The organism is Ramlibacter sp. AN1015 (assembly GCF_037726105.1).
In the GTDB taxonomy this organism is placed as follows: domain Bacteria; phylum Pseudomonadota; class Gammaproteobacteria; order Burkholderiales; family Burkholderiaceae_C; genus Ramlibacter.
Genome location: NZ_JBBJUM010000007.1, coordinates 225,425 through 268,703, shown reverse-complemented (window position 1 = coordinate 268,703; position 43,279 = coordinate 225,425). Strand labels below are relative to the sequence as shown.

Annotated in this window: 39 protein-coding genes and 5 tRNA genes (1 of these 44 only partly in view); 19 read left to right on the top strand and 25 right to left on the bottom strand. The window is 62.8% G+C overall.

The window, feature by feature from the left end:
* The 7 genes from WG922_RS13615 to WG922_RS13585 form a co-directional block, all read left to right on the top strand.
* The coding region (locus WG922_RS13615; RefSeq protein ID WP_340283219.1) for a hypothetical protein at positions 1-1,883 on the top strand (1,883 nt) is incomplete at its 5' end.
* Positions 1,880-2,317 (top strand): tail fiber assembly protein, encoded by a 438-nt coding sequence (locus WG922_RS13610; protein ID WP_340283218.1) that lies wholly within the window; start codon positions 1,880-1,882, stop codon positions 2,315-2,317. The genes WG922_RS13615 and WG922_RS13610, both read left to right, overlap by 4 nt.
* Positions 2,318-2,382: 65 nt before the next feature.
* Positions 2,383-2,739, top strand: a complete 357-nt coding sequence (locus WG922_RS13605) for a hypothetical protein (protein ID WP_340283217.1) — start codon at positions 2,383-2,385, stop codon at positions 2,737-2,739.
* Complete coding sequence (locus tag WG922_RS13600) at positions 2,732-3,691, top strand: hypothetical protein (RefSeq protein ID WP_340283216.1); 960 nt, start codon at positions 2,732-2,734, stop codon at positions 3,689-3,691. Before WG922_RS13605 ends, WG922_RS13600 begins: the two co-directional genes overlap by 8 nt.
* 2 nt (positions 3,692-3,693) lie before the next feature.
* A complete protein-coding gene (locus WG922_RS13595; protein WP_340283215.1) occupies positions 3,694-4,956 on the top strand; it encodes a hypothetical protein in 1,263 nt (420 codons plus the stop codon).
* A gap of 4 nt (positions 4,957-4,960) precedes the next feature.
* Positions 4,961-5,167, top strand: a complete 207-nt coding sequence (locus WG922_RS13590) for a hypothetical protein (protein WP_340283214.1) — start codon at positions 4,961-4,963, stop codon at positions 5,165-5,167.
* A complete protein-coding gene (locus tag WG922_RS13585; protein WP_340283213.1) occupies positions 5,164-5,670 on the top strand; it encodes a hypothetical protein in 507 nt (168 codons plus the stop codon). The genes WG922_RS13590 and WG922_RS13585 overlap by 4 nt, the downstream gene beginning before the upstream one ends.
* Before the next feature lie 178 nt (positions 5,671-5,848).
* Here the strand turns inward: WG922_RS13585 and WG922_RS13580 are convergent, their stop codons facing one another.
* Positions 5,849-6,160 carry a hypothetical protein gene (locus WG922_RS13580; protein ID WP_340283212.1) on the bottom strand — a complete coding sequence of 104 codons (312 nt, stop codon included), beginning with the start codon at positions 6,158-6,160 and terminating at the stop codon, positions 5,849-5,851.
* Entirely contained in the window at positions 6,157-6,537 is a 381-nt protein-coding gene (locus WG922_RS13575) for a hypothetical protein (protein WP_340283211.1), read from the bottom strand. Before WG922_RS13575 ends, WG922_RS13580 begins: the two co-directional genes overlap by 4 nt.
* Positions 6,538-8,391: 1,854 nt before the next feature.
* On the opposite strand from WG922_RS13575, the gene WG922_RS13570 reads away from it, so the two are divergent.
* Entirely contained in the window at positions 8,392-8,601 is a 210-nt protein-coding gene (locus WG922_RS13570) for a hypothetical protein (protein WP_340283210.1), read from the top strand.
* A gap of 27 nt (positions 8,602-8,628) precedes the next feature.
* Here WG922_RS13570 and WG922_RS13565 read toward each other — a convergent pair whose 3' ends face one another.
* On the bottom strand, positions 8,629-9,684 hold the full coding sequence (locus WG922_RS13565; protein WP_340283208.1) for a PxKF domain-containing protein: 1,056 nt from the start codon (positions 9,682-9,684) through the stop codon (positions 8,629-8,631).
* Positions 9,685-9,932: 248 nt separating this feature from the next.
* Here WG922_RS13565 and WG922_RS13560 point away from each other — a divergent pair, with 248 nt between their 5' ends.
* The 3 genes from WG922_RS13560 to WG922_RS22015 all read left to right on the top strand — a co-directional run bounded on the left by WG922_RS13560 (position 9,933) and on the right by WG922_RS22015 (position 10,964).
* Positions 9,933-10,229: a hypothetical protein gene (locus tag WG922_RS13560; protein ID WP_340283207.1), complete on the top strand. Its 297-nt coding sequence runs from the start codon at positions 9,933-9,935 to the stop codon at positions 10,227-10,229.
* A 137-nt stretch (positions 10,230-10,366) separates the two neighbouring features.
* On the top strand, positions 10,367-10,615 hold the full coding sequence (locus WG922_RS13555; RefSeq protein WP_340283206.1) for a hypothetical protein: 249 nt from the start codon (positions 10,367-10,369) through the stop codon (positions 10,613-10,615).
* Positions 10,616-10,646: 31 nt separating this feature from the next.
* Positions 10,647-10,964, top strand: coding sequence for a GIY-YIG nuclease family protein (locus WG922_RS22015; protein WP_445322832.1), 318 nt, complete (start codon positions 10,647-10,649; stop codon positions 10,962-10,964).
* 1,090 nt (positions 10,965-12,054) lie between these two features.
* Here the strand turns inward: WG922_RS22015 and WG922_RS13550 are convergent.
* The 4 genes from WG922_RS13550 to WG922_RS13535 all read right to left on the bottom strand — a co-directional run bounded on the left by WG922_RS13550 (position 12,055) and on the right by WG922_RS13535 (position 14,822).
* Positions 12,055-12,591 carry a hypothetical protein gene (locus WG922_RS13550; RefSeq protein ID WP_340283204.1) on the bottom strand — a complete coding sequence of 179 codons (537 nt, stop codon included), beginning with the start codon at positions 12,589-12,591 and terminating at the stop codon, positions 12,055-12,057.
* Positions 12,592-12,968: 377 nt separating this feature from the next.
* The gene (locus WG922_RS13545; RefSeq protein ID WP_340283202.1) at positions 12,969-13,289 is read right to left on the bottom strand and encodes a hypothetical protein; all 321 of its coding nucleotides are present in this window, start codon (positions 13,287-13,289) and stop codon (positions 12,969-12,971) included.
* A gap of 557 nt (positions 13,290-13,846) precedes the next feature.
* Positions 13,847-14,140 carry a hypothetical protein gene (locus WG922_RS13540; RefSeq protein ID WP_340283201.1) on the bottom strand — a complete coding sequence of 98 codons (294 nt, stop codon included), beginning with the start codon at positions 14,138-14,140 and terminating at the stop codon, positions 13,847-13,849.
* 193 nt (positions 14,141-14,333) lie between these two features.
* Entirely contained in the window at positions 14,334-14,822 is a 489-nt protein-coding gene (locus WG922_RS13535; RefSeq protein WP_340283199.1) for a hypothetical protein, read from the bottom strand.
* On the opposite strand from WG922_RS13535, the gene WG922_RS13530 reads away from it, so the two are divergent.
* Complete coding sequence (locus WG922_RS13530; protein WP_340283198.1) at positions 14,809-15,216, top strand: hypothetical protein; 408 nt, start codon at positions 14,809-14,811, stop codon at positions 15,214-15,216. The two genes, WG922_RS13535 and WG922_RS13530, sit on opposite strands and share 14 nt — an antisense overlap.
* Here WG922_RS13530 and WG922_RS13525 read toward each other — a convergent pair.
* Both WG922_RS13525 and WG922_RS13520 read right to left on the bottom strand, forming a co-directional pair.
* On the bottom strand, positions 15,213-15,569 hold the full coding sequence (locus tag WG922_RS13525) for a hypothetical protein (RefSeq protein WP_340283197.1): 357 nt from the start codon (positions 15,567-15,569) through the stop codon (positions 15,213-15,215). The genes WG922_RS13530 and WG922_RS13525 overlap by 4 nt on opposite strands.
* Positions 15,570-15,578: 9 nt before the next feature.
* Positions 15,579-16,610: a tyrosine-type recombinase/integrase gene (locus WG922_RS13520; protein WP_340283196.1), complete on the bottom strand. Its 1,032-nt coding sequence runs from the start codon at positions 16,608-16,610 to the stop codon at positions 15,579-15,581.
* 260 nt (positions 16,611-16,870) lie between these two features.
* Here WG922_RS13520 and WG922_RS13515 point away from each other — a divergent pair, with 260 nt between their 5' ends.
* Positions 16,871-18,412, top strand: a complete 1,542-nt coding sequence (locus tag WG922_RS13515) for a fumarate hydratase (RefSeq protein WP_340283195.1) — start codon at positions 16,871-16,873, stop codon at positions 18,410-18,412.
* A 59-nt stretch (positions 18,413-18,471) separates the two neighbouring features.
* Complete coding sequence (murI, locus tag WG922_RS13510) at positions 18,472-19,257, top strand: glutamate racemase (protein WP_340283194.1); 786 nt, start codon at positions 18,472-18,474, stop codon at positions 19,255-19,257.
* A gap of 61 nt (positions 19,258-19,318) precedes the next feature.
* Here the strand turns inward: murI and WG922_RS13505 are convergent, their stop codons facing one another.
* A complete protein-coding gene (locus WG922_RS13505) occupies positions 19,319-20,623 on the bottom strand; it encodes an MFS transporter (protein WP_340283193.1) in 1,305 nt (434 codons plus the stop codon).
* A 484-nt stretch (positions 20,624-21,107) separates the two neighbouring features.
* Between WG922_RS13505 and WG922_RS13500 the strand changes: the two genes are divergently transcribed.
* Entirely contained in the window at positions 21,108-22,538 is a 1,431-nt protein-coding gene (locus tag WG922_RS13500; protein WP_340283192.1) for a hypothetical protein, read from the top strand.
* An 81-nt stretch (positions 22,539-22,619) separates the two neighbouring features.
* On the opposite strand, the gene WG922_RS13495 is transcribed toward WG922_RS13500, so the two are convergent.
* The 14 genes from WG922_RS13495 to WG922_RS13430 form a co-directional block, all read right to left on the bottom strand.
* Positions 22,620-23,243 carry a DUF6806 family protein gene (locus WG922_RS13495; protein WP_340283191.1) on the bottom strand — a complete coding sequence of 208 codons (624 nt, stop codon included), beginning with the start codon at positions 23,241-23,243 and terminating at the stop codon, positions 22,620-22,622.
* Positions 23,244-23,262: 19 nt separating this feature from the next.
* Positions 23,263-23,353: transfer RNA gene (locus WG922_RS13490), tRNA-Leu, on the bottom strand.
* A gap of 1,584 nt (positions 23,354-24,937) precedes the next feature.
* A complete protein-coding gene (locus tag WG922_RS13485) occupies positions 24,938-27,160 on the bottom strand; it encodes a hypothetical protein (protein ID WP_340283190.1) in 2,223 nt (740 codons plus the stop codon).
* 11 nt (positions 27,161-27,171) lie between these two features.
* A complete protein-coding gene (locus WG922_RS13480) occupies positions 27,172-27,360 on the bottom strand; it encodes a hypothetical protein (RefSeq protein WP_340283189.1) in 189 nt (62 codons plus the stop codon).
* A gap of 360 nt (positions 27,361-27,720) precedes the next feature.
* Positions 27,721-27,796 (bottom strand) — tRNA-Gly (locus tag WG922_RS13475).
* A 95-nt stretch (positions 27,797-27,891) separates the two neighbouring features.
* Positions 27,892-27,965: transfer RNA gene (locus WG922_RS13470), tRNA-Cys, on the bottom strand.
* 52 nt (positions 27,966-28,017) lie between these two features.
* Positions 28,018-28,093: transfer RNA gene (locus WG922_RS13465), tRNA-Gly, on the bottom strand.
* 60 nt (positions 28,094-28,153) lie between these two features.
* Positions 28,154-30,583: an endopeptidase La gene (lon, locus tag WG922_RS13460; protein WP_340283188.1), complete on the bottom strand. Its 2,430-nt coding sequence runs from the start codon at positions 30,581-30,583 to the stop codon at positions 28,154-28,156.
* Between the two features lie 80 nt (positions 30,584-30,663).
* Positions 30,664-31,929 (bottom strand): ATP-dependent Clp protease ATP-binding subunit ClpX, encoded by a 1,266-nt coding sequence (clpX, locus tag WG922_RS13455; RefSeq protein WP_340283187.1) that lies wholly within the window; start codon positions 31,927-31,929, stop codon positions 30,664-30,666.
* A 108-nt stretch (positions 31,930-32,037) separates the two neighbouring features.
* Complete coding sequence (gene clpP, locus WG922_RS13450) at positions 32,038-32,646, bottom strand: ATP-dependent Clp endopeptidase proteolytic subunit ClpP (RefSeq protein ID WP_340283186.1); 609 nt, start codon at positions 32,644-32,646, stop codon at positions 32,038-32,040.
* A 204-nt stretch (positions 32,647-32,850) separates the two neighbouring features.
* Positions 32,851-34,170: a trigger factor gene (gene tig, locus WG922_RS13445; protein ID WP_340283185.1), complete on the bottom strand. Its 1,320-nt coding sequence runs from the start codon at positions 34,168-34,170 to the stop codon at positions 32,851-32,853.
* Between the two features lie 46 nt (positions 34,171-34,216).
* Positions 34,217-34,303, bottom strand: a tRNA-Leu gene (locus WG922_RS13440).
* Positions 34,304-34,375: 72 nt separating this feature from the next.
* On the bottom strand, positions 34,376-37,552 hold the full coding sequence (locus WG922_RS13435) for an efflux RND transporter permease subunit (protein WP_340283184.1): 3,177 nt from the start codon (positions 37,550-37,552) through the stop codon (positions 34,376-34,378).
* Entirely contained in the window at positions 37,549-38,643 is a 1,095-nt protein-coding gene (locus WG922_RS13430; RefSeq protein WP_340283183.1) for an efflux RND transporter periplasmic adaptor subunit, read from the bottom strand. Before WG922_RS13430 ends, WG922_RS13435 begins: the two co-directional genes overlap by 4 nt.
* Positions 38,644-38,746: 103 nt before the next feature.
* Between WG922_RS13430 and hpnC the strand changes: the two genes are divergently transcribed.
* From hpnC to WG922_RS13415, 3 genes are read left to right on the top strand one after another with little or no spacing between them, the layout of a single operon-like run.
* Entirely contained in the window at positions 38,747-39,646 is a 900-nt protein-coding gene (gene hpnC, locus WG922_RS13425) for a squalene synthase HpnC (RefSeq protein WP_445322831.1), read from the top strand.
* Positions 39,643-40,482, top strand: coding sequence for a presqualene diphosphate synthase HpnD (gene hpnD, locus WG922_RS13420; protein WP_340283181.1), 840 nt, complete (start codon positions 39,643-39,645; stop codon positions 40,480-40,482). Before hpnC ends, hpnD begins: the two co-directional genes overlap by 4 nt.
* Positions 40,482-41,987: a hydroxysqualene dehydroxylase gene (locus WG922_RS13415; RefSeq protein WP_340283180.1), complete on the top strand. Its 1,506-nt coding sequence runs from the start codon at positions 40,482-40,484 to the stop codon at positions 41,985-41,987. The genes hpnD and WG922_RS13415 overlap by 1 nt, the downstream gene beginning before the upstream one ends.
* Before the next feature lie 196 nt (positions 41,988-42,183).
* Here the strand turns inward: WG922_RS13415 and WG922_RS13410 are convergent, their stop codons facing one another.
* A complete protein-coding gene (locus tag WG922_RS13410; protein ID WP_340283179.1) occupies positions 42,184-42,882 on the bottom strand; it encodes an HAD family hydrolase in 699 nt (232 codons plus the stop codon).
* Positions 42,883-42,899: 17 nt separating this feature from the next.
* On the opposite strand from WG922_RS13410, the gene hemH reads away from it, so the two are divergent.
* Positions 42,900-43,279 carry the start of a ferrochelatase gene (hemH, locus tag WG922_RS13405; RefSeq protein WP_340283178.1) on the top strand. The gene runs 724 nt beyond the window's last position, so the window shows 380 of its 1,104 coding nt (coding positions 1-380); it begins with the start codon at positions 42,900-42,902; its stop codon lies off the right edge, out of view.

The window sequence follows — 43,279 nt, the reverse complement described above, 5'->3', positions numbered from 1 at the left end:
CAAGCAAGGTAACAGGCCAGATTTCAGCAACTCAGATTGCCGCGCTTGAAGCATCTAAGCTGCTTGGCACTATCAGCACAACGCAGATTAGCGACAACGCAATCACAACGCCAAAACTGGTAGCTGGTTCCGTTACCGCGTCTAAGCTTGTGCTGGGAGACACCACGAACCTGATTTCAGACGAAACGTTTGCGGACAATGCATACGTTCAATCAACTGGCGGTCACTTCAGCATCGTGACTCCTACTGATCCAGTGGGATTCAAGGCGTCTAAGGTTATCCGCTATGGCACGGCAAGCCTCACAACTAGCGCATCGTCCAACTTCCTTGCGGACTACCGACCAGCAACAGAAGCATACGTGCCGGTCACACCTGGGGATCAACTGCTTGCGACTTTCACGATGCATACCGCGTCAAACGCAACAGGCACCGCGCACGTTTATGTTAGGTTCTTTGCTGCTGACAAGACGACTGTGCTGCTAGAGCACTTCGGCATCACCGGCTTCGCACTGCCAATCTCAACACCCACAGCGTTTAGCAGCACTGTGACTGTCCCAGATGGCGCACGGTACATGTCTTACCGTGTACGTCGCGGTGGAACTGGCGTCAACCAGACTGTAACTGGCTGGGTGGAATACGGCTTAATCCGCGTTGTTCGCCGCGTAGATGCCCAGTTGATCGTTGACGGTGCAATCACAACAAGCAAGCTGGCAGCTGGCTCCATCGAAGCGGACAAGATCAAAGCAGGCGTCATCACAACTAGCCACTTCGCAACAGGCACACTGTCCGCAGCCAACATTCAAGCTGGCACGTTGGGCGCTGGTGTTGTCTACGCCGGTTCCGTAGCAGCTACGCAGATCACTGCAGGCTCACTTGCATCAAACGTCATCTACACCGGGACGTTGTCTGCTGACCAGATCACAACTGGTTCAATGAGTGCAGCACGGATCACCACCGGCACGCTGAGCGCTGACCGCATCTCAGGCGGCACTTTCAACGCAGGGACAATGACGGTCACGAACTTGAGCGCGAGCAGCATCACAAGCGGTACGCTCAACAGCGCAAACGTCAACGTCACCAACCTGAACGCGTCGAACATCACATCAGGACTGCTAACCTCAGACCGCATTGATACCCGCGGCCTGGAAATTAAAGACCTGAGCGGAAACGTAATCTTCTCTTCTGGTATTTCCCTCGCATACAGCAGGGTTTCAGGCGGTCCACCAAGCAACGCCACCTACGGTGCGCAGTTTGGCGTGAACATCAGCGGCCAGATTACGGCAGCAAACGCAAGCACATTCATCGCGAGCGCAGCGATTGCAAACGCGCACATCGCCGATGCAGCAGTCACGAATGCAAAGATCGGAAACCTGCAAGTCACCGACGCGAAGATTGCCGACCTCAATGTCACAAACGCAAAGATCGGGAATGGTGCAGTTACAACGTTGAAGATTGGCCTTGATGCCGTGACCGTTCCGAGCGGCGTAATGGCGACAAACGACTTTGCGTTCAACCCCTCGTACACGCCCGTAATGTACAGCCCATGGATTGATGCTGAAGGCGGCAAGACGGTTGTGATTGCTTCAGTTGAATACGTGCCTAGCTACCACACGCACCAAAACGGTGATTCAGGCGAATCTTACACGTTCCTTCCGGTCTACATCAGACTAGTCCGAAATGACGGTGCGGTGCTGCTTGAGAAGGTAATCAACACCCGCAGCTTTGAGCAGCGCTCCACAACAATCACATACGTGGAAGGAGCGCGAAGCGGCTCGACTTGGTATGCAGTTGAGATGGCGGGCCAGACAGGGTATGGCACCTCTGCTGCCGTTTACCCCTACGTAAAACACAGAACATTGGTAACGATTGGAGCCAAGCGATGAAAGTAGCACTGTACGAAACAGAAACTGGGCGCATCGTCCAGCTTATGAAGGTAAACGGCTTGGATGAAGTGCCACCTATCCCTGGCACCTCGGCAATCGAAGTTGCGGAGGAAGTAGCGGACGACAAACACTACTACGAGGCCGGTGAGTTCAAGCCTTTCCCAATCCGCTCCAACCCGAAGCACGAATGGGACTGGCCTACGAAGAAGTGGGTTGAACGCCGCACAGCGCAACAGATTCAGAACGAAGCATGGGCCGAGGTTCGCGCCGAGCGTGATAAGCGCCTTGGTGCAACGGACTGGCGGGTGATCCGCAGCACAGAAACCGCACAGCCACTTTCCCAGGCTTGGCGGCAGTACCGTCAAGCGCTGCGCGACATTACTGCGCAAGCCGACCCACACCACATCAACTGGCCCACTCCCCCGGGTGAATAAGTGAAGGAAGGTGCGTAGCACCTTCCAGTCGTTGATAAGTATGAGTGTTATTTGAGGGTCCAGCAATGGCACAACAAGAATCACTCATCATTGATCAAGGCGCGGACTACTTCGTAGATTTCCGGTTCGTTAACCGGAACCTTGGGGGCTACACCGCCCGCATGCAGTTCCGAAAGAACATCGACGCCCCCACTCCACTACTCTCCGCTTCCACGCAGGACGGTCGTTTGCAACTCTCGGTTGAGGGCGCGGATTCCCGCATCATGCTGCACCTTCCTAACAGCTTAACCACTGCTATCGAATTCAAAGGCGAAGAGTTGGAAATGGTGTGGGGAATTGAGCTAGTTTCCCCAACCGGCCTAGTGGAACGTCCGCTCTATGGCACAGCAACTCTCACCAAGGAGGTTGTGCGCAATGGCTGATAAAACAATCGTCATTCGCGAGAAGCAGACGCAGGTTGTTCGCGTAACGACCGGCATCCCAGGCCCACAAGGTCCACAAGGACCGGCAGGCGATGCTATTCCCGTCGGCGGCTCTACCGGACAGCTACTCGCCAAAGCATCAAGCGCAGACGGAGATGCGGCGTGGATTAATCCTCCAGCTACAGACGTGGATGGCGGGGTGCTTGTAGGCACTCCCTACGAGTCAACACCGATCAACCTCGCGGAAGTGGCAACTACGGGCGATTACAACGACTTGCTGAACCGCCCTGTTCTATTCAGCGGCGACTATGCGGACCTGAACGACAAGCCTAACTTGCTGAATTACGTGCTCGCGACAGACTTTTTTGTAGCTCTCGGGGACAAGGCCGATGCATCGACACTGGAGAACCTTGCCGCACAGTTGTTCTTACATGACCAGAATCGCTCAGCCATGTCCGGTGGAACCACAGGACAGGTGCTCGCTAAGCAAAGCAACACCGACTTTGAGTATGTGTGGGCAACACCTTTCAGTGGCTCATACAACGACTTGACAGACAAGCCAACGTTGCTGCAAGGCGAGCAAGGGCCACAAGGACCGAAGGGTGACACGGGCGCAACTGGTCCCCAAGGGCCACAAGGAGCCCCTGGTGCTGCCGGAGCAGTTGGCGCTACTGGTCCTCAGGGTCCTGCTGGCGAAGCGGGCCCAGCAGGTCCTACGGGGCCACAAGGCATTCAAGGGTTGACGGGTCCACAAGGACCGAAGGGTGACACGGGCGAAACTGGTCCCGCTGGCACTACTGACTTTGCTGGCATTACCAACAAGCCAACAACACTTGCTGGCTATGGCATCACTGATGCAGTCACGTTTGCACAGCACACAGGCGAGATCGCAACGTTCAACGAGATGCTTGGTGACATTGACGCTGCACTGGCGTCGATTCTGGGGAGCTGATCATGAGCATTTCAAACAAACTGACAGCCATCAATGACGCCAAATTGGCGATCAAGACGGCCATTGAGAACAAAGGCGTGACCGTTGGTGCGGCTCCTCTGGCTGACTTTGCATCAAAGATTAACGCTATTCAAAGTGGCGGCGGAACAACTTCGCCGCTGGCATGGGTTCGCCCTCCCGACTGGCTTGAAGTTCCGATGCCAGACGCGTCTGAGGAAATCGTCTACGCGCTTTTTGCAGTTCACCCAAACGGCCGCCGTGTATCGTTCAACATCACTGGAAGCTGTCACATCGACTGGGGAGACGGCACGTCGAACAGCTATGCATCTGGCGCCACAATTCTAAAGGTGTTCGATTTCAACGCATTGCCCGAGGCGTCCTGGTGTTCGCGCGGTTACCGGCAAGCACTCGTCGTGATAACTGCCGCGTCAGCTACAGGCTTAACGTCTTTAAATCTCAGTCTACGTCATGGTGCCTACGCAAGCTCTCCGCCGCGAAGCACGTTGCTGGACATTGCGGCTTCTCTGCCAAAGTTAACAACCTCAGCAACACATTCACTCAGCCTATCAACTGCTAGTTCAACACAGTCGAACTCCGGCATGCTGGAACGTGTCCGATTGGTGGTACAAAAAGCCGGAACGTTCTCAGTTCCGCTAAACGGCATTACTGGGTACGGCCCAAACCTCAAGAGAGTCGAGATTACGACTTCTTCAGGGTTCAACGGTACTGACTTGTTTTCAGGAACAAGGGGTTTGGTAAACCCGGACGACATTCAGATTAACTGGCTGGGAAGTGGCAGTGGTACTGCCTCGGGAATGTTCCAGAATTGTTCGGGCCTCCGCGCGTTGCCACCCATCGACGCATCAAAGATAACGTCCATGGGTTCGTTTGCGGCAGGATGCGAGTCGCTAGAAACTGTTGATCTGCCTGGAACAGTCAACTGCACAACGGTGGGCGCAGCCTTTCAGAACTGCGGTAACTTGCGTTCCATCGTTCTAAACTGCACGGCACTCACTTCCGCTCCCGGCAGCCAATTTATTCAGAACAGCATTTCGATTCAGCGACTTGTGCTAACCGGACTCCGCTATGGACTCACCGTATCCTTTACTGCCCTTGAAAGACCGGCCTTAGTGGAGATGTTCCAAAGCCTCGGCACTGCGAATGGCGCGCAAACAATAACGATCAGCAGCACACCCGGAGCCTCAAGCTTGACGGCTGAGGAACGGGCTATCGCGACGGAAAAAGGTTTCACTCTCTCGGGTTAGGAAAATGGACACACAAACAACATCAGGCTTCTACGCATACCAAGGCGAGCTGTTATTCGCGCCAAACTACGTGCTAAACAAGCATTTTGAACTCTGGCGCGAGCACAAGGACACGTACACCTATCCAGTTCATGGCTGGACATGGTTCGATTCCGAAGAAGAAGCATCAGCGGCATTAGTGCCACCACAACAAGAAGAAGAACAAGAATGAGCCGCGAAATCCTACTACCCCGGATCAACACACCAGGCCGTCGCCCCACGACAACAGAGCTGGCACTTGGCTCTTTGTGCGTCAACACAGCAGACGGAAGGCTTTTCACTAAGATCAGCAACGCAGGCGAAGAAGCAATCGTTGAGATTGGCAGCGGCATTGTTGCTGGCTCAGAACGCGTAGCACCAGCCAACACAAGCACTGCGATTACCAACAGCACAAACCCGTTTGTGATCGTCAGCATTCCCGATAGCTTTAACGCTGTGAAGCTGCATTGCAGCGCAAGCAAGGTTTCAGGCGGTGCGGTCTACGCATCAGAAGTGCTAGTTGGGCATGATGGAACGACTGCTGCCCTCACAGAGTACGGCGTCGTGGAACTGGGCGAACCATTGGGTGAATGGTCGGCTACGCTGGACACGGCAGCGCACTACATTCGTATCACGTTCACACCCGCTACTTCCGCCCCATTGGAAGTGACGGTCAGCTACACGCCACTCCAGTAAGAAGCACCGCTGAGGAAAAGGCCCTTGTGATTTCTCACAAGGGCCTTTTTTGCATGGCTACAAAGCAACGAACTATGGGCCTATTCGTTGCCCCCGCTTGAGGAATACAGCTTCAAGCTATTTGGTTTAGGAGTTCCAAACATGAGCGCTTCTTTTTGGAGGAAAGGTCAGCTCACCATTATTTAGCACTGCTAAAACTCCCTAGTGCATCGTGATAGAGCACCTGTGTGATGACAGCATTGATGTGCTGCTTGGTCATAACCGTTTGCTTGATGTTGTTGCTCATCAGCCTTTCAAGTGCAGGCCAGCGCCGCTTCTTCAGCGCCCGCACGTAGGCGATGGCTACATTAGTGTTCCGAAGAATTTGCTTCTCGGCCTCCCTCCAGCCAACAAGCTGGTGCTGGACGCAATACTCGAATGCCCCTAGAGCGGGGCAATCACTTGCAAGCACTGCCTGCATCAAACCTGCTTTGTGTAGCGCGTAGTTCACGCGTCCTTCCCCCATGTAAACAGGTCTTCGTTCGCAATCGGATGCTCTGCAAGGCTCCTTGCCATTTCAGCCTGCTTAGCTGAGCGTGTCGTGCTCTTTGCCTGGGGTGGAATCTCCGTGACTGCAACCCAATCATAGCGATCAGCAAAAACGTGCTGCTGCGCCTTGTGGCTCCAGACACGGGAGCGGATTACCTTGCTTTTAACCTTGTATCGCTTACCTGGCTCTAGCTGTGTAATGTCGAAGGTACTTTCCGCTGGTACTTGCCAGCTTTCGCCTTGTCGGCCTAGCCACAGGTCGTAGTAAACGGTCTTGGCTGTGATGCGGGTTACGAGGATGTCTAGATCGCGGGGAACGAGAGTCTTGTTGTTGTTCATGTTGTTGGTCTCCTAAACCTATGCAGCACCATTTGCTTGCACTACCGTATTTAATGCTTTACGCCAAAATCAAGTGAATAGTCAATAACTTTCTTTGTTCCGAAGCAGAGTGGAATCACATCCGCAGCGAGGTAAGTAGTGGCATAGACCACTTTCCAACAAGGTAGCGACAACGTGGAAGACAAAAAACGGAGCGGACGCCCGGCGAAGCGCGTTCAACCAGAATCATTGCATGGGCTGGCAGCAGACATCACGCAGGCGAGCAAGCATCAGCTGCACCCCTCGCAGATTGCGAAGCTGAAGCAGCAAGCAGCAGCAGCCGCATGGGCTGCCCAGTGGGACTGCACCAAACCTAGCCAGACGCTTGTGGTGCATCGCCAGTTCTGTACGTACTGTGGGGAGCGTGCGGCGTTCCTTACGCTCCAGGGGCGTCCTTGCTGCTCTCAGCTAGCTAGCAAATGCCCGAAGTTCAGCCCTGGTCTAGCTGGGCGCATGGCGAGGGCCAAGAAGGCGCAGCAGACCCAAAAGTGAATTTTGCGCTGTGCAGCCGATTCAGCTATCCTGCATAAATAAACATGAAGGCAACGATGGCGGTCGTTGCGAAGCACAGATTATGTAGGGTTGATTGAATGCAATCAACTCAACACAGAAAGCCTCAAGGACCGCCATTCTTGAGGCTTTCACCTTTTGGATGTGATCGAACATCCTGCCATGGTCTGAGACAAGCCAACTACGGGACTTGCAGTAAGACGAGAAGCTAAAGCTTCCAGGCCGCCTGAGATAACTGCGCACTCAGGACGAAACGGCAAACGCGACAGACCCCATGAAAACGGGTTGAGTGCAGTAGGTGTAACTTGCAGGAGCAGGACGCCTTAAGAGGAGGATGCGTTAGGGCAACCCTTTCCGTACACGCGGGGAGGAGGATTAAAGGATACCTACGTCCAATGATTGTTGTTGAGTCAATGCAGCAGCAAGCAATGAGCGGAGCGATAGCGGAAGCGAATGCGCAGCGGCTTGCCGATACCAGCTGGTATCGTGCATTGTCACCCTAACAATGCTGCTGCGGTATCCCATTCATTATTCGACCACTGGCGTTAGGGCGCATTCTTTGCCTTTTGCTCGCAAGGCGCAGATGTGTTCTCCCCTTCGGGGTTGTCTTGCCTTCGCTTCCGCTCAGACAAGACAAGGCGTTCGCCCTGCGTTCGCTTTCGCTCACTGGCCGGCGCTCGCTTCGCACCGCTTGGCCTTACGGGCTCCGCCGGGTTTCTAAGAAATAACCACCTGGGAGAAGCAGAACTGATTGGTTCTTGGGCTGTCAGGTGGTTGTGGTCGCTTCGCTCCTTGGCTGGCGCATGCCGAGGTGTAGATTGGCGCTGCTCGCCCCATGCCCTAAGACGCGACCAGAGCCCCTAGGACAGACGATCAGCCCTAGGGGCACACCCACTACACCGACCAGGAACAGGGTGGTGAAGGCCAGTACCTTCGGGACGCGAGAAGGGCTTCAACAACACCCGTCACGGCAACCTGCACTACAAGGTGCAGACCGGCTTGCGTGAAACGCCCATACAGCCGCACAGGGAGACCACCGTGAGCGTCCAGCGCATGTTCACCATCCAGAAGGACAACCCGCTGCTCACCTACTACAAGGACAACACGCGCTACGACCTGCACTACTAGCCGATCAGCGTTGCGAAAACGCCGAAAGAGAATACTTGCCACCTACTGGACTGTCCCTGGCTTCTCTTTTGTCTCTCGTTCACCTACCAAGATGACAGGTGCAGCCTGACAGAGAACCCGATTAAGTGCTCGTAAGCGTCAGGGACAATGATGGGCATGCGTTGGAGGAACCCCCTCATGCCCCCGCCCCAAGACCCGCAGGACAGCGACTGGCTGACCCACTTCGCGAACGACAAGCCGGTAGTCAAGTTGGCCGCGCTCGGCATCGACCGCCTGCCCCGCATCCTGATGGCAGCGGGAAGCCTCGTATGGAAGGTGGCCCTGTGCGCGGGGGCGTTGAAAGCAGGCGTCTACGTGGTCTACAAGGCCGCTGCGCCCTTCATCTGAAATGGGCAGCAGCGCGGCGGAAATCGGTCACTTATTGAACTGGAAGCTAGCTCGATGCGTAGAGCCGTCCTTGAACTTCATCGCCAACTGCCTGCAGCCAGTCCACTTCTTGTCCGTTTTCCAGACGTAGGTGTATAGCTTTGTCAGCGGATCGTACTGTAGTCCCGAACTGCCGGCAGTGCTGACCGTTTCTTCAATAGGCTCAACTTCCCCAGAGGTGCAGCTCGTAACGATGGCCTGGGGTACGCCATCGAGGATGTCCATTCCCTTGTCCTCACCGAAGCTGAACTTGACCGGAACACCTTGTCCAGCTTTCACGGAATTCATCGCGTCAGGATTGATTGGCGCCTGAAACCCGCCGAAGGCCCAATACGCGGGCACGGCCACAAGGATTTTGTGTCGCAACTTAGCTCCCGGGATCTTTTCTTCCCCCGCACCGGCTGGAGTGTCGTATAGCCGTCGGGCGTCAGTATTGTCGAGGGTCTCCAAACCACCGTTAACCCGGTCCACGCCGACATAGTTTGCATAAGGCACAGGCAGTCCCTGTAGGACCAAATACTCTATCGAGAAACTGAGCCGTTCACCAGCCGTAACGGCAAGGTTTAGTTGGGATAGGTCATACACAACTTCCACCGCGCTTGTTACAGGACTAGAGAAATCATTCGGGCACGCTGCGGAACCAAGGCTTGGATCTGCTTCGTTCGACCGTTGGATTTCGCCTTCCACTGGATCAGAAAACTGATCTCCTCTTCGAATTCGCAAGACATACGTTCCCAAGTAGTAGTCCGAACACTGGTTCACTACTATTTTGCTGAGCTTGCCGTCATTGCTTGTGACGAATGGCTGCAAGTAGCTGTTGTAGTACGGACCGCGATAGATCCACAGGGTAGGGTCGTACGCTCGATAGAACGCATTGCTGATTCGCAGCGGAGCGTCCGAGCCCCATTGCTGAGAATCAACAACGTCCCGCGTGGCGAGTGACTTGCTGTCTACCACATCAAGGAGCGCCACGTCACCTCCGCCGCCTCCGCAAGCTGCGAGCACGGCACCTGCGGCGACAGAAACGCAGAAAAACTTCTTCATGGGACACTCCTGGATGTGTTTGTCGAACTAGGCTGCTGTAGGACGGAAGAGGACGCATGTACGAAGACCCCCTCGTACGCGTCGGACAGTATCGCTCTAGAAGTTAAAACGCTAGCTTGGCGCGGACCTTGCAGTGAATGTTTCATCTGGTAACGACTCATCGTGAGCGTGCCCAGGAACTTCTCCCTCTCCAGCTTAGCCTCTGCTGCTAAGAGCAACGCAGTTCACCAGCTCAGATAAATCCGAGCATGGCACTCAACCAAGAACTCAACGCACCGTTCAACACCCCAGATGGGAAGATCGTAATAACCCTCGGAGACTTCCTGAACAAGTTCTTGAGGCAGCCCGTACACGAAGCAGAAACGCTGAGACTCAACGCCACGAACATCCTCAAGGTGTTGGGTGTGAAGAACGTTAGCCAAGCAGATGCGAGGAAGGCAGCAACGTGGCTAAGAGCAAACGGCTTTAGGGCGGTACACCAAGGAAAGGTCTACAAGGTAGGCATGGTGTATCCCCAGGCTAATGACTATCTGGTTGTCTTCTGATAGCCAAGACAGCAGGAACACCATTCTTTTCTACCAATAGCGCTTTTAAGCGCCCCTATCAAAATTTTAGTCAAGTCCTGTAGATTTCAACACTACGAGCCAGTCGGATGAAGACTTGACTGCCACCAAACAACACCATGAACAATCCACCCTCTGAGAAAGACATTGATGACGTGATCGAACGCTTGACTTGGCATGACGATGATGTAGTGCTCGTTCTCCATCTCCCCCACATGAGCTTCTTTCGGTTCCGTTCGGAGTGCAAGGTTCCCTCGGAGCTGATCCTGAACAGCTCTATTTGGAAAGAAGAAACGTGGGAAGTGAAAATTCCATTCCTGTCCTCAGACGGAATCCTGTTCACTCCTGAAGAATCAAGCGATTCTTGATGCCACGCATACAAGGCACTCCAATACAGGCATGAAAGAAGGCATCTACACAATAACAAACGTCGTGAATGGGTGGGTCTATGTGGGCCAAACGGGGGACCTAGAAAAACGATGGCAGACGCACCAAAGGGACTTAAACAACAACAGTCACTCCAACGAGGCACTGCAATACGACTGGTGTTACTACGGTCCTGACTGGTTTAGGTTCAATGTCATTCAGCAGTGCGGCGGTAAGTGGCAGCGCAACAGGCTTGAACGCTCTCTCATCAACGCCCTTCCCTACGTCTACAACAAGTGCGGCCGAACCATGCCTCTAGGGCAAGTAGCGGAAGAACGTACTGGGTGCTGAACAAAACCTACCAGACGCACCATGGGGCTGCCAGACGTCTTGGTGAGGCATTGGCTCTTGTTTAAACCCATACCTCAGCGGTTAGTACCTTCTTTAGACTTGACTAAAACCAGTTCTAATTTGCTATCTAGTGCCAGATAGCTAGACTGGCATACATACGATAGCCCGCAGTATTCATTGTCGCATTGCACATGTGATTGCTGCTCCCGGTGCGGGCTGTAAACGACATGACCGAAGCAGCTAACTCCAGGGTAAGTCTGTAATGTGCTGATGCAGGTCGAAACAGCGCCTGTACTGAGGGAGTCCTGTATTGGCTCCCTCTTTCACCATTGGAGCATCACCACCAAGCGTCTAGTCGCCTGAACCATTTGGTAAGGCATGGTGGCTGCGTCGTATGGTACGTCATCTGGTGTCATTGCCAAATGAATTCGCAACCAAACAACGAGCCATTTTGCGGCTGGAAAACCATTCACAACCGCCAAGCGTCACCAACGCGCAACTGAAGACCTGAACCATTTGGTAAGCGATGCCAGCCACGTCGCATGGTGAAGCACCTAGACGTCACACCAAATGAATTTGCGCCAAAGCAACGCCAAAACTGGCAGTCAGGTGCCCTGTGAGTATTTCAGTGAACAACGTCATCTGGTGCGTCTGTGAATAGCGAAGCCATACAGTAATACCTACCTTGTACTGCATGGCACGCCTGTGAACATAGACAAAGGCTATGGTCGAACAGCTATGGCAATGACTTACGCACCATTCATACCAGTGTCAACAACATCGCCTAAGTGCTTGTGGCATCTGGTCTTTCTTGCCACGTAGCCATAGCTGTTCTATTAGCGACCTCATGGTGAATGCCAACACTCAGGTGGTTGCGAAGTCAAAGACTTTCTTCTTGAACGGCATTGCTTGACTTCTTGGTAAGGCAGGTACCTTTTGCCACGAACTGGCAACCATGGAAGGTAGTGGCTAGTCACACCATCTGGTACATGACTTCGGCCCCTGTTCAATCACACCATCTGGTACATGACTTCGGGCCACCCGGCCCCTTGCTGTGCGCCAGGCCAGCTGACTGTTCAGCGTTCATGGGCTACCTAGAGACTTTCTCGCCGAGAACACCCTCTTTAATCTCGATAGTCCTGTCTGTCGGATCAGGGAGGTTGTTCTGCACCGTCATCGTTACTGTCCATCCCTTCGGATACGCCCAACTTGTCGTCGTCCACTCAACCTGCGGAGTTCTCTGCCTGCTTACGTTTTGAATAGCCTGCTTAGACCCGCTGTTCTTCGCCGCACTTTCAAGAGCCGCCGAGAGCGTGTCAACAACCTTGATGCTGTCCGTCGTGCTGCCAAAGAGGCCCCAGGTGCGCTCAATGTAGTTCAGCTTACCGTCCTTGAAGCCCAGAGCGCCCACAAACCTGCCGTTCGGCATCGGTGCATCAGCGAGGAAAAATCCGTTCGGATCGCTGCTAAGGGGGACAACCGTAAAGCGACGGCGCACCTCTTCCATGACGAGCGCTTGTTGCGTTCCAAGCTCGAAGCCCATGAAGCTAATGGAAAGGCTCTGCCCGTAGGCCAAACTGCTAGCCAAACACGCAAGCGCCACGCTGTACTTCACCACACCACCCATCACTAACTCCTGTTCTCCCTAACTGCTCGGTTGGGCGAAGCCGCGCCTGACCCAAACTAACCCAGCTCCTGCGGCCCAAAAAAACGCCGGCGGGAGGACCAGCAAAGCGGAAAGCCGAGCCCAATCTGGGAGCGCAGTGTAGGGGTATTGCGCGCTGCTGCCATTCTTTGTCAGCCAGCCTGTGTCGAACAAAGCAAGTGGATCACTTACCCAGAACCAGAACACATGTCCGCAATAGTCCCTGCCGCCATGTTCAACCCATGGGCCGACTCCGCACCCCCAGAGGTGTACCCGCTCCCAAGCAAAGAGGCCAACCACTGCTACCAGCCAAAGCGTCGTAGCAAACACTCCGAGTCTGAGCCACCCTTTACTCATGTTCACTTAGACCCTGCGCGGTGGTGCAGCTCGGCGTAAAGAGTATTCGCACCATAGTGGACGTTCTTCAGCGGGTTAGCCTTGCAGAAGTTGTCCATCCAGAGGAAGATCTGATCCCCCTTCAGTCCCTGCAAGGGATCGCCCTTCGCTTCGTGCCGCAGGCCAGAGTTGATGCCAGTCATGAAGCCAAGCAGCCACCAGCGGTGCGCTGGATCGTTTTGCCGCACCCACGTTCCGCAGTCGGGGACGTCATACCCAAGCGCAGACTGAGCTTGCGCGCTGCACGCGAGAGCAAGGGTCAACAGAACGGCCGCTGACTTCATCATTTCCCTTCTAGAAAGCAGAACAGGGATCATGCCGGTCGCCCAGCACGACGTCAATGATGAGCTTGGGTCGCCCGCTGAGCACGCACCGCTGTATCTAAAGTCTGCGGGACAAACCTGCTATGGACGAAACCGCTCCAGCTACTAGCATCGCTCCCCCTCCTCTACTGCCACGGCCCAGACTATGAAACAACTCTTCCTTGCAGGAGCGCTGTTCGCTGCCTCGTTCGCGAACGCTCAACTTGCCGATGCAAAGTTTTGCCAGTCGCAGTACTCCGGTGCGGTGGCTTACTGTGCGCAGAGTCTGAACTTCCTTTCGCCCAGCCTTAGAGCCGGCGCTCAGAAGGCTTGCGTACAAGAAGCGAAAGTGGCGCAAAACGTCTGCCTGAATGGCAACTCTGGCCCCACGTGCTCGGAGAATTGCCTATCAAATTATCTCCAGGCAGCGCATGTGTGCCAAACCACATACGACGTTGTAATGTGCCAGGGAAACCCGACGTGCGAAGCTGAGTACAATCAAAACAGAGCCGCGTGTGAGATTGATGCGGTCAACCAACTCAATTCGTGTACGGCTGCGTGTCAATAGTCGGACGCTGCCATAGCTTGTTATCAGCATCTAGGAAGTCACGCACTATGCGGAACTGAACGGGCCTGTCGGTGACGTAAATCTCGTTGCTTGCCACTAGGCTGTATTCAAAGGAACAAGAAGCCCATTCGCGGTCATAGGTGGCAATACGCTCGTTGCGCGTTAAGTCCCACAGCTCTAAAACGATGTCATCCTCACGCCAGGAAAGACGATCAAGCACCGCATCGATCTGCTCGCCGCTCGCGCTCATTGGGGAGTCAGCCATGCGCCATCCTTCGTAATACAAGGGCACAGCACCGTAAGTTTGCCTGCTGCTACCCCAGCCGCCACCGTTTCGCTGGTGATGTACGCCCGCACGTCATCCCTGCTGAACGCGCCAAAGGGGTTACTGATAACTGCGTCCTCACCCGACCAAGTGAGGCGATCAACTACCGCGTCCATGTCTGCGCTAGTAGGCATCACAGCACCTTGTAGGGCCACTTGCCCGTTTTCAGGCGTGCAGTCATAGCGGGTTGTGAGATCCCCAGGGCTTTCGCAGCAGCAGTAAGGGACTCGTACACCACCCCCTCAATCTCTAGGCGCACAGGTCGTCCCCCAATTGAAGTGCGCTTCCTCATCTTTGCTTTCGTTGCCTCGCTGTGCTTCTTCCCCTTGTGCGCTTTGCTGATAGCAGCACGCCACTCAGACTGACATCCAATCCTGATGGGAGCGAAGCCGCGCTCACTACAGGTCATCACTGCCACGTTGCCAAGCTCAAAGGGTTGATCTTTGTCCAGCACCCAAAGGCAGTATTGGTGCTTGAACTTGCCGCGTTGGTCCCACTTGCCGCTGTATTCCCACAGCTCGCACCACTGTTCAAAGGTTAGGTTCCACGCCCTGCCCTTTTTCAAGTATGCGTGGCGCTGACCATGAAAGCGCATTAGAAGTTTTGGTTTGTTCGTTTCCATACCTGTACTTAGCAGAGTGTTAATTGCTAAGTACCGGATGGCACACTACAAAAGCGCACTAGAAAAGGCATTTGCCGCTAAGCACGCCCTCCCCTACGAAACCGACAAGCTCCTCTATGTCCAGGCACGCACGTACACGCCCGACTTCAAGCTAGGCGAGCACCATTACGTGGAATGCAAGGGGAGGTTTACTGGTGCGGAGCGGACAAAGACGCTGCTCGCACTTAAACAGCACCCAGAACTGAAGCTGGTATTCGTGTTCAACAACCCCGAAACGCCGTTGAACAAAGGCAGCAAGACAACTTATCGGGACTGGTGTTCCAAGAACAACATCCAGTGTTTTAAGATAGGCGACCCGGCCCTAGCTGCCTACATTGCAGAATACAAGGCTTAACGCACCGGGTAAGTCAGCCGAAATTGCACTGCGTCTTTCTCGTCCACAAACCCAACAGTCAGGTTGCACTCGGCTTTGGTCAGGGATTGGCTCTTCATCATGCCGTTTGCTGCCGAAAAGTGAACGGTTGAGTATTCGACCCACCTACCGACAACGGCTACTCCCTCACCTTCCCCCGTGGTTTCGTCGATTTTGTATTCGGCAGCTATGCGCTTTGCAATGTCGTCCAGCTCCTGGAGGTCTTCAGGACGACTAATGTGGATCGAGCCGTCAAGCTCACTAACGGCAGTGAAGCTGTGGAGGTCACCGTCCTGCTCAGGATCTGGTGCTATGTAGGTGAAAACAATGGGCATCGAGACATTTTAGCCCATCGCGTTCATGATCTCTGCTGCTCGCACGGCAGCGGCGTTGGCTTGAACGTTCATGTACACGGTGGTACTAGCAAGGTTCTTGTGACCCAGCAATCCCTGCACTTCCACAACAGACAAACCAGCTTTAAGAACCCTGGTGGCAAAGGTATGACGAAGCGTATGGAGCGTCACCTTGCCAGACGTCTGATCAATGGCCGCGCGCTCAACTGCTTCGTTGATCCAAGAGGTGTTTACCTTTGCCAGAGCTTTGCCGGGGAACACGTAAACGCCCTGGTTCTCTGCTCTGCGCCTTTCCAACATGGCACGCAGTTTGTTCGACATCACTACCTGCGAATCAACACCGCCCTTTGAACGGTGGATCAGCACCGTGTTCGCATGGAAGTCCACCTGCGACCACTTCATTTTCTGTGCCTCGTTCAAGCGACAGCCCAAGTGCAGCAGCATGAGGAACAGGTCTTGGTTGTCCCGCCTCTGGGCAATGTTGATGGGGTTCTTGCCGGGGAACTTCGCTGCTGGGTCGATGGCAGCAAGGATGCGCGTCTCTTCATCCACTGAGAGAACGCGGATGCGGGTCTTCTCAGGCCGCATGCCTTCCAGCTTGATAGCAGGAGTCCAACCTTGACTGGTGCAGAAGTTCTGTAGCGCGTTCCAGTACCCGACAGTCACGCAGATGGTGTTGTGAGCAGCGCCAGCATCGCGCCTGCGCTGCACGACCTCTTGCACTTGGAACAGCTTTAGCTCCTTCATGGGTACGTCTGGAAGAGCCATCCAGTGCTTCATGTGGACGCATGCGTTCGTGTGCCCACCCGTTCCTTTGCGGGCCTTCAAGAACCCCTCAATAGCCGCATGCAGGGTGATGGGCTTGTTCCCAGTGAACACGATCTCCTTCACCGCCTCGTGCTCAAACTTGGCTGCGATCTGCTCGGCCAGCTTCTTGTCGCTTGTCTTGGTGCTTCGGGAAATGATGTGGCCGTTGATCATCTTGCGGAAGTGCCAAACGCCTCCGCGCAGCTTCAAACTCATCTTTACGCTCCTGCCAGTTTGTACAAAATTTGCGTAAAGTCAGGATGCATTCTTGTACTAACGACCTCAAGCAGAGACCTAGTGGCTCAGCAGCTCTTTTGGCAACGGCTCACTGGTGGAGGCACTGTTTCAGCAGGATCAAGCTGCGCGGTGCGGAGTTGGCCGCGGGGCTCTGCTCACGCTCGTAGGCGCGGGCAAGGTTGGCGATGTTGAGGTGAAGGGATAATGTGCTCTGCCACTGACAACACGCCTGAAAACGCATGCCCACCACGATCAAGGCCGCTGACCTAATTGAGTCGGTAGCGAACGCACTTCAGTTCATCAGCTACTACCACCCGGCCGACTACATCGCGCATCTGGCCCGCGCCTACGAGCGTGAGCAGAGCGCGGCGGCGAAGGACGCTATCGCTCAGATCCTCACCAACAGCAAGATGAGCGCGACCGGCCGGCGGCCGATCTGCCAGGACACCGGCATCGTGAACGTGTTCCTGAAGATCGGAATGGACGTGCGCCTGGAGGGCTTCACCGGCAGCCTGGAAGACGCGGTCAACGAAGGCGTGCGGCGTGGCTACAACCATCCCGACAACACCCTGCGCGCGAGCGTGGTGGCCGATCCGCAGTTCGCGCGCAAGAACACCCGCGACAACACGCCGGCCGTGATCTTCACCGAGATCGTGCCGGGCAGCACGCTGGACGTCACCGTAGCGGCCAAGGGCGGCGGCAGCGAGAACAAGACCAAGTTCGTGATGCTCAATCCCAGCGACTCGCTGGTGGACTGGGTGCTCAAGACGGTGCCCACGATGGGTGCCGGCTGGTGCCCGCCCGGCATGCTGGGTATCGGCATCGGGGGCACTGCCGAGAAGGCCATGCTGATGGCCAAGGAGTCCCTGATGGAGGACATCGACATGTACGAGTTGCTGCAGCGCGGCCCCTCGAATCCGACCGAGGAACTGCGCCTGGAGCTGTACGAGAAAGTGAACGCGCTGGGCATCGGCGCGCAGGGCCTGGGCGGCCTCACCACGGTGCTGGACGTCAAGATCCGCATGTACCCGACGCACGCTGCGAGCAAGCCCGTGGCGATGATCCCCAACTGCGCGGCCACGCGCCACGCGCATTTCGTGATGGACGGCTCGGGCGCGGTCTATCTCGATCCGCCGAGCCTCGACCTGTGGCCCGACGTGCAGTGGACGCCGGACACCCAGAAGAGCCGGCGCGTCGATCTGAACACGCTCACGCGAGAGGACGTGGCGAGCTGGAAGCCGGGCGACACCCTGCTGCTGAACGGCAAGATGCTCACCGGCCGCGACGCGGCGCACAAGCGCATCCAGGACATGCTGGCGCGTGGCGAGCCGCTGCCGGTCGATTTCCGCAACCGCGTCATCTACTACGTGGGGCCGGTCGATCCGGTGCAGGGCGAAGCCGTGGGGCCTGCGGGCCCGACCACCGCGACCCGCATGGACAAGTTCACCGACATGATGCTCGAGCAGACCGGCCTCATCGCGATGATCGGCAAGGCCGAGCGCGGGCCGGTAGCGATCGAGGCGATCAAGAAGCACCGCAGCGCCTATCTGATGGCCGTGGGTGGCGCCGCGTATCTGGTGTCCAAGGCGATCAGGCAGGCGCGGGTCGTCGGCTTCCACGACCTGGGAATGGAAGCGATCTACGAGTTCGACGTGGTGGACATGCCGGTGACCGTGGCCGTGGACGCCGGCGGGACCAGCGCGCACATCACCGGCCCGGCCCAATGGCAGCAACGCATCGCCACGGGTGAATTCAAGGGCGTGGCGGTCGCCGCCGCCTGAACGCCCCACCGTTGCACGCAGCGGCCCCGGCGCACACCGGAGGCCGCGACAATGCCTCCATGTCCTCGAGCAGTTCCCCTCTCGGCATCTTCGACAGCGGCATCGGCGGCCTGAGCGTGCTGCGCGCGCTGCGTGCGCTGCTGCCGGCCGAGGACCTGGTGTACTTCGCCGACAGCGTGCACGCGCCCTACGGCGAGCGCGGCGATGCGTTCGTCACCGGGCGATCGCTGGCCATCGCACAAGAGCTGATCGAGGCGCGTGGCGCCAAGCTGCTGGTGGTGGCGTGCAACACCGCCACCGCGGCCGCCATTGCGCTGCTGCGCGCGCAGTGGCCGCAGGTTCCCATCGTGGGCGTCGAGCCTGCCCTCAAGCCCGCGGCCGACGCCACGCGCACCGGCCACGTGGGCGTGCTGGCGACGCGCGGCACGCTTGCGAGCGCCAAGTTCGCGCGGCTGCACGACAGCCTTGCGGACCGCACCCTGTTCCGGCTGCAGGCCTGCCACGGGCTGGCCGCCGCCATCGAGGCCGACGACGCGCCGCTGGTCGCAACGCTGTGCGCGCAGTACGTCGCGGCGCTGGGGCCGCTGGGCAGCGCGGAAGGCCAGATCGACACGCTGGTGCTCGGCTGCACGCACTACCCCTTCGCGTTGCCGCTGTTCGAGCAGCTGGCAGGGCCGCAGGTGCGCATCCTGGAAACCGGGCAACCAGTGGCCCGGCGGGTGCAGCGGCTGCTGGCCGACGCGGACCTGCTGCGTGCGCCGGACCACGCAGGAACGCTCACCTTGCTGAGCCCGGGCGCAGACGACGCTCTGCAGCGCGCGGCGGGGCGCTGGCTGAACGCCTGAGCGCAAGCTGCGCTGGGTGCGCGTCGGCGCTGGGACGCTGCGAAACTGGTGGCCGGAACGCTCACGCTGCGCGCAGCGCCGCCTCTCGCCCGCGCTGCAGATCGACCTTCATCAGCAGCGTCAGGCCGGCCACGAACAGCAGCGACGTCAGCAGGATGGCGATGCGGTGCTGGCCGCCGGTCACCCAGGTGATCAGGCCGTAGCTCAGGGGGCCGACGATGCTGGCGAGGCGTCCGGCAAAGGTCCACAGGCCGAAGAACTCGCCCGAGCGCTGCGGCGGCGCCAGCAGGCCGGCCATGGCGCGTCCGGCGGACTGGCTCGACCCCATGCACAGGCCCGCCACCGCGGCCGCCACCCAGAACTGCCCCTTGGTGGTGCTCCACGCAGCGATGAGGCAGGTGGCGATCCAGCCGACGAGGGTGATGCCGAGGGCCAGGCGGTGCCCCGCCCGATCCTGCAGATAGCCCCAGCCGAAGGCGCCCGCCGCGGCCGCCGCGTTCAGCGCGAAGATCAGGACCATCGTCTCCTGCGGCTCGAAGCCGATCACCTGCTCGGCGTAGATCGCCGACAGCGTGATGGCCACGGCGACGCCGCCCTGGTAGCAGACCACGCAGCCCATGAGCCACATGAAGTCGCGAAAGCGGCGCGCGTGCCCGAAGGTCTCGCGCAGGCGGCGCAGCGACGCGCGCAGTCCGCCCTGGTGCAGGGCATGCGGGTTGGGGACGGCACGCTCGCGCAACAAGGCGAAGGTGACCAGGGCCGCTGCGCCGTAGACAAGCGCGGTGAGCACCATGGTCACGGGGACGAAGCGATCTGCCGGGATGCCGCGGGCCTGGGCCCAGAGCACGTAGGCCAGGCAGAGGCCGAGAGTGAGCATTCCTCCGAGGTATCCCAGGCCCCAGCCCCACCCGCTCACCTTTCCCATGTCGTCCGCGCGGGCGAGTTCGGGCAGGAAGGCGGCCGTGAGCGATTCTCCCCAGGAGTAGAAGGTGTTGGACAGCACCATGAGCAGCACGGCGAGCGCAACCGATCCCGGTCCGGCGAATGCCAGTGCGGCGGTACTGAGCACGCAGCCGGCCGTGACCCCCATCAGCAGGCGCTTCTTGGCGGCTCGAAGGTCGGCCCAGGCGCCCAGGGTCGGCGTGGTGAGCATGACGATCGCGTAGGAGAGGCTGAGGGTTGCCGTCCAGGCAAAGGTGCCCCATTCCGCGCCGCCGGTGATGCCGCCCACGAAGTAGGCGGCGAACACGGCGGTGATCACCACCGTGGTGTAGCCCGAATTGGCGAAGTCGTACATGGCCCAGCCGAACACTTCGCGCCGGCGCACGCCGGGATTGAGGGCAGAAGCTGAGCGGTCGGCGGCCATGGCGCAGCATAGCGTCGCCTGACCGGCCTCAGCCAGAAGACTGCAAGGGGCGCCCCCGTATGGTCGCCTCCTCATCAACGAGGCCACCACCATGCAACGCACCAACAGCAACGCCGGGCAACGACTCCCGCAGCTTCCGGACGGGCGCAGAGATGCCAAGACCAGCACCGCTTCGATGCGGCACCTGGCCACTGCCAGCCGGGCGCCCCGGCTGCGTGCCACCGTTCCGGCATCCTCCCGGCCGCTACCGGGGCCATTGCCTCCCTCGTCCGCATACTCGGCAGCCGGCAGACCGGCGACACGGTTGCGGGCCACCCTCCCTTCCTCTTCCCAGCCCCTGCCCGGCCCGCTGGCGCCCTCGTCGGCGTCCTTTGCGGCACCCGACAGGGTTGCAGGGCCACGAAGCGGACAAGCCATCTCGCGTCGCAGCTGCGCCCGTGAGGCAGCAGCGCCCTTATCGGACGCCAAGGGAGAACGCAGCGGCATGGCGGCGCAACTGCGCAGGCGCCCGACGTCCTCGTCCTCTTCATCGTCGCCGTCTTCTTCATCGTCGTCATCGTCGTCGTCCGGATCTTCGGTCGCCGATGCGCTGCGGGACCGCGAAGCCGCAGAGCTCTTGCTTCGCCTGTCGGGCCGTGTGCCTGCACAGCCCCGGCGAGCCGATGCCATGCCGGGCGTGGTCGCGCGGGATGACGAGCCGCATGGAGAGTCGATGGCCGCCGTCGATTCGGAGCCCCTGTCGCCGTCCATGCCGCCGCTGGTGCCGGCCCCGGATTCGATCCTCACGGCGGAATCGGACGCCCCTGGAGCCGCGGCGGCCTCGCTCCCGTCGCTGCTCGATCGGGTGAAAGGCGCTTGCGACGCCGCATCACTTGCCGCCTGCACGAACGATGCGCGGCGGCACGAGGCATTGCAGGCCCGCGCAGAAGTTTTCCTCGAATGGGCCACAAGCCTCACGCCCGGAGAGCGGCAGGCCGCTTTCCAACGCGTCCGCACGAGTTGCAGCCCGGAATCGCACGCACAACCACACGCAAGAGAGCGCCAAGAACTCCGTTATCAGCAGATGTTCGCGTTGTTGCGGCGGATGAGTCCGGCCGAAAAGCGAGCGGAACTGCACCATACCAAGGCGCGTCTTCAAGAGCGCGCGCGGCTTCCGAAGGTATCTGCGTTCCTGCAGCGGAGCACTCCAGCAGTCATACAGACTTTCCTGCAGAACACCGGCGCGCTTCACCGCGCGACAGTCCTGGAGGCTGGATTCGCCATGCATGACCTGCTGGCTTTGTACATGTCCATGGATAGGCAGATGTTGCTCGAGGAGCTCGCCCTGACAAAAGACACAGCGGACCTCATGGGGCTCGGCAACACGCAACTTCTTGCCAGCCTCAAGATGCGGCTCGCGCAAACTCGTGCTCTGTCTCACGCCATGCCCGTCGACGACGTTCGGCGCGAACTCGCCCGCGCCCGCCAGATCGGCGGACTCGCCACCCTCGAGGCGGCGCAGGTCAAGCCTTCGCTCGCACTGCGGAGCGTGTTGTTCTGCGGCTTCCACGGGCGCCTGCAGCCGGCAGAGCGATTCGCCGAATTGAGCAGCGCTCTTACGGTGCCGCCGGGGTTCGAGACAGCACACGGAAGGGTTCGGTCCTTGATGGTTTCCTTGAGGAGATTGGAGTTCGCCGAGGCTGCCCGCCTGATGAGCCCGGTAGAGCTGCAAACATGCGCCACAGCGCTCAGGGCCCCTGCGGCGGCTGCAGCGGAGTCGCCCGGAGCGCGCGAGTTGCGCACGGCGCTGCTGCGGTGCGTCCTTACCCGATTGCGGCAGCACGAGCAGAGGAGCACGCCGCCAGCGGCACAGAATCACAACGCAACAGCGCTCCACCTCGGATCGAGCGGGAGTCTGCCGACGGGACCGCGTTAGGGAACGCCTTGTTCGAACGCCAAGTTCCAGCTCCCGCTCGATGAGCGGGAAACTGCCGCGAACACGAGAGTGACCCCGGCCTCAGTGCAGGTGGCGCGGCCTGCGCCCACCGCCGTGGCTGCCGCCCGAGCCGCCGCCGCGCGGCGGCTTGCCGATCTCGAGGGAGCTGACCAATGCATCGAAGCGGTCGCTGAAGAGCCGGTCGATCTCGGCCACCACCCCGCCGAGCTCCGACGCGTCGAAGTGCCGCTCCATCATGTGCACCACGTCTTCGACCAGCAGGTCGCGCTGCACCTGCATGATCGCCGCCGGGGTGGGGCCGACGAACAGCATGACGAAGTCGTCGCGCGACTCGGCGTCCGGCGGCTCCTCGTCTTCGTCGAATTCGGTGTCGTAGAACGTGACCTCGATGGCGGCGCCCTGCTCGGCCAATTCGTTGAGGCTCATGCACATCTCGTCGAGCACCTGCCGGAAGTCGTCGTTGCCATTGACCGTCCAGCAGAGCGTGAGCAGGTGCTCGCCCGAGTCGAAACGGATGCCCGGCTCTTCTTCGTATGCGCTTTCGGAGGCGTCGGCGAGCGACTTCGCACCCGTGTACTTCCACAGCGGCTTGAGCGCCTCCTGCAGCTGCGCGAAGCTCACGTCGGGGCGCAGGGGCACGTCGCCATGCACGTGGATTTCGAAGGGGGCGTTGTATTGAGACATGTTGCTGCGCTTCGCCGGTTGGTGCCTCGAACCGGGGTCGAACCGGTACGCCCCGATGAAAGGGCGGCGGATTTTAAGTCCGCTGTGTCTACCAATTTCACCATCGAGGCCGTCGGGCCAATGTAAGACAAAACAGCCCCGGCAACGACGTTGGCGGGGCTGTGCTCCTGGCGCGAGTATATCGGCTCGATTCGCGGCCACGCTGCGCGCGAATGGCGTGTCAGCCACCCTGCGCCGTGGTCGGCTGCCACCGTCCAGCGCGGCGCACCAGCCACGCTACGCCGCCGGGCTGCCACGGTCCGGGCTGCCCCATCAGTGCGCGGATGAACCGTTCCTCGGCTGGTGCTGCGGGTGAGCACGTCACCGTCTGTGCAATCCGGCAGCGCAGGTCGATGCCAGCGCCGAGGCGCTGCTGCAGCAGCGGCAGCCGCTGCAACAGAGCTGCGTGCGTCGGGAGTCGATCGCCCGACGCCGACGCGGGCTGCAGGTCCGGCAGCCCGGGTTGCGGCCACAGCGCGGCCACCGCGAAGCGCGGCGCAGCAGATGCAGATGCCAGCGCGGGCAGGACCGGCCCCGACATGGCCGGGCCGCGCAGTGCGGCGGGGCCTTGACCGGCTGAAGTCGAGTAGATCCCCGCGCCTGAGCCTGAGCCTGAGCCTGAGCCTGAGCCTGAGCCTGAGCCTGAGCCTGAGCCTGAGCCTGAGCCTGAGCCTGAGCCTGAGCCTGAGCCTGAGCCTGCGTCTGCGTCTGCGTCTGCGTCTGCGTCTGCGTCTGCGTCTGCGACTGGAGCGACCTGTGCGTTCGCACGATGTGACTCTGCGCCGCCGGTCGGTGCGTGGCTTGCCTCCTGGTCGCTTGCCTCCGCGTGCGATGGCTCTGGCGGGTCCGCGGCTATCGGGTTCGCATCTGCCGTGTGCGCGCCCGCTATGTTCCTCTCGGCTGCGTTCGTGTCTGCGGGGTTCGTCCGTACCGGGTTTGCCACTGCTGCGTTTGCCTCTGCCGCGTCCGCCTCTGCTGTTTTCGGCGGTTCGAACTGCAGCTCTGCGTGCGGCGACACGTGACGATGTGCCCCTGTGCTGAGCGCAGCGAGTTGCTGCGGGGGCCGGTCGAGATACTGCTCGGCGTATCGCTCGGCGTCGCCCTCTCGACCCACCGACATCAGCGCTCCTTCACCCCTGTCCGGCTCTGTTTCGCGATGTGCAGGCGCGTGTGCCTGCACGACCGCCGCAGCATCCGGACCCTTGTAGCCCGGCAGCGCTAAATCACCCGCCGCTGCGGCTGCGGCCGTGACGGCTGGGGGCCGCGGCTCCCTCGATGCCGCCTCGGCCCCGAGATGGTATGCCGCGGCGCCCCGCAGCTGTGCCACCGGCAGCCCCGCTGGTGCTCCACGCGCCTCATGCGCTGAGGGGCGCGCGGCGGTGCTCTCGACCGCCCTGGCTGCATCCGCTGGCACAGGCGGATGCAGCGGATGCGTCGGCGTCACCTGGTGGGCCGCCGAGAGCCGCAGCACCAGCAGCTCCTGCGCCGCTGAATGGCCGCCGGGCCGGTGTGCCGCAAGCCTGGCCTGCGGAGCCAGCAGCGCCAGAGCATGCAGCGCGAGAGAGGCCGCGAGGGCCATCGGCAGCGCCGTCCGCATCCGCACGCACGCGCCACGACCCGGCTGGGTGCCGAGCGCCCGCATGGCGCGCAGGAACTCACTCCAGGACCGTTCCATGCACGACGGCGGGCTCGAGCTTGAACAGGTCCGCGGAGTACGGCCCCGCGTACGCCGCCGCGTCCGCCGGATTCCCCGGGTCGGCTCCATCGAGCTCGCTCAAGTCGGGCAGATCGCGCGGATCTCCGAGGACGACGCCGGCGGTGGCTGGCGTGATTCCCGGCGCGTGCTGCAGATGCAATTCGCGGTCCAGCCACTTGAGCCACTTGCGCACCGGCGTTGCACCCGCCGAGGCCGTCGGGTCCACGACCGTGACGAAGCCCTGGGCTCCGAACGGCAGCTCGAAAGCGGAAACACGCACCGCGTCGCTCGAACACCTCACGCTCGCGCCGCTCAGCCTGTCCGCACAGCGCATCGGGATGCCCGTCAGCACGTCGAACGCATGGATTTCCACCGGCAAGACGGCGCCGGCGAACTCTGCGTACGCCGGTTCGTCGGGCACCGCGAACCTGGCCCGCACAGGCGCCGAAAATCGCACGTAGCGACCGTCGTCGGAGCGCAGGAACACGCCACTCTGGTGGGGCTCGGGTCCCATCTCCCACCGGTAGTACTCGGCCATGCCGAGCGCGCGTGCATCGCAGTAGGTCATCGGCTGCCCGACACACTCCAGGCCCTGCAGCCATCTGGCGTCCACCATGTTTCCCATGTCGAGCCCGGAAGGCCGCACGTCCGGGAAAGCCATGGGAGCCGAGCCATCGGCGGGCTGCACATCGAACAGGGTGTAGGTCTTCGGATCCCATCGATACCGGGTGACGTGCGCCAGATCCACTCCCGCGTGACGATTGCCGGGGTCTTCCGTGCCCGATGCATACGATGCACTTCCTACCGCCAGATCGGCCAGGCGCGCCGCGATCGGACAATTGCGCACGCACACGAGGTCCAAGGGCGCGCCCTCGGAGTCCGGAACCACCACCTCGGAGCGCGTCGTGCGCACCACCGAATTACCTGCATGCAGCCCCGACACGAGTTGCGGCTCGATCCCGATCGGCCCCAAGGCGTCCGACCAGGCCAGCAGCGCACCGGCGGTGCTTCGCCGTTGCAACTCACCGGCCCGCCACGTCTTCGCCGCGACACACGGGCCTGAGGAGCAGTCCTCCGGTTCCACGGGCACGAACCTTTGGAGCGCCTTGCTCCAATGGAGTTCGTACAGGGTGTGCGCTTCCTCGGGGCCGAAAGGGTCCCCCAGGTTGGTCAGCACCTGCAGGGGCACGCGATCGAGCGCGTCGAGCGTCGTGGTGGACGTGGTGTAGCGCACCAGGCGCCCAGCCGCCCTGTGGACGGTATAGGGCGTCCCGGCGACGGAGCGGACGCGATCGCCATCCGGCAAGGCACCCGGGACCCAGATGCCCCCGTAGTTGGCATAGCCCCATTCTTCCGTCGCCTCCCGTTGCAGCAGGAAGCCGGGTTGGTCCAGGGTGAAGCGGTCCCCGCTGGAGTCGTTGTAGACACCCCAGCGCCAGGTGGCGCTCAGTGCGGCAGACCGCGCCCGCTTGAAGCACAGAGACAGTCCGCTCGCCTCCTGTTCCCGGCAGTAGTAGTCGCCGTTCTGGCCGAAGCGGGTGAGGTCCTGCACCGCGTCGCCCTGCTCCATCACGCCGTGTCCGGTGTCGGTATTTCCACGCCATACGAACCTGCCAGTCAAGGTCGGCGCGGCACCTTGCGCGCCCCCTCTACTCGCCAAGGAGAAGCCCGAGTCGCTCACCCGCAGGCGGCTCTGCGCGCGGCTCGAGTCGGCTTGCAGATAGCTCGTATCGAGCACGACGTCGGGCGGGTCGTCGGGACCGTGTCGCGAGGGGGCGACCTGCACACCGATGAACATCTGCTCGCCCACCGATTCGATGTGCCCGCGCGCGACCTGGACGCCGTCGGCCGAGCTTCGCGTGGACGTCATGCTCACCCGGGAGTAGCGCTTGCTTCCATCGGAAGCCCCGGTGCTCCCAGCTTGTGCCGAGCACTGGCCGCTATCCACCAGACCGACGTACCGGGCCTTGTTGACCATGGCATCGGTGCGAATTGCCGCAACCGCGCATAGCACGCTGTTCACTCCCTCGATGAAGGAACTTACATCGTCGTTCACGTATTCGGTTTGCGGGTCGCTCACGTACGCGCCGGTTGCGGGCGGCTCGGCACGACTCCCCGTGGTGAACGCCGACGCGAGCATCGTCGCCAGGAGCAGCACGGAAGAAGCGAGGGTAGAACGCATCGCAGGCTCCTTCAGTTGGCCGACAGGACCGACAACGCGGCGGGAACCTGGAGCCCCTTGATGACTGGCGCCGGGCCCGAATCGGCTCGCGGCGGAGGCTCGCTTGCGACCTGCTCCTCGTGACCGCCACCGCAGCCGACCAGGAGCGTTGCCAGGAGCGCCAGCGTGCATCGCCAGGCGCACGAATATCGATGCGTCATGTCCCATCCCTCTCGGAATGATGTGCGAGCTCCCTGGAAGTGTTCTATTCAGACTGCTGATGAGTACGGTAGCACCCAACTCATCCAATGACTAGCACTTTCTTATGGGATGAAGCGCTGGCGTTGCTGACGCCACGGCGACCGGCTCGCGAGCGCCGAAAGCGGCTCAGCGGGCGAGCGTCGTCTCAGCGAGGAGCGCTTGGGCGCCATTGAATGCGGTCCGGAGGCAGGTTGGCTCCGGCGCCTGGACCGCTGTCACCAGACCGCGCACACCCAGGCGTCGGAAGCAGGGCTCGACACAGGCAATGCCGGCGAGCAAAGAAAAAGGGAAAGCCATTTCTGACTTTCCCTTTGTTCAACTGGAGCGGGAGACGAGGCTCGAACTCGCGACCTCAACCTTGGCAAGGTTGCGCTCTACCAACTGAGCTACTCCCGCATAAGCGGCGCATTATACGCAAACTCGACGGCCACTTTTTCGGCCAGCGTTCAAACTTTCGAAGTTTGAAGCACCACTGGCGCTTTGCCTTCTTCTGGAGGCGCGGCCCGGAGTCGAACCGGGCTGAACGGATTTGCAATCCGGTGCATAACCGCTTTGCTACCGCGCCTTGTTTCCTCTTCGAGAAAAAAGGGAAGCAACTGCTTCCCTTTCGTCGAATGTGGAGCGGGAGACGAGGCTCGAACTCGCGACCTCAACCTTGGCAAGGTTGCGCTCTACCAACTGAGCTACTCCCGCGTGAGCCTCGCATTGTACAAGCAAAAACGGGCTTTTCCGGCCCGACCTTCGCCCGAAGATTCAATGCTTCACCGATCCCGGTTCGCCCGTCGGCGACGGCGACGCAGCCAGCGGCGCGGCGGCGACCGGGTCCTCCTCGGGCAGCGGGACGGGCAGGCTTTCCAGCGCGACCTCCAGCACCTTGTCGATCCACTTGACCGGCACGATCTCGAGTCCGTTCTTCACGTTCTCGGGGATCTCCTGCAGGTCCTTGGTGTTCTCCTCCGGGATCAGCACGGTCTTGACGCCGCCGCGCAGTGCGGCGAGCAGTTTCTCTTTCAGGCCGCCGATGGCAGTCACCTCGCCGCGCAGCGTGATCTCGCCGGTCATCGCGACATCGGCGCGCACCGGAATACCGGTGAGCGCAGAGACGATGGCGGTGGTCATCGCAATGCCCGCGCTCGGGCCGTCCTTGGGCGTGGCGCCGTCGGGCACATGGATGTGGATGTCCTTCTTGTCGAACACCTCGTCCTTGATACCCAGCCTGCGTGAGCGGCTGCGCACCACCGTGCGGGCCGCGTCCACCGACTCCTTCATCACATCGCCCAGGGAGCCGGTGCGCAGGAAGTTGCCTTTGCCGGGCGTGAGTGCCGCCTCGATGGTGAGCAGGTCGCCCCCCACCTCGGTCCAGGCAAGCCCGACCACCTGCCCCACCTGGTTCTGCTGCTCGGCGCGGCCGTAGGTATGCTTGCGCACGCCCAGGTAGTCGTTGAGGTTGTCGCCATCGACGACGACCTGCGGCTTGAGCTTCTTGAGCTGCAGCCCCTTGACCACCTTGCGGCAGATCTTGGACAGCTCACGCTCGAGGGAGCGAACGCCAGCCTCGCGCGTGTAGTAGCGCACGATGTCGCGGATCGCGTCTTCCTTGACCTGCAGTTCCTCGTCCTTCACGCCGTTGTTCTTCATCTGCTTGGGCAGCAGGTACTTGATGGCGATGTTGACCTTCTCGTCCTCGGTGTAGCCGGACAGGCGGATGACCTCCATCCGGTCCAGCAGCGCCGGCGGGATGTTCATCGAGTTGGAGGTCGCCACGAACATCACGTCGGACAGGTCGAAATCGACCTCGACATAGTGGTCGCTGAAGGTGTGGTTCTGCTCCGGATCGAGCACCTCGAGCAGCGCGCTCGACGGGTCGCCTCGGAAGTCCATCCCGAGCTTGTCGATCTCGTCCAGCAGAAACAGCGGGTTGCGCGTGCCCACCTTCGAGAGGCTTTGCAGCACCTTGCCCGGCAGCGCGCCGATATAGGTGCGGCGGTGACCGCGGATCTCGGCCTCGTCGCGCATGCCGCCGAGGGCCATGCGCACGTACTTGCGGCCAGTAGCCTTGGCTACCGACTGGCCGAGCGAAGTCTTGCCCACGCCAGGCGGGCCGACCAGGCACAGGATCGGTGCCTTCACCTTGTCCACGCGCTGCTGCACCGCGAGATATTCGAGGATGCGGTCCTTGACCTTCTCGAGACCGTAGTGGTCTTCGTTGAGCACGTCTTCGGCATGCGCGAGGTCGTGCTTGATCTTGGTCTTCTTGCTCCAGGGCAGGCTGGTGAGGACCTCGATGTAGTTGCGCACCACCGTGGCTTCGGCCGACATCGGCGACATGAGCTTGAGCTTCTTGAGCTCGCCGTCGGCCTTCTTGCGGGCGTCCTGCGGCATCTTGGCGGCCTTGATCTTCTTCTCGATCTCCTCGATGTCGGCGCCTTCCTCGCCTTCGCCGAGCTCCTTCTGGATCGCCTTGACCTGCTCGTTCAGGTAGAAGTCGCGCTGGTTCTTCTCCATCTGCCGCTTCACGCGGCCGCGAATCTTCTTGTCGACGTTCAGGATATCGACCTCGCGCTCGATCTGCTCGAACAGGTTCTCGAGGCGGTCGCGCACTTCCGCGAGGTCGAGCACCACCTGCTTGCTGTCCAGCTTGAGCGGCAGGTGGGCGGCGATGGTGTCGGCCAGTCGGCCCGGGTCGTCGATGCTGGAGATCGAGGTGAGGATCTCCGGAGGAATCTTCTTGTTCAGTTTGACGTACTGGTCGAACTGCTGCATCACGGCGCGCCGCAGCGCCTCGACTTCGCTGGACGGAGACGCCTCGGCGGCCGGCAATTCCACCGGCGTCACCGTGGCTGTGAAGTGCTCTTCGCCTTCCTCGATGCGGTTCACGCGCGCACGCTGCTGTCCCTCGACCAGCACCTTCACGGTGCCGTCGGGCAGCTTGAGCATCTGCAGGATGGTGGAGACGCATCCCACCTCGAACATGTCGCTGGCGGAGGGTTCGTCCTTGGCGGCAGCCTTCTGGGCTACCAGCATGATGCGGCGCTCGGCCTCCATGGCGGCTTCCAGCGCCTTGATGCTCTTGGGCCGGCCCACGAACAGCGGAATCACCATGTGCGGGAAAACGACCACATCGCGCAGCGGGAGCAGCGGAAGTTCGATAGGCGTCGCGGGAAGGGGGGTATGTCCGGACATGAATATCCTTTCTCTGCCCATCCAGGGTGGAGGGCGTTACGCCAATTTCAAGCTCGAACCCAGACGAGCGCGAGTGACCGTCAGGCCTTCTTTGCCGCCTCGCGGTAGACCAGCAGGGGCGGCTTGCTTTCCTCGATGGTGGATTCGTCCACCACGACCTTATCGACGTTGCTCGCATTGGGCAGCTCGAACATGGTGTCGATCAGCGACTGCTCGAGGATGGAGCGCAGGCCGCGTGCGCCGGTCTTGCGCGCGAGCGCCTTGCGCGCGATGGCCCGCAGTGCGTTGGGGCGAATCTCGAGGTCTACGCCTTCCATCGACAGCAGCTTGCCGTATTGCTTGACCAGCGCGTTCTTGGGCTCGGTGAGGATCTGCACCAACGCCTCTTCGGTGAGCTCGGCCAGGGTCGCGACCACGGGCATGCGCCCTACCAGCTCGGGAATCAGCCCGAACTTGATCAGGTCTTCGGGCTCGACTTCGCGGAACACGTCGGTCAGGCTGCGCTGCTTCTTGCTCTTGACGGCGGCGCCGAAGCCGATGCCCGAAGCCTCGGTGCGCTGCTCGATCACCTTCTCCAGGCCGGCGAACGCGCCGCCGCAGATGAACAGGATGTTGGTCGTGTCGATCTGCAGGAAATCCTGGTTGGGGTGCTTGCGCCCGCCCTGGGGCGGCACGCTGGCCATGGTGCCTTCGATCAGCTTGAGCAGCGCCTGCTGCACGCCCTCGCCGGAGACGTCGCGCGTGATCGAGGGGTTGTCGGACTTGCGGGAGATCTTGTCGATCTCGTCGATGTAGACGATGCCGCGCTGCGCCCGCTCGACTTCGTAGTTGCAGCTCTGCAGCAGCTTCTGGATGATGTTCTCGACGTCCTCACCGACATATCCGGCCTCGGTAAGCGTGGTGGCGTCGGCCATGACGAAGGGCACGTCCAGCATGCGCGCGAGCGTCTGCGCCAGCAGCGTCTTGCCCGAGCCGGTGGGCCCGATCAGCAGGATGTTGCTCTTGGTGAGCTCGACTTCGTCCTTCTTGGCCTTGTCCTTGTGCCGCAGGCGCTTGTAGTGGTTGTAGACGGCGACGGCCAGCGAGCGCTTGGCAGCCTCCTGTCCGATGACGTAGTTGTCGAGGTTGTTCTTGATTTCCGCCGGCGTCGGCAGATCGCCGCGGGCTTCGCGCCCTTCGTCGGCGGCAGGCAGTTCGTCGCGGATGATCTCGTTGCACAGGTCGATGCACTCGTCGCAGATGAACACCGACGGGCCGGCGATCAGCTTCTTGACCTCGTGCTGGCTCTTCCCGCAAAACGAGCAGTAAAGCGTTTTCTCGCTGGATGAGCCTTTTTTCTCGGCCATGGGGGCGTGCCTCTCAACGTGAAATTCAATGATACCCGTACGATGCGCGGCGTCCCCCACCGGGGAGGGCACCGTTGCAAAAAGGGCGCGCGTGGCCGAAAGCGTGCTTCAGGGACGCTTCGCGATGACCTGATCGACCAGGCCGTAGTCCTTGGCCTCGTCGGCGGTCAGGAAGTAATCGCGCTCCGTGTCGCGCTCGATCTTGTCGATGGGCTGGCCGGTGCGCTCGGACAGGATCTTGTTCAGCTGCTGGCGCGTGCGCAGGATGTCGCGGGCGTGGATCTCGATATCGGTCGCCTGTCCCTGCATGCCGCCCAGCGGCTGGTGGATCATGACCTTGGAGTTGGGCAGGGCGAAGCGCTTGCCCTTGGCGCCGGCCGCCAGCAGGAAAGCGCCCATGCTTGCGGCCATGCCGGTGCACAGCGTGGACACGTCCGGCTTGATGAAGTTCATGGTATCGAAGATGGCCATGCCGGCCGACACGCTCCCGCCGGGGGAGTTGATGTAGAACGAGATGTCCTTGTCAGGGTTCTCGCTCTCCAGGAACAGCAGCTGTGCCACCACCAGGTTGGCAGTCTGGTCGTTGACCGGCCCCACCAGGAACACCACCCGTTCGCGCAACAGGCGCGAGTAGATGTCGTAGGACCGCTCGCCGCGGCCGGACTGCTCGATGACGATCGGCACCATGCCGAGCGCCTGGGTGTCAAGAGAACTCATGAGTCGTTGGTTTTCCGTTTTTGCCTAGGCCTGACTGTAGCCAAAAAGCACATGGGGCCTGTGCGCCGGAATGAAAGAGCGCACAAGCCCCGGGGGTCGAGCCCGCCGCCACGCGCCGCGCACCCGCTGCCGCCCTGCGGCGAAGAGACGGTTCGCACGGCCCGGCGGACGGCAGGCGCCGCAGGCCACAGCTGCGCGAGCGGATCAGGCGGCTGCCTGCTGTCCCATGAGTTCGTCGAAGGAGATGGATTTGTCGTTGACCTTGGCCTTGGACAGCACGAACTCGGTGACGTTGTTCTCGATCACCACCGCCTCGACCTCGGCCAGTCGCCGGTTGTCGCCGTAGTACCAGCGCACCACCTCGGCAGGCTTCTCATAGCTGGCCGACAGCTCCTCGATGTGCGCCTTGATCTGCTCGGGCTTGGCCTGCAGTTCGTTGGAGCGCACGAGCTCGGCTACCACCAGCCCCAGGCGCACCCGCCGCTCTGCCTGCGCCTGGAACAGCTCACCGGGAATGGGCGCCTTGTCGGCGTCCTTGATGCCGCGCTGCTTGAGGTCGGCGCGGGCGCTCTCGACCATGCGCTCGACTTCGGACTGCACGCTCGCCTTGGGCAGGTCCAGATCGGACTTCGCCACCAGCGCGTCCATCACGGCCTGCTTGTTGCGCGCCTGCAGGCGGAACTTGACTTCGCGCTCGAGGTTCTTGCGGATGTCGGCGCGAAGCGCCTCCACGCCGCCTTCGGCGATGCCGAGGGACTTGACCAGCTGGTCGTTGACCTCGGGCATGTGCGCGGCTTCGATCTTCTTCACGGTGACCATGAAGTCGGCCTGCTTGCCGGCGACGTCCTTGCCGTGGTAGTCGGCGGGGAAGGCCAGCGGGAAGGTCTTGCTCTCACCCGTCTTCATGCCGCGCACGGCCTCTTCGAATTCCTTGAGCATCTGGCCTTCGCCGACCAGGAACTGGAAGTCGTCGGCCTTGCCGCCCTGGAACGCCTCGCCGTCGATCTTGCCTTCGAAATCGACCGTGACCCGGTCGCCATCCTGGGCCGGGTCGCCTTGCGCGCGCTGGGCGAAGGTGCGGCGCTGCTTGCGCAGGATCTCGATGGTGCGGTCGATCGCGGAATCATCGACCTCGGCCGTCACGCGCTCGATCTCGGCCTCGGTGAGGTCGCCGATCTTCACGTCGGGAAATACCTCGAACACGGCATCGAAGCTCAGCTCACCTTCGGGCGCGCCTTCCTTTTCGGTGATGCGGGGCTGGCCCGCGACGCGCAGCTTCGCCTCGTTGGCGGCCTGGGCGAAGGCCTCGCCCACCTTGTCGTTCATCACCTCGTACTGCACCGAATAGCCGTAGCGCTGGGCCACCACCGACAGCGGCACCTTGCCCGGGCGAAAGCCGTCCATCTTGACGGTGCGCGCGAGCCGCTTCAGGCGGGTGTCGACTTCGGACTGGATCACGTTGACGGGCAGCGTCAGCGTCATCTTGCGTTCGAGCTTCTCGAGGGTTTCAACGTTCACGGCCATGGTGCGTCTCTCTAGAGGTAAGTGTGTGTGGTTCTGGTCGGTGTTCTGGTGCGCGGGGGGGGACTCGAACCCCCACACCATTGCTGGCGTCAGGACCTAAACCTGGTGCGTCTACCAATTTCGCCACCCGCGCATTCGGGAAAACAAAAACGGGCTGCCAGGGTGTCGCTGGCCGCCCGTGTCGATTTCCGGACAACCGGGGATTTTAAGCCGGCGCGAAGAGGGCCTGGCCGGACGGGTGCGGCGGCTCGCGCCGCACCCTGAACCACGCCGCGTACATGGCCGGCAGCGCCAGCAAGGTGAGCGCCGTCGCGACGATGAGCCCGCCCATGATCGCCACGGCCATGGGCCCCCAGAACACCGAGCGCGACAGCGGCACCATGGCCAGCACGGCGGCGGCAGCCGTGAGGACGATGGGCCGCAGCCGGCGCACGGCCGCCTCGACGATAGCGTCCCAGGCCGGCACGCCGCGGGCGCGGTCCTGCTCGATCTGGTCGATCAGGATCACCGAGTTGCGCTGGATCATGCCCATGAGGGCGATCACGCCCAGCAGGGCCACGAAGCCGAACGGCCGGTTCAGCGCCAGGAGCGCGGCGGCCACGCCGGCGATACCCAGTGGTCCGGTAAGGAACACCAGCACCGCGCGGCTGAAGCTGTGCAGCTGCAGCATGAGCAGCGTGAAGGTGATGAACAGCATCGCCGGAACGCCCACGGCGATCGACGACGAGCCCTTCGAGCTCTCCTCGACCGCACCGGCCACCTGGATGGAGTACCCCGGCGGCCACTTCGCCTCCAGCGCCCGCAGCGCCGGAAGCAGCTCGCCGGTGACGGTGGCGCCCTGCAGGCCCTCGACGACATCGCTCTGCGCCGTGATCGCATAGCGGCGGCCCTCGCGCCACAGCACGCCGGGCTCCCAGGCGAACACCGGCCGCGCCACCTGCATCAGCGGCACGGCGCGGCCGCTCGCGGTCGGCAGGTAGGCGTTGGCCAGGTCGGCGATGGCGTCGCGCTCGTCGAGCGGCTGGCGCAGCACGATGTCGATCAGCTTGTCGCCCTCGCGGTACTGGCCGATGGTGCTTCCGGTCATGACGGTGCGCGCCGCCTCGGCCACCGACTGGCTGCTCACGCCCAGGTTGCGCGCCTTGGCCTGGTCGATCTCCAGGCGCAGCGTCTTCACCGACTCGTTCCAGTTGTCGTTCACGCCGCGCGTGTTCGGGCTGGCGCGCATTGCCTGCTTGACCTCCTCGGCTCGCGCCCGCAACTGCGCCGGGTCGGACCCGGTCACGCGGAACTGCACCGGATACGGCACGGGTGGGCCGTTCGGCAGCAGCTTCACACGGCCGCGCACCTCGGGGAACTCGGCGGCGATGAGGGCCGGCAGCCGCCGGCGCAGCGCCTCGCGTGCGGCGAGGTCCTGCGGCACCACGATGAACTGCGACACGTTCGACTGCGGAAAGATCTGGTCCAGCGGAAGGTAGAAGCGCGGAACGCCCGACCCGATCCAGGTGCTCACGGTGCGCACCTGCGGCTCCTGCTGCAGCCGACCCTCCAGCCGCCTCGCGACGGCTTCGTTGGCGGCGAAGGACGCACCCTCGGGCAGCCAGATGTCCACCAGGATTTCCGGACGGCTCGAATCGGGGAAGAACTGCTGCTGCACCCGCGACATGCCTGCGATACCGAGCGCGAAGGTCGCCACCGTGGCTGCGATGGTGATCCAGCGATGCTGGACGCACCAGTTCACCGCGCGCCGAAAACCCCGGTAGAACGGCGTGTCGAAATGCTCGTGGTGCTCGGCGTCGCGGGCGGCTGCGGGCCGCTCCCTGAGCAGCAGCGTGCCCAGGTACGGCACGAAGTACACCGAAACGAACCAGCTCAGGACCAGCGCCACCACCGTGACGGCGAAGATCGCAAAGGTGTACTCGCCCACCACGGAGCGCGCCATGCCGATCGGCAGGAAGCCGGCGGCCGTGATGAGCGTGCCGGTGAGCATGGGCATGGCCGTGATCTCGTAGGCGAAGGTCGCCGCACGCAGCTTGTCGTAGCCCTCCTCGAGTTTGCGCACCATCATCTCGACCGCGATGATCGCGTCGTCCACGAGCAGCCCGAGGGCGATGATCAGCGAGCCCAGCGAGATCTTGTGCAGGCCGATGCCCCAGTAGTACATGGCAAGGAACGTCACTGCCAGCACCAGCGGAATGGTGATGGCCACCACCAGCCCGGGCCGCACATCGATGGTGTAGCGGCGCCACCAGGGCAGCGCGGCGGCATCGCCGCGCTTGTGCAGGCCCAGCGCGACGAAGCTCACGGTCAGCACGATGGCCACTGCCTCGATCAGGACCTTCACGAACTCGCCAACCGAGCTGGACACCGCGCTCGGCTGGTCCTGCACCTGCACCAGTCGCACCCCTGCCGGCAAGGTGCGGGCGATGCCTGCGGTCGTCTCGCGCAGGGCGGCGCCCATGCGGATGATGTCGCCGCCCTTGGCCATCGAGACGCCGAGGGCCACCACCTCGCTGCCCTGGTGGCGCACCTTCACCCGGGGCGGATCGACATACCCTCGGCGGATCTCGGCAATGTCGCCCAGGCGGATCTGGTTGCCGGAGGCACCCCGTATCGGCATGGCCGCCACCTGCTCGACGGCATGGAATTGCCCACCCACCCGCACCTGCACGACCTCGCTGGAGGTCTGCACGGCGCCGGCCGGCTCGACGGCGTTCTGCTGACCCAGCTGCGCCAGCACCTGCGGCAGGTCCAGTCCCATGAGGGCCAGGCGCTTGTGCGAAATCTCGACGAAGACCTTCTCGTCCTGCACGCCGAACAGTTCGACCTTGGCGACGTCGGGCACGCGCAGCAGCTCCTGGCGCACCTCGTCGGCAATGGCCTTGCGTTCGGCCCAGCTGGTGCCGCTGTCGGATTCGATGGCGTAGATGACGCCGTACACGTCGCCGAACTCGTCGTTGAAGAACGGCCCCTGCACGCCGGCGGGAAGGGTGGCGCGCATGTCGCCGATCTTCTTGCGCACCGTGTACCAGAGGTCGGCCACGTCGGCGGGCCGCGAGGAGTCGCGCACCTGGAAGATGATCTGCGACTCGCCGGGCTTCGAGTAGCTGCGGATCACGTCGGCATAGGGCACTTCCTGCAGCGTGCGCTCGATGCGGTCGGTCACCTGCTCTGCGACCTGCTGGGCGGTCGCGCCCGGCCACATGGTGCGCACCGCCATGGCGCGGAACGTGAAGGGCGGATCCTCGTCCTGTCCGAGCTGGAAATACGCCACGAAACCGAGCAGCAGCAGCGCCAGCATCAAATAGCGCGTGAGCGCCGCGTGCTCGATCGCCCAGCGCGAGACGTTGAACCGCTGGCGGTGGGTATCGGGGGCGCTCACGGGCGGGCCTGCCACACCGTGACCTGCTGTCCGTCCGTGAGCACGTGCACACCCGCCGCCACGACTTCCATGCCGGGCTCCAGGCCCGCGGCAATCACTGCATCGTTGCCGTCCACGGTGGCCACCTGCACCGGCTGCAGGCGCACGGTCATGGTTGCGCGGTCCAGCACCCAGACGGCGCTGCCCTGCCCTGCGCCGGCGTCGCGGCGCAAGGCGCTGGTCGGCAGCTTCAGCACTGCAGGCGCGGTGTGCGCCTGCGGCCGCGGCGTCACGTAGACGGTGCTGCCCAGCGGCGGCGCGGTGCCGTCGATGGGCACCTTGACCTCGAAGGTGCGCGTTACCGGGTCGGCGCGCGCCGCAATCTCGCGGACCCGGCCGGTCAGCGAGGGTTGCGGCTGCGACCACGCGCGGATCGCGACCGGCATGCCGCGCGCCACCAGCTCCAGCTGGCCCTCCGGTAGCGCAAAGACCGCGTCGCGCGGTCCGTCCAGCGCCAGCCGCAGCACCGGCGCACCCGCCGCGACGACCTGCCCCGGCTCGGCTTCGACCGCCGTGACCACGCCTGCCGCCGGCGCACGCAGCTGTGCGTAGCCGGCCTGATTGCCCTGGACCGCGAACTGCGCCTGCGCCTGCTCGAGCTGCGCCTGCGCGGCACGCAGCGTCGATTCGCGGCGTTCGAGCTCGGCGCCGCTGATGAAGTTCTGCTGGCGCAGCGCGGTGTAGCGGCCGAAATCGGCTGCTGCCAGGTCGCGCTGCGTGGTGGCGGCAGCCAGTTGCGCACGGGCCGCCTCCGAGGCGAGCCGCAGATCTTCTCCGTCGAGCTGTGCCAGCACCTGGCCCGCGCGCACCCGCTGGCCGGCGTCGGCCTGGCGCTGCACGATCTTGCCCGGCACACGGAAGGCAAGCCGCGACTCGATGCGCGGGCGTACGTCCGCCGCGAACTCCGCGGCACCCGAAAGCGCCGTGGCGCCGACGGTCAGCACCTTCACCGCCTGCACCGGCTCCGGCGCAGGCTCGGGCTTGCTGCAAGCCCCGAGCCCCAGGGCCATCGACAGCGCGTAGACGAACGCGAGGACGGTGGCGCGGAACATTCGGGGGGCAGTTCGGGGCGGTACGTGGAGGGCTGGATGCACGATGGCCTTCGGCGGAATTGCTGTTAATGACTGACCGGTTAGTAATCTAGCGGGCGGCCAAATGCGGTGTCAAGCGAGAATCGCCGCCGTGACACCCCCCCATACCAGCCCTGCCAACGCCGTCGGGCACTACGAGAACTTCCCGGTCGCTTCCTGGCTGTGCCCGCCTGCCTTGCGCCCTGCGGTCGTGGCTATCTATGGCTTCGCACGCACGGCCGACGACATCGCCGACGAAGGAGATGCCGCGGCCGAACAGCGCCTGGCGGCGCTCGCCGAACTGCGCGAGGGGCTGCTCGATGTCGCTTCCGGGCGCCCTGCGCCTGCCCGTTTCGGCGCGGTGCTGCAGCCCCTCGCGCGGGCCATCGCACACCACGGTCTGCCACTTGCGCCGTTGACCGACCTGCTCAGCGCCTTTTCCCAGGACGTCGTCCACAGCCGCGACGGGCGCGGCTACGCCGACCGCGCCGCCCTGCTGGACTACTGCCGGCGTTCGGCCAATCCCGTGGGGCGCCTGTTGCTGCATCTCTATGGCATCAGCGACGCGCGCGCATTGGCCGGGAGCGACTCCATCTGCACCGCCTTGCAGCTGATCAACTTCTGGCAGGACTTGAGCGTCGATGTGCCGCGCGGGCGCTATTACCTTCCGGCCACGGATTGCCGCGACTTCGGCCTGGATGCGGCGCGCCCCGACACCTGGGCCGCACATCCGGCCGCATGCCGCCTGGTGCAGGCCGAATGCGCATGGGCGCGGGAGTTGATGCTCGCGGGCGCCGGGTTGCCCCTGCGCGTTCCCGGTCGCGCCGGCTGGGAACTGCGCGCGGTCGTCCAGGGCGGACTGCGCATCCTGGACAAGATCGAGGCACTCGGATTCGACACCTTCGCGCACCGCCCGCGCCTGCACGCCGCCGACGCGCCGCGCATCCTGTGGCGCAGCTTGCGCATGGAACAATCCGGCGCATGACGCCCGACCAGTACGTGCAGGAGAAGGCCGCCGCTTCGGGCAGCAGCTTTTACTACGCATTTCTCTTCTTGCCGGCCCCGCGGCGGGCCGCGATCACGGCGTTCTATGCCTTCTGCCGCGAAGTCGATGACGTGGTCGATGAGGTGACCGACCCCGGCATCGCGGCGACCAAGCTCGCCTGGTGGCGCCAGGAGGTCGCGCAGTCGTTCGCCGGCCAGCCGCAGCACCCGGTGATGCGCGCACTGATGCCCTGGGCCCGCGAGTACGGGCTCGAGCCGTCGCAGCTGCTCGCCGTCATCGAAGGCTGCCAGATGGACCTGGAGCAAAGCCGCTTTCTCGACTTCCCCGCCCTGGAGCGCTACTGCCACCTCGTCGCGGGCGTGGTGGGCGAGGCGGCGGCGCGCATCTTCGGACAGACCGAGCCCCAGACCACCGACTACGCGCACAAGCTGGGGCTCGCGTTCCAGCTCACCAACATCATTCGCGACGTCGGCGAAGACGCCATGCGCGGACGCATCTACCTTCCCATCAGCGAGCTGCAGCAGTTCGAGGTCAAGGCGCACGAAATCACCAAGCGCCAGCACTCCGAGCGCTTCGTCGCGCTGATGCGTTTCCAGGCCGAGCGCGCCCACCGGCTCTACGACGAAGCGTTCGCCTTGTTGCCGCCTGCGGACCGCCGGGCGCAAAAGCCCGGGCTGATGATGGCCAGCATCTACCGCACCCTGCTGCGCGAGATCGAGGCCGAGGACTTCAAGGTGCTGCACCAGCGCATCAGCCTCACTCCGTTGCGCAAGTTCTGGCTGGCCTGGAAGGTGCAGGCCCTGGGCCGGCTCTGATGGCGCGCGTGGCCGTCGTCGGCGCGGGCTGGGCCGGCCTCGCCGCCGCCGTGCAAGCCACGCGCGCCGGGCATCGCGTCACGGTGTTCGAGGCGGCGCGCACCCTGGGCGGCCGGGCCCGTACGCTGCTGCTGACACTGCCGGACGGCACCACCGCCTGCGTGGACAACGGCCAGCACATCCTCATCGGCGCATACGCCGAGACGCTGGGACTGATGCAGCAGGTCGGCGTGGCGCCGCAGGAGGTGCTGCACGCCCTTCCCCTGCGCCTGCTGGGCGCCGACGGCTGCGGCCTGCGCCTGCCGCCATGGCCGGCGCCGCTGGACGCCGGCTGGGGCATCGCTCGCGCGCAGGGCTGGGATTGGCGCGACAAGCTCTCGCTGCTGCGCGCTGCGCTGCGCTGGCGCCGCGCCGGCTTCCGCTGCCCGCCATCGATGTCGGTGCAGCAGCTGTCGCAGGGCCTGCGTCCGCGCGTCGTGCGCGAGCTGATCGAGCCGCTGTGCGTGTCGGCCCTGAACACGCCGCCCGAAGACGCCAGTGCGGCCGTCTTCCTGCGCGTACTGCAAGACTCGCTCTTCGCGCCGGGTTGGGGCCGTTGGGGCGGCTCGTGGCTGCTGCTGCCGCGCGCGCCGCTGGGCGCGTTGTTTCCGGATGCCGCCGGGCGCTGGCTGCAGGCAGAAGGCGCCGAGCTGCGCACCGGCTGCCGGGTGACGGCGCTGGTTCGTGTCGGCGCGCAGTGGAGGGTGGATACACAAACGCAATCCCGAGCTGAGGATGCGGTGCAGCCGTTGCGGGAACGCGCCGCGCGAACCTCGGGCGAGAGCTCGGACGAGCGCTCGGTGCTCCCCTCGGCGGAACATCCGTTGGAGAGTTTGGTGCATGGCGCGGGCACGTTCCGGCGCGGGCCACCCGTCGCGGAGCGGACGCAGGTGCACGAACGCGGCCAGACCCACCACGCCACACAGCCGCCACCCACGCTGCAGGACGCCGACTTCGACGCCGTGGTGCTCGCCTGCCCGAGCACGGACGCCGAACGGCTGGTGCGGGAAAGCGGCGTGACCGCAACGCAGTGGCTCGCGCAGGCGCAGGGGCTGCGGCACGAGCCCATCGCCACGGTCTACACCGCAGGCGGGCCGCGCCTTGCCCACCCCCTGCTCACCTTGCGCAGCGGACCGGACGCCCCGGCACAGTTCGTGTTCGACCGCAGCCAGCTCGGCGGGCCGGACGGCCTGCTCGCATTCGTCGTGAGCGCCAGCCGCGGCAGCGGCGCAGAGCTCCAGCGGCAGGTGCTGGAGCAGGCGCGCACGCTGGGCTGGCACGGGCTGAAGGCGCTGCGCACCGTGGTGGAAAAGCGCGCGACCTTCGCCTGCACGCCTGGCCTGCAGCGCCCTCATGCAGCCATCGCGCCCGGGCTGTGGGCCTGCGGCGACTGGACCGAGGGCCCCTACCCCGCCACGCTGGAAGGTGCGGTGCGTTCCGGCCTGGCGGTGGCGCGGTCGCTGTGACTGCGCTGCGGATCGGCTGATCGTCCTGCGCGGCGCCCGGGCGATACCAGCCCGATTTCTGCTGCTCCACCAAAGCGCCGCTGGCGGGCTCGTGCTTGCGGTCCGCAGCGGGACACGCCCATCCCGGTCGCCGGTCGCCGGTCGCAGGTCGCAGGTCGCGCGTCCCGGCTCCCGAATTCCGGGGCTGGACGGCGAATCAGTCCCGGAACAGCGTGCAGACCTCGGTCAACGAGACGCACTCCAGCGCAGGCGGCTCGCCGACGGCGGGCCACAGCGACTCCGAACGGTTGATCCACCCCGCCTGCATGCCCGCGTTGCGCGCGGCGAGCACGTCCAGCAGCACGTCGTCGCCGAGGTGCAGCACCTCGTGCGCCTCCACGCCCGCGGCCGCCGCGGCGGCATGGAAGATGCGCGCGTCGGGCTTGGGTACCCCGAACGCACGGGCGTTCACGGCGGCGCGGAAATACCGCCCGAGGCCCACCCGGTGCAGGTCGGCGTTCCCGTTGGACAGGCTCACCAGCGGAAAGCGCGCGGCCAGGAAATCGAGCGCCGGCAGCACGTCCTCGTAGAACGTGACCTTCTGGCGCTCGGTGAAGAAGATGTCGAAGGCGGCTTCGGCCAGTTGCGGGTCTTCGCCGGCACGCGTGAGCGCAAGCCGGATCGACTCGCGGCGCAGGGCCGAGAGGTCGTGCTGCAGGTCGGGCCGCTGCGTATTCATGTGGGTGCGTATCTCGCGCAGCGCCTCGGCGCTCGCGAACAGTTCGGCGCAGCGTGGCGCGTTCAGCGCAAGCCACTCGTGCAGCACTTTCTCCGCACGTTCGATGCATGGCCAGATCGGCCAGAGCGTGTCATCCAGGTCGAGCGAAATGGCCCGTATGCGCGTCAAGTCCAGCATGTTGGCGAGAATACCGGATGGCCTCCGTTCTCCCCTTTCGCAAAGAGCCGCCCTTCACCCATGGGCAGGCGCCGGTCACCGGCATCCTCTGGTGCAACCTCGGCACGCCCGAGGCGCCCACCGCGCCGGCCGTGCGCCGCTACCTCAAGGAGTTCCTGAGCGATCCGCGCGTCGTCGAAATTCCCCGCGCGGCCTGGCTGCCGCTGCTCAACGGCGTCATCCTGCCGCTGCGCGCGCCGAAGTCGGCGGCCAAGTACGCCAGCATCTGGACGCCCGAAGGCTCGCCCTTGATGGTGCACACCGCCCGGCAGGCCTCGATGCTGCAGGGCTACCTCGGGGAACGCGGCCATCGCGTGCGCGTGCGCCACGCCATGCGCTACGGCAGCCCGTCCATCGC

Bases quoted from the DNA above. Each gene is read 5' to 3' on its own strand.
- tig (WP_340283185.1), bottom strand. From the start codon at position 34,170: ATGGCCGTGAACGTTGAAACCCTCGAGAAGCTCGAACGCAAGATGACG.
- clpP (WP_340283186.1), bottom strand. From the start codon at position 32,646: ATGAGTTCTCTTGACACCCAGGCGCTCGGCATGGTGCCGATCGTCATC.
- WG922_RS22015 (WP_445322832.1), top strand. From the start codon at position 10,647: ATGAAAGAAGGCATCTACACAATAACAAACGTCGTGAATGGGTGGGTC.
- WG922_RS13585 (WP_340283213.1), top strand. From the start codon at position 5,164: ATGAGCCGCGAAATCCTACTACCCCGGATCAACACACCAGGCCGTCGC.
- WG922_RS13430 (WP_340283183.1), bottom strand. From the start codon at position 38,643: ATGTTCCGCGCCACCGTCCTCGCGTTCGTCTACGCGCTGTCGATGGCC.
- WG922_RS13555 (WP_340283206.1), top strand. From the start codon at position 10,367: ATGAACAATCCACCCTCTGAGAAAGACATTGATGACGTGATCGAACGC.
- WG922_RS13540 (WP_340283201.1), bottom strand. From the start codon at position 14,140: ATGGCTGACTCCCCAATGAGCGCGAGCGGCGAGCAGATCGATGCGGTG.
- WG922_RS13600 (WP_340283216.1), top strand. From the start codon at position 2,732: ATGGCTGATAAAACAATCGTCATTCGCGAGAAGCAGACGCAGGTTGTT.
- WG922_RS13480 (WP_340283189.1), bottom strand. From the start codon at position 27,360: ATGACGCATCGATATTCGTGCGCCTGGCGATGCACGCTGGCGCTCCTG.
- WG922_RS13410 (WP_340283179.1), bottom strand. From the start codon at position 42,882: ATGCTGGACTTGACGCGCATACGGGCCATTTCGCTCGACCTGGATGAC.
- clpX (WP_340283187.1), bottom strand. From the start codon at position 31,929: ATGGCCGAGAAAAAAGGCTCATCCAGCGAGAAAACGCTTTACTGCTCG.
- WG922_RS13590 (WP_340283214.1), top strand. From the start codon at position 4,961: ATGGACACACAAACAACATCAGGCTTCTACGCATACCAAGGCGAGCTG.
- WG922_RS13610 (WP_340283218.1), top strand. From the start codon at position 1,880: ATGAAAGTAGCACTGTACGAAACAGAAACTGGGCGCATCGTCCAGCTT.
- hpnD (WP_340283181.1), top strand. From the start codon at position 39,643: ATGACGCCCGACCAGTACGTGCAGGAGAAGGCCGCCGCTTCGGGCAGC.
- hpnC (WP_445322831.1), top strand. From the start codon at position 38,747: ATGCGGTGTCAAGCGAGAATCGCCGCCGTGACACCCCCCCATACCAGC.
- WG922_RS13525 (WP_340283197.1), bottom strand. From the start codon at position 15,569: ATGCCCATTGTTTTCACCTACATAGCACCAGATCCTGAGCAGGACGGT.
- WG922_RS13535 (WP_340283199.1), bottom strand. From the start codon at position 14,822: ATGGAAACGAACAAACCAAAACTTCTAATGCGCTTTCATGGTCAGCGC.
- WG922_RS13515 (WP_340283195.1), top strand. From the start codon at position 16,871: ATGCCCACCACGATCAAGGCCGCTGACCTAATTGAGTCGGTAGCGAAC.
- WG922_RS13605 (WP_340283217.1), top strand. From the start codon at position 2,383: ATGGCACAACAAGAATCACTCATCATTGATCAAGGCGCGGACTACTTC.
- WG922_RS13520 (WP_340283196.1), bottom strand. From the start codon at position 16,610: ATGAGTTTGAAGCTGCGCGGAGGCGTTTGGCACTTCCGCAAGATGATC.
- WG922_RS13485 (WP_340283190.1), bottom strand. From the start codon at position 27,160: ATGCGTTCTACCCTCGCTTCTTCCGTGCTGCTCCTGGCGACGATGCTC.
- WG922_RS13415 (WP_340283180.1), top strand. From the start codon at position 40,482: ATGGCGCGCGTGGCCGTCGTCGGCGCGGGCTGGGCCGGCCTCGCCGCC.
- WG922_RS13495 (WP_340283191.1), bottom strand. From the start codon at position 23,243: ATGTCTCAATACAACGCCCCCTTCGAAATCCACGTGCATGGCGACGTG.
- WG922_RS13560 (WP_340283207.1), top strand. From the start codon at position 9,933: ATGGCACTCAACCAAGAACTCAACGCACCGTTCAACACCCCAGATGGG.
- WG922_RS13565 (WP_340283208.1), bottom strand. From the start codon at position 9,684: ATGAAGAAGTTTTTCTGCGTTTCTGTCGCCGCAGGTGCCGTGCTCGCA.
- lon (WP_340283188.1), bottom strand. From the start codon at position 30,583: ATGTCCGGACATACCCCCCTTCCCGCGACGCCTATCGAACTTCCGCTG.
- WG922_RS13575 (WP_340283211.1), bottom strand. From the start codon at position 6,537: ATGAACAACAACAAGACTCTCGTTCCCCGCGATCTAGACATCCTCGTA.
- WG922_RS13505 (WP_340283193.1), bottom strand. From the start codon at position 20,623: ATGGCCGCCGACCGCTCAGCTTCTGCCCTCAATCCCGGCGTGCGCCGG.
- murI (WP_340283194.1), top strand. From the start codon at position 18,472: ATGTCCTCGAGCAGTTCCCCTCTCGGCATCTTCGACAGCGGCATCGGC.
- WG922_RS13545 (WP_340283202.1), bottom strand. From the start codon at position 13,289: ATGAAGTCAGCGGCCGTTCTGTTGACCCTTGCTCTCGCGTGCAGCGCG.
- WG922_RS13500 (WP_340283192.1), top strand. From the start codon at position 21,108: ATGGCGGCGCAACTGCGCAGGCGCCCGACGTCCTCGTCCTCTTCATCG.
- WG922_RS13595 (WP_340283215.1), top strand. From the start codon at position 3,694: ATGAGCATTTCAAACAAACTGACAGCCATCAATGACGCCAAATTGGCG.
- WG922_RS13570 (WP_340283210.1), top strand. From the start codon at position 8,392: ATGCCCCCGCCCCAAGACCCGCAGGACAGCGACTGGCTGACCCACTTC.
- WG922_RS13550 (WP_340283204.1), bottom strand. From the start codon at position 12,591: ATGGGTGGTGTGGTGAAGTACAGCGTGGCGCTTGCGTGTTTGGCTAGC.